This window comes from Bacillus sp. B19-2, from assembly GCF_022832475.1.
GTDB lineage: Bacteria > Bacillota > Bacilli > Bacillales > Bacillaceae > Bacillus > Bacillus paralicheniformis.
Window position 1 is genome coordinate 576,715 of the sequence record NZ_JALHKQ010000003.1, and the last position, 57,671, is coordinate 634,385.

Consider the following 57,671-nt stretch of genomic DNA (forward strand, 5'->3'; position numbering starts at 1 on the left):
AGCAAATTTCTTTTTGTTTTTCATAGTGATTTATTTCCTCCCTCTAGTGTATTAATTAAATTCTCTAAAAATCCAAGTTGTAATTCGCATTGATCATAAATATTTTCAAAGATTAATAACACATTTTTAGGTACCTCCATCATTTTCTCTTTCTCCACCTGCCCTTCTTTCATTTCTTCATAAATATTCATAATACCTTGCTGTTGTACTTTGATTGCCTGAATGACTTGCTCCCTTGGGGCTTCGTCTATAAATGTAAGAGCAGTGTATAAGACTGTTGGAAAAACAACAGAAGGTTTTTTGAGAGAATTGATAACCATACCATCAAACGTATTGATTCCTAATAAGGTTATTTCATAAATTGCCTTGGTACGGTTTCCTGTCTGTTCTATCGTTTTAATGCTTACTAATTTTTCGCTTTCAAGCTTTCTTAAAGCATGATAAATAGATGCTGGCTTTACATAAGCCCATTCATTTGTTTTGGCTGAGCGCATTTTTTGTTGTATTTCATATCCAGACATGGGTCCATATGTTAGCAAAACTCCTAAGACCATCACGTTTGTCATACAATCCCCCCGAGGTTATACAAAAGTTTAAGTATTAAATATTTAGTATTTAATGTTTATTATAATGATATCAGTCTTGAAGTCAAGAAGTAATTATAAAAATATTACTTTAAATGTGCTTTGCAGCAGATGCACCATGAAACAAGCAATCAATTGCTGAGTCATTTCTGTAGCACTTCTGGTTGTCGTAACCATAACAGGTATATAGGAGAGTAAACCTTATCTTGTTGCAGAGATCATTTATTTTTTCCCAACCATCCCGCCAACACGTTCCCCTTATGTTCACCCAGTTTGGTGGGAGCCGTTAGCAACGAACGCCTTTAATGTCTGATGTCCAAATGGTTTGTGGCATAGTCTCGATCCAACTTGCACGCTTGACTTAATGCCTGGGTAAACGGTTGGATAGCATGAAACTTGTTCGTCACGACACAGATGTGAGACCAGAACACATGAACAGTTCTCACCATACCCGGTGCTTAATTTGTCACGACGAAAGTTTGACGTTTGAAAGGGATATTGTATCCAGTGTGAAGTAGTTATGTACATGAGTTTCTCAAGTTTCTCTTGATTTTACTTTGATCTATCGACTTTTATGAGGATACATTATATTCTTTTATTGACAAAAAATATGAAATAAACATATACTTAGGTTAATACTTAATATAAAGTATTTGATTGTTAAATAATATTTAATTGAATATAAAAAATATATTATATGTGTGTGTTCAAAAAGGAGGACATAACAGCGGTAAGAAGATCGTGGTGCGGTTGGCTTTGAGCAGCGGAACGTATACGGAAACGTACGTGAGCAGCACAGAGGCAGCGGAACAATGAGATTGGCAGGCGCTGTTTCCCACACTTTTTGAACATCCTTTATATGATTTGAGATTTCCTGTAGTTCCTATTCTACTTTCACGATGAACCTCTAGAATGAGCGTTTTATTTTGTGAGGAGGAGGATGATCAATCAATGTTTGCAAAATTGAATTGTGATATTCAGGCTATCAAAACACGCGATCCAGCTGCCAGAAATTTTGTAGAGATTCTCCTGTTTTATCCTGGTCTACACGCGCTAATATTACATAGGATTGCTCATTTTCTTTATAACAAGCGTCTCTATTTTTTGGCGAGAGGACTAGCGTTTTTTTCACGATGGTTAACTGACATAGAAATTCATCCAGCCGCCAAAATAGGGTATGGTGTTTTTATTGATCATGGGGCGGGGGTTGTGATTGGTGAAACGACTGAAATAGGGGATAACTGTACGATTTACCAAGGAGCGACACTGGGGGGAACTGGAAAGGATAGGGGAAAGCGTCATCCTACGATCGGCAAAAATGTTGTTATTAGCGCTGGAGCAAAAGTGTTAGGTCCGTTTAAAGTAGGGGACTATGCCAAAATTGGTGCTGGCGCTGTTGTATTGAAAGAAGTGCCTTCCTATTCAACAGTCGTTGGCGTTCCTGGCCAGATTGTACGTAAAACAGACATCCCTTATGATCGAAAAACACCCCACATCGACCTTGATCAAACGCAACAACCAGATATAATTCAAGAGCAATTCCATCTTCTGTTTATGGAAATTCACAATTTAAGGCATCAGTTAAATCAATTAGAGGAAAAACAAGAAAAACTCAAAAATATCTCAAAACGTAATGTCGTCAAATGGTAGGGAGGAAAATATTATGAAGCAAACGACATTTAAAATGAAGCCTAAGCAGTTAAGAAAGGATGAAGTCTACTACTGGTCCCCGTTAATTCATTGGCAAGTAAGAGATCAAATGGTTGTTATTGGCGATTATCAAAATGAAGATGTGTCACCTGAATTATTTGCAACACTTTACAATATGGCCCGAAAAGGTGTAACCCTTACTGATGCTCTGAGTACACTCGAAGACATACACGAAGAGCTTATCCACCAACTGATGAAGGAGCTTGTTCAACGTCATATCCTAGTGAATACCTTGTTGTCGCCAAGAGAATTGTTTGAATCGCAGATGCAATTGCTTGAACAAGTCGATGATCCTGATGTTTTTTTAGATCCTGAAAAATTTAAACATTTTAAAATAAACAAACTGAACAGAGGATTTGAGGGTGCTGTTGATAAAAAAATTCCAATGGCTGACCCAGAGTTCCCACCCTTTATCACACAACGTCGATCACAAAGAGAATTCCAGACAAATAAAAAGGTTCCACTTTCTGTTTTTGCTCAAGTATTGGGTGCATTCAAGCAAACGGATGGTGATCTAGAGTTTCCAACGTATTACTATCCTTCTGCTGGCGGATTGTATCCGATCGATGTCTTTGTTTATGTAAAAGACAATAGAGTGGATGAGGTGCCTGGGGGCTTGTATTACTATAATCCAGTAGATAATGAATTAAAGTTAGTTAGTTCCACTTGCGTGATCACGAAACATGTTCATCATCCCCTCAATCAGGAATGTTTTGAAACATCTGCTTTCACATTATTTTTTATATATAATGCTCAAGTTTCCATGCCTAAATATGGGGGAATGGGGTACTATTTTGGGTGTTTGGATACCGGTATTATGACCCAACTGTTAACAACAGCTGCTGAAATAAATGATTTGGGTGTTTGTTCAATAGGTGAAATGCATTTTGACAAGGTGAAAAAATATTTTAAATTAAGTAGTCATCATGTATTCTTGCACTCATTAGAAGCAGGGCTAAAAAAATCATAAAGGTAAACGGATGATAATGAGAAAAGGAGAAGGTGATTTCATGGGGGAAGCAAATAAGGTGTTATCTGATCAAGATTCATTATGGTGCCTTCATGAGTATGTTGAACATCAAGCAAGGTTAACCCCTGATCACATTGCTATTGTATATCTCGATCAGCAGCTAACTTACGAAGAATTGAATCAACGCGCTAATCAATTGGCAAAACATATATTAAAGAAAGGATTGGCTACAGAAGAATTAGTTGCTGTTTATATGGAAAGGTCTTGTGAATGGGTCATTAGTCTGCTTGCTATTTTGAAGGCGGGAGGGTGTTATCTTCCGATAGACCCCACTTATCCGATGGAGAGAATACAGTATATCTTAGAGGACAGTCAGACTAGAGTCGTATTGACGCAATCCCGTCTTGCTGATGACATCCCTTGGGAAGGTCAGGTTATCGTATATGAAGAAAACGTTTTACAAGCTGAGGCGAAGGATGATTTGAAGCAGCCCTGCTCCCCTGATCAGTTGGCTTATGTTATCTATACTTCTGGTACAACTGGTCGTCCAAAGGGTACAATGTTATCTCATACAGGTATTGTTAACTTAAGAGCGGTATTTACAACATCGCTGCAAATAACGAATGAAGATCGTATTGTCCAGTTTGCCAGCATTTCATTTGATGCCTCAATCTGGGAAGTTTTTATGGCACTATTAACTGGTGCATCTATATATATTTCTCCAAAACAAGTGATAGAAAATATAAATCACTTTGAGACATTTCTTCATCGACATCATATCACCGTTGCTACACTTCCACCAACCTATGCCATTCACCTTTGTCCGGAATATGTGTATACGTTAAAAACTCTGGTTACAGCAGGATCGGCAGCATCAACACAAATTGTAGAAAAATGGAAATCGCATGTAAACTATGTGAATGCTTACGGACCTACTGAAACGAGTATATGTGCTACCCTTTGGTTTTCCTCCGAGTACAAGGAAAGGACTAAAAATGTACCGATTGGTAGGCCGCTTGACCATTATGAAGTTCTAATCCTGAGTGAAAATAATCATCCTTTAGGTGAGGGGGAGGAAGGAGAACTTTGTATTAGTGGATCCGGGTTGGCTAGAGGATACTTGAACCAACCAAAATTAACAAATGAAAAATTCATTGAGCACCCCGTCTCCCCAGGGGAAAAAATATATAAAACTGGAGATTTAGCTAAATGGTTGCCAGACGGCAACATCGAATTTCTCGGACGCATGGACCATCAGGTGAAAATACGAGGTTATCGTATTGAACTGGAAGAAATAGAATCTGTTTTATTGGACTATTCAGATGTACATGAGGTTGTTGTTACCTCCACAGAGAATCACCGTGATCAGCAGACCCTATGTGCATATATGACTGGCACCTCTGATCTTGATTCTGATCAAGTCAAAAAATATGCTTTAGATAAACTACCATCATATATGGCGCCTGCTTATTACATGATATTAGATAAAATGCCGCTAACTCCAAATGGAAAAATAGATAGACAAGCACTCCCCGATGTGCAAGATTGGCTTAAAGAAAAGAATGCCTGTCCATCTCCTCCGAAGGATCGATTAGAAGAAATATTAATAAAGGTTTGGGAGGACGTTTTATCACACTCCCCGATAGGTGTGGATGATGATTTTTATGAGCTAGGTGGAGACTCTATTAACGCCATACAGATTACAGCGAAAATGCATGCACTTGGTCTTCGGTTGGAAACGCGTTATTTGTTGGAGTATCCAACGATTCGCTCTGTTAAACCCTTTATTGACAAAGGGTGGAAAACATCGACTGAACCTATTGAAGGAAAGGTGTTGTTAACACCAATTCAGCGCTGGTTTTTCGACCAACAATTCACCGATCGTGATCACTGGAATCAATCCGTGTGGCTGTACAATAAAGAAGGGTACAGCGTTGAAATTTTAGCAGAAGCATTAGAAGAACTGCTGAAACACCATGATGGATTGCGAACTTATTTTGTGTTTGATCAGGAGATTGAACAATATGTGCAAGCCACTGATAAAACGGAATTGCAATTATTAATGTTTGATCTAAGTGACACACTCGAAGCAGAAAACATCATATACGAGGAAACCAAAAAGATACAGAGCAGCCTTCAACTGACCAGACCTCCGTTATTTAAGGGAGCGGTGTTTCGAACGTCTCAAGGCGATCACCTTTTGCTTATTGCCCATCACCTTATTATTGATGCTGTATCGTATACGATTTTGGTTAAAGATCTGGAATTGTTATATGACCAGCGTCTAAACAACAAAGCAACCCAACTTCCTGTCAAGACTACCCCCTATCAAGAATGGGCCAGGCGTATACACGACTTTACGTGCAGCAACGAAATAAACAACCAAGTGACATATTGGAAAAGCGTACTGGGAGAAGAGACTGTGTCTTTATTGAAAGACAACCCACATGATAACGTTCCTCAAAAAGATAAATCTACTGTGAAAATTAGTTTTGAAGCTCAAGAGACAACGAACTTATTAAAGGATGCGAACAGGGCATATCAGACGGATATACAAGATTTATTATTGCTTTCAGTTGGACTTGCTCTAAAAGAATGGATGGGCGCTCATTCTTATTTGATCAATGTTGAAGGACACGGGCGCGAATATTTATTTGAACAAGTCGATCTGTCAAGAAGCATCGGTTGGTTTACTTCCCAATATCCTGTACTTTTGGATATGAAATCTCCAGGCGATATGAGCCATTTTATAAAGAAAATAAAAGAAATGACAAGGAATGTACCAAACAGAGGATGCCTCTTTATGCCGCTGCTTTATTTAACTGATGGGTTACAGACCATCACGCCGGATGGTTATGGTTATCGACCAGAAATTAATTTTAACTATCTAGGGCAATTGGACAATGTGTATACACCTCGATTCGGGTGTTCTGATCTTGGGGGAGGAGAAGCATTAGGCCCAGATGGGTTTTATAACTTGAGTCCCAATGGAGAGATATACTTCCCTTTATCGATAACCATGTGGGTGTCAAGAGGAAAGTTACACGGTTCTTTTTCTTTCAGTCCGGGACAGTTAATCGAAGAAGCCACTGTCTATGAATTTGCCCATTTTTTTAAATCATCGCTATCACAATTGCTTGATCATTGCTTGAAGAAATTAAGTACCCAAAATAATGTAGATGCTTCTCTGTTTAAAGACATAGAGATGGAAGAAGTGAGCAGGGTATATGAAGTATTAGAAGATGTGTTAGATTAGCGTGTTTTTTATTTCTTGAAAGCGGAGGGTGAGTCGATGGGCAAGTTTTATAAAGAGCAGGTACAGGATATGTATGAGTTGTCTCCTATGCAAAAAGGGATGTTATATCATAGTCTCGAAAGTGAGCGTGATCCTTATCATATACGCTTAAGGATGTGTCTCACTGGTCATATTGAACGTCAAATTCTAGAGCGGAGCTTACAGCAACTAGTAAATATGCATGATGTGTTCCGCACGACGTTTGTCTATGAGAAAGTTAAGCAACCTTTACAAGTTGTCTTAAGAGAACGTACGATACGCATCACATGGGAAGACCTGTCAAACGTATCACCTCTTAAACAGCAAGCGCATATGGAGCACTCATCACGTCATGCGTGGAACAACAAAATTCATTTAACCAAGGATCCATTGTTAAGTGTTATGCTCTTCAAAACTGGAAAGCAATCTTTTATCATGGACTGGCATTTTCATCATCTTATATTAGATGGCTGGTGTTTTGCTCCGATGCTGAAGCAGTGGCTAGATTTATATAGCCTTTGTTCTAAAGACATAGAATCCTCGCGCATCACGGACAGCCCGTTTCCTCAGTATCGTACATATATTGACTGGTTACGGGGGAAGAATCAATCCATGGCTCAAAATTATTGGAAGCAGTTTTTGAATGGGGTGGAGAAGCGAACTGAAATTCCTCAAAAAAATGATGGTGTTTATGACTACAATCATCAATCATATGCCGTTGATTTGGGGGTGAATTTATCACGCCAACTCGTTCATCTTGCCAAAAATAAACGCGTGACGTTAAACACCGTTTATCAGACGATTTGGGCTGTTATTTTGCAACAGTATAACCAAAGTGATGATGTTGTTTTTGGCACAGTGATTTCTGATCGCCCGGCGCATATTGAAGGGATTGAACGTATGTTCGGATTGTGTATCAATACCGTTCCGATACGGCTGAATTCAAGTCGCCATTGTTCTTTTGAAGAATCTCTAAAAAAGATACACAATCAATCCTTGCAGCGACAAGAGTATACTTTCTTATCACTGGCAGATATTCAAAAACAGAGTCCGTATACAGGTCATTTGATTAGCCATTTATTTACGTTTGATCACGCTCCTTTACTTGCGGAACACTTGAATGAGCATAGGAGGGATCTAAAGTTTAAAGTGCAAGACATTGACGTTGTAGAAACCACAAATTATGACTTGAATCTTACCCTTTTTTCAGGTGAGAACGCATCTCTGAAGTTTAATTATAACGCAAATGCTATTCACCCATTGTTAATTAAACAAATGGGAGAGCATTTCCAGCATGTGGCTGACATCGTCGTCGATAACCCGAATATGCCTGTTCAAGATATCTCATTGCTTTCAGATAAAGAAAAAGAAAGAATCATCACATCATTCAATCCAAGAAAACAGGTGTATAGCAAACAGAAAAATATTATTCAGCTGTTTTATGAACAAGTACAGCAGACACCGCAGCAGGAAGCTGTCGTTATAGGCAATCACTCTTGTACCTATGAAGATTTAAAACAAAAGTCCGATCAAGTTGCGGCATGTTTGCATAATGAAGGGGTAAGAGAAGGTCATGTTGTAGGTTTGTTTGCTGAGCGCTCTTTGGAACTGGTCATCGGTATGCTAGCTACTCTGAAAGTAGGGGCGGCCTACCTTCCTTTAGATCCGGAGCTGCCTGTAGAAAGGTTGCGTTTTATGATCGACGATTGTGATGTGAAAATAATATTAGAAAAAAATAAATCCCCGTTTGATGACCTTGAGCATGTTCGAAGCTTTTCACTTTCGCATTTATTGAAAGCTACAACATCAGGAGTCGACTTGAAAAGTGATTATAGTCCCGCAAGTCTAGCGTATATCATGTACACATCGGGTTCAACCGGAAGACCAAAAGGAGTCATGGTTGAGCACAGGAATGTTATTCGCCTGGTCCAGAACACGAACTATGTCACTATTCATCATCGAGATCGCATACTTTTCGCAGGATCGGTAGGGTTTGACGCTGTTACATTTGAAATATTTAGTGCGCTGTTAAACGGCGCCTCCACTCATGTTGTACCTAAGCATGTTTTATTAGACGTATGCAATTTTTCGCAGTTTTTAAGTGAACACAAGATTACTAAAATATTTCTCACCACCGCTCTTTTTAATCAATTAGCTCAAGAGAGGCCAACTATGTTTTCTCAAGTTGACCAGTTGTTTGTGGGGGGAGAAGCTCTTTCACCAAAACATATTAATCGGGTCCGGCATGCTTGTCCCGATCTGAATCTATACAACATATACGGCCCTACAGAAAATACGACATTCTCTACTTTTTTTCCGATTGAAAAGGATTATGAGCAAAAAATTCCAATTGGTAAACCGATCCATCATTCTACAGCATACGTGCTTGGTCAAAACAGGGAGTTATTGCCGGTCGGTATTCCGGGGGAATTGCATGTCGGAGGAGATGGAGTGGCCAGAGGGTATGTTAATCGTCCTGAAATGACTGCGGAAAGATTTATTGCAAATCCCTTTGTTGCCAATGAACGACTGTATCGTACGGGAGACATGGTGCGTTGGACAAATGACGGTGATCTTGAATATATAGGGCGATTGGATCACCAAGTTAAAATAAATGGCTACCGTATAGAACCGGGGGAGGTTCAATTTCATCTTTGCCAGCATCCCGATGTAAAAGAAGGCATCGTTTTGGCTAAAACAGAAGGAGGCAAAACATCATTATATGCTTATATTGTCCCAGCAAACGAATTAGATGACATGACATTGAAGGATTTCTTATCTGAACGACTTCCGCATTTTATGCTTCCTGCACATTATTCCTTTTTAGAAGAAATGCCGTTAACTTCAAACGGAAAAATCGATCACAAAGCCCTTTCAACTCCTTTGGTAAAGACAACAAAAGCTAGAGGAAACAAGCCGCATGGGGAAGTGGAAAAAAATGTAGCGGAGATATGGAGAAATGTATTGGAAGTACAGGATGTAGCTAGAAATGATAATTTTTATGAAATAGGCGGCGATTCAATCAAGGCCGTACAAATCATATCGCGTTTACGAGAAAGAGATATTTTCACAGATATTCGTGAGCTGTTTCGTTATCCCGTACTGTCAGAGTTTTGCCGGATGATCGAAAATAAAAATCATACGCACCAATCTAATCATAAAAATCATCAAACGAAAACAGTGGATTTATCTGTTGATGAATTAAAGGCGATAACAGAAGATCTAAAAACTAATATTCAATCTTGAAAGGGGTGTTCCAAATGAATAGCAAAGTAGATATTGATTCAATTTACGGCTTGACACCTATGCAGGAGGGAATCTTATATCATTCTTTAGCGGTAGAACAGGATCCATATGTCACGCAATTGTCATTTCAGATTAAAGGCAAATTGGACAGCGATATCATGAGGAAAAGCTGGGATGCTTTCATTGATCGACATGACATTTTTCGTTCGGTATTTAATTATGATAAAGCAAGCAAACCCGTTCAAATTGTTATGAGTCATCGCCCGGCTCCCTTTCAATATATTGAGTTGACAGATCGGTCCAGTGCAGAGCAGGAGTCTAGTATTAAGAACTTTTTCCATGAAGATTTTGCTCGTGGATTTGATTTGACCAAGGATTCACCTGTGCGTTTGACGATATTTGAACGGCATCCTGAATGCTTTCATGTCACTATAAGCATGCATCATATTATTGTTGATGGCTGGAGTTTGGAAACCATTCTGAGAGACTTGTTTCATATATACAATGCTTATAAATCAGAGACACCGCTTGATTTGCCAGAATTAGAGCCATTTGAATCTTATGTACGATGGATAATGGAGCAAGATCATGAACAAGCTCGTTATTACTGGAATGACTATTTGCACGAAGTTGATCAGCAAACAGTCATTCCGTGGCGTAAAGAAAAAAAAGCAGAGACCTACCAGCAAGAAAAGCTGCAGATAACGTTGGATGCCAATTTAACCAACCGAATTGCTGCAATCGCTAGGGAAAATCACGTGACACAACATACTGTTTTTCAAACGGCATGGGCACTCTTACTAAGAAAATATAATTTTTGCGATGATATCGTTTTTGGTTCTGTTGTTTCAGAAAGAAATGCTGAGATTCCTTATATAGAGCAAATGGTGGGCTTGTTTATTAATACGGTTCCTGTTCGTTACACTTTTGAAGGGGACAAGCGTTTCAGTGACATTATAAAAGAAGCACAAGAGCATGCGATTGACTCGTCTTCGCAAAGCTATTATCCACTGTCAAAAATACAATCTGAAACGGGTCTAGGCGACGAATTGATTAATCATATCATCGCTTTTGAAAACATTCCACTCACGAATGAAAAAATACAGAACGACTTTCATCAATTCAATCTGGAAATCAATAAACTTGATGTAAATGAGCAGACTAATTTTGATTTTAACATTTTCGTCATCCCGGGTGATCAATGGGATGTTTCATTCGAATATAACGCATACGTATACAGGGGAGTCGATGTTGAACGCATCGGTCAGCACCTTCAGCGTGTGCTTGAACAGATTACACGTGATCCCGATATCAGAATTTCTGATATAAGCCCGTTAACACAGGAAGAGGAGCAAGACATTCACCGTATCAATGATACCAAACAAGACCATCATCTGGATCTCACCTTACATAAGCGATTTGAACAACAGGTTGAACAGCATCCGCATCGCTTAGCGGTCGTTCTTGGTGATCAGAGTATGACGTACACGGAATTAAACGAACGTGCCAATCGTTTGGCTGCTTCCTTGAGAGAAAAAGGTGTTAGACCTAACAGTGTTGTCGGTATCATGAGTGAACGATCATTGGATATGGTTGTTGGTTTGTTGGGGATATTAAAGGCAGGAGGTGCATACTTGCCTATCGATCCAGCATATCCGGAGGATCGCATTGCCTACATGTTAAAAGACAGTGATGTTCAATGTTTATTGCATCAATCCAATGCAAATGTTTCATTCCTATTTAATGGTTGTGCGATTGATCTAAATGACAGTCATGCATATGTTAAAAGCTGCATTAATCTTGAAGAATGGAGCCGTCCAGATGATCTCGCCTATGTCATGTATACCTCAGGTTCTACTGGTAAACCAAAGGGAGTCATGATTGAGCATCGTTCAGTGATGAATAATATGTGTTGGATGCAGCGAGAGTTTCCGCTGACAGATGAAGATGTGATTATGCAAAAAACGACCTTTACCTTTGATGTGTCCGTGATGGAATTATTTTGGTGGTATTTTTCTGGGGCCACTCTATGCTTGCTACCTCCCGGAGGTGAAAAAGATCCGGATACCATCATTTCGGCGATTGAAGAGCAGGAGGTTAGCATTATCCATTTTGTGCCTTCTATGTTGCAAGCATTTATGGAGTACCTTCACTTAGCACCTGATCGTTTACAAAAGCTAAGTACGCTTCGATTCATTTTGGCGAGCGGAGAAGCTCTGCATGCTTCGCATGCCAATCAATTTAACGACATATTTCGAAGTATGAATGTTGAATTAGTCAATGTTTATGGTCCTACAGAGGCTACTATCCACGTTTCATACTACCGTTGTCCTGCCCAGCAAATTTGGCAGGTTCCGATAGGTAAGCCTGTAGACAATATGTCTTTGTATGTTGTAGATCAATCGCTTCAGCTTCAGCCTGTTGGCGTTCCTGGCGAATTATGTATAGGAGGAATAGGACTGTCACGAGGCTACGTTAATCGCCCTGCGCTGAATCAAGAGAAATTTGTTCAGGCCCGATTTGATGCGGATATGAAGCTATATCGAACAGGGGATATTGCTCGATGGCTGCCAAATGGTCAGGTGGAGTATTTGGGACGAATGGATCATCAGATTAAGATAAAGGGATACCGGATTGAATTAGGGGAAATAGAGTCAACTTTGTTACGGCATCCAGCTGTGCAACAAGCAGTTGTCATGGATAAAGTTAATCACCACGGACAAACGGTGTTATGTGCTTACATCATTCAAGCAAAAAATCGGGAACTCGAGTTGAATTTAAATGATGTTAATGCATTTCTAGCTAAAACCTTGCCTGATCATATGCTTGTGCAGTATGTCATCACCTTAGAATCACTGCCTATGCATTCTAACGGTAAAATTAATAGAAAAGAACTTCCGCAACCGGCTTTGGAGTTAGGAGAAGATGTTTATATTGCACCTAGGAATCACACAGAAAGGCTCTTGGCAGATGTTTGGGAAAATGTTCTGGGCATTAATCAGGTTGGCGTTGAGAGTGAATTTTTTTCTCTCGGTGGAGATTCAATTAAAGCTATACAAGTGTCGTCACGTTTGCAGAAGCATGGTCTGCAAGTCAAAATTAAAGATGTATTTAAATATCCCACCATTGCTGCATTAAGTAACCATGTACATCAATGGTCTGTGATAGCTGATCAAGGCTCAGTTGAAGGGACAATCCCGTTTACACCTATTCAATCATGGTTTTTTGAACAACATCAAACAGGTAGATCCCACTGGAATCAAGCATTGATGATTTATCGATCAGAAGGCTTCGATAGTGAAGCAGTACAGAAAGTATTTTCAGAAATAGTAATCCATCATGATGCATTAAGAATGACATTCCAAAACGAAGGTTCACAAATAATCCAATACAACAGGGCGGTTGAAGATCCTCTTTTCGATTTTGAAGTTTTAACTGTTACAGGTGCATCAGATCAGGACAAGCTGATAGAACAGGAAGCAAATCGGATTCAAGCTAGTATTGATTTGCAAACTGGTCCTTTATGCAAAGTGGCATTGTTTAAGACGGATCATGGAGACCACTTGCTCATCGTTATTCATCACTTGGTAGTAGACGGTGTTTCGTGGCGCATTATTCTAGAAGATTTGGCGTTAGGATACGAACAAGTGTTGAAGGAGGAGGCCATACAATTTCCACCGAAATCTAGTTCTTTTCAAGAGTGGGCTCATATAATAAAGGAGCAAGCACAAAAGGAAATATTCCTTAGTGAATATGACTATTGGAAAGACATTAATGTAAAAGCACCTTGTTTCCTTGAAACAAATCAGCAGCCTGTGCTTGTGAAGAATAGTGATAAATTAGTTTTTACATTGGATAAAACCAAAACATATAGTCTGATGCATGATGTTCAACAAACAGTGATTGGTGAACGTACTGTTGAAGTTCAAGATCTGCTGTTAACAGCACTATGTACATCTTTTCAAAAATGGACAGGGCTTGATCAACTTTTTCTAGGTATGGAAGGACACGGGCGTGAATCTATTGATGCAAATGTAGATGTATCACGAACTGTAGGCTGGTTTACGAGCTTGTATCCAGTATGTATTCCTATTAATGGATACAGTACAATGGAAGAGCAGATTGGCGTTGTTCAGGAATGTTTGCGTACTGTTCCAAGGAAAGGAATCGGATACGGTATACTGACCTATTTGAGTGATCATTACGATTTGGAAAAGAGTACTATTGCTGAACACGAACGTGCTTATTTTCCACAAATCAGTTTTAACTATCTGGGGCAATTTGATATTAATTTAGATCACAATCTGTTTACGTTCTCCCCATTATCGACAGGTTCATCGTTAAGCCCAGAATCTGAACGATCATTCTTAGTTGACATCATTGGGGTGATAATGGCTGGAGAGCTGACAGTAGAAATTATTTATGACAATGGGCTTTTTGAACAACAATCCATGGTACAGTTTATGCACTGGTTTGAAGAACATTTGGTGGAGCTCATCCATGATTGTTCCATGAGAAATAACCAAGATCCCTCTTCGTTACCTAGAGGAAGTGATGTCGGCACATTGATCTATCCTGAAATTACTCATAATAAACACGATTTGTATAACCCGTTTCCGTTAAGTGCGATACAGATGGCTTATGTCCTAGGACGTGATAACACATTTGAAATGGGTGGTACATCCACACATGTCTATACGGAAATAGAGACGTCTATTGATATGGAGCGTTTTAATCAAGCTTTACAAATGGTCATCACCCGGCATCCCATGCTTAGAGCTATTGTGTTGAGTAGCGGGGAACAACAAATATTAGAAGAGGTTCCGGAATATATCATTCAAGTAGAAGATTTGACTAATCTTGAACCCGCAGACCAGGAGGAATATATTCAGCAGGTTAGAGAGAGGATGTCTCATCATGTTTTCCAGCCTGATCAATGGCCATTGTTTGAGTTTAAAGCTTTAAAACTATCTGAAGGGTCTTATTGCCTCTGTATTAGTCGAGATTTGTTAATTGCGGATGCAGCAAGCATGGATATTATCGGGAAAGAACTGGCTCATTATTATGAACAAATGGATTCTCAGCTGTCTGAACCTGACATTACCTTTCGAGATTATATGTTGGCTTACAGGGACTTCAAGCAGTCAGAGACGTATGGCCGAGATCGAAAATATTGGTTGAACTTGCTGGAAGATTTTCCTCCTGCTCCTGTTCTGCCGTATCGAATAAGACCAGAGGATATAGCGGTGCCGACATTCAAACGTAAAGAACTCATCTATAAGAAAGAAGACTGGGATCAATTAAAGAAGATGGCTTATCAATACGGTGTGACGCCTTCCACATTGTTATGTACTGTATATGCGGAAGTTCTCAGCTTCTGGAGCAATCAACAAAGTCTGGCACTCAACCTTACGACGTTTAATCGATATCCTTTTCATAAGGATATCGAACATGTCGTTGGAGACTTTACTTCTAATCTACTGCTCGGCCTCGAATTACCATCAGGGGATATTTGGGACAAAGCACGACATGTTCAACAAGTGTTGTTGGAGGCGCTGGAGCACAGACATTATGAAGGTGTTGAGTTTATAAGAGACATCATTAATCGTAAAAATATTGAATTTGGTCGAGCGGTTATGCCAATTGTTTTCACTAGCGTACTGACAGATGAAGGAAAGGATGCTTCGGCAGGGTGGGGACGGTTTGGCGACATAAAAACGGGTATTACACAAACATCTCAAGTGCATATCGACTTTCAAGCGACTATGGTTAATGACGAGTTATGGTTATTTTGGGATTATGTCAAAGAACTCTTTGATTCGCATGTTATTGAAGGGATGTTCGTACAGTTCGAATCAAGATTGAAGGCATTGTTATGGAAATCTACTCCTGCCATAGTAGAAGATAGTCGTACATTGTCTTTAATAGAAAAGTATAATGATACTGCCAAAGAGCTTCCGATTGTGCCTTTGCATCAATTGTTTGTGGAACAAGTGCAGCGCCAGCCTGAAGCGACAGCGCTCGTATTTGGCGAAGAGGAAATGAGCTATGAGGAGTTAGATCAGCACTCCAACCGGATCGCTAAATATTTACAAGATCAAGGTGTCGGTCAAGGGGACCTCATCGGTATAGAAGCCAAGCGAGGAATGGGGAGTATTATTAACGTACTTGGGGTGTTGAAAAGCGGAGCTGGCTACGTTCCAGTTGACCCTGACTACCCGGAAGAGCGCAAGGGTTATATATTGACCAACAGCGGTTGTCGTTTATTACTCGAGGCTGATCTTGCCTGGACAGAAACAGTCCTGTCTTATGACGGGAGCAGTAAGGACTGGTCTGTATCATTGGATGATGTCGCCTATGTTATCTACACATCCGGATCGACCGGAAAACCGAAAGGGGTAATCACGAGTCATCGGTCGGCGGTCAACACCATTTTGGATGTGAATGACACATGGAATATAGACGTGGATGATGTGCACCTCGGTCTGTCCTCTCTCTGTTTCGATCTATCCGTCTATGATGTATTTGGTTCACTTGGGAGTGGAGGGAAGCTCGTCTTAGTGGAAGATCAGCGTGACGTGTGGCAGGTGAGCCGAGTGATATCTGAACAGAACGTGACCGTCTGGAACTCCGTTCCCGCCATTATGGAAATGATGTTGGAACATGTAGGAGAGGGAAAAGGCTCAGAAAGCCTGCGGCTTGTTTTGTTAAGTGGGGACTGGGTTCCACTGTCATTACCAGAGCGCATCACAGCGGAGTATGCAAGGGCTCAAGTCGTCAGTTTAGGTGGAGCCACAGAAGCCGCGATATGGTCTGTCTATTATCCAGTGGATCACGTGCAAGCAGAGTGGAAGAGTATTCCTTATGGTTATCCGTTAGCCAACCAGCAGCTGTACATCCTGAACTATGAAGGGGAATACTGCCCGGTTGGTGTACCGGGAGAGTTATACATCGGCGGAACAGGCCTTGCCCAAGGCTACCAAGATGATGAAGAGAAGACGAACGCCGCTTTCATAGAGCACCCGCAGCTGGGACGGCTATATCGCACGGGAGATTACGGGGTATTACAAGAAGAAGGGTATATTGAATTTATGGGACGGCGTGACCAGCAGATTAAGATTCGCGGCTATCGCGTAGAACTCGGAGAAATCGAGAGCAGCCTGTCCATTCATGATATGATCAAGCAGGCAGTCGTGGTGGACGGTCGTGATCATCGGAATCAGCCATACTTGTGTGCTTACTATGTGAGTGAGGAGGAGTTGACGGGAGAGGAATTACGAATATACTTACAACGTCAACTACCGGAATATATGGTTCCTGCTTACTTCATTCAGCTGGAAGAGCTACCGCTAACTCCGAATGGAAAAATAGACCGTAAGGTCTTGCCTGAACCCGATACTTTTGCCGACCGCGAAGCTCATTATGAAGCCCCGCGAACAGAAACAGAACAAATCTTGAGTGACATGTGGTGTGACGTGTTAGATGTAGAGCGTGTGAGTGTTCATGACAACTTTTTTGAACTGGGCGGCAATTCCATCATGATGGTTCAAATCAGAGCACGCATCAACCGAGAACTGGATGTAGATATCAACTTAAGAGAATTCCTTGAACACGATACGATTGCCAAAATGAGCCAACGCATTATTGCAGGCGGCATCCAACAACACGTGATATACCCAGAAGTAAGTCCGGATCAGGAACACATGCATGAACCATTTCCGCTTACGGATGTACAAATGGCTTATCTCATGGGAAGGGAAGAACTGTTTGAGCTGGGTGGTGTATCAACGCATGGGTATGCTGAAATTGAAACAAAGCTGGATATGGAACGGTTGAACCGGGCGTTACAACATGTGATTGCCTACCATCCAATGTTACGTGTTATTGTATTGCCAGGAGGAGAACAGAAAATTTTAGAGGAAGTACCTCTTTATGAGATAAAGATTGAAAACTTGACAGATTTAAATGAAGAAACGCAAAAGCAGCGAATTCTGGAAGAAAGAGAGCGCATGTCACATTATGTATTTCAGCCCGACCAATGGCCATTGTTTGAATACAAAGCATTTAAACTAACGGAGAATACGCACTATTTGTTCATGGGGTATGACATGTTGATTTTGGATGGGGCAAGCATGCAAATGATTGGTCGATTGCTCATGCAATTTTATCATGATTTACAATGGGAACCGCGTGAACTGACCTTTACATTTCGCGATTATATTTTGGCTTATCATGACTTTCAGACATCTGAAACCTATGCCCGGGACAAACAGTATTGGCTGTCACAATTAGAAGATTTCCCGTTGGCTCCAAGCTTACCTTTGCGGAAAGATCCTTCGCAAATCGAGCAGCCTCGTTTCCAGCGATACGAGAAGACATTTGAAGCTCACGAGTGGAGAGTCTTGAAACAAAAAGCGCAACAGTTAAACGTGACACCGTCCGCTTTGCTTTGTACGGCGTATGCCGAAGTGCTTGGTTTTTGGAGTAATCAGTCAAGCTTCGCTGTCAACCTGACGGTCTTTAACCGTTATCCGTTCCATGAAGATGTGTATGATCTTATCGGGGATTTCACATCAGTCTTACTGTTAGACATCAAGTTAGGGACACATCAGTCTTTTTGGGAACGTGCGAGAATGGTTCAAGATCGGCTATTTGAGGCACTGGAATACCGGCATTATGATGGTATCTCTTTTATTCGCGAATTGTCGAGGTATCATGAATTGGGGACTCGAGCCGTAATGCCAATTGTGTTTACCAGTACTCTTCTTGGGAATGAAGAAAGCCAATCCGGAGGATGGGAAGAGCTGGGGACGATGAAGATGGGCGCAGGGCAAACATCACAAGTGTATTTGGATCATCAGGCCTATGAGCAAAATGGACGATTGACTCTTGTATGGGATTATGTAGAGGATTTATTTGACCCATCCATGATAGGGAGTATGTTTGACCAGTTCATCGGCCTGCTTCAAGGGCAGCTTGAGGACAAGGTTGTGAGCCATTTAACTGTGAACGCAACGACCCAGCAATTGATCACCGGCTATAATGATACTGCCAAAGAGCTTCCGGTTGTGCCTTTGCATCAATTGTTTGTGGAACAAGTGCAGCGCCAGCCTGAAGCGACAGCGCTCGTATTTGGCGAAGAGGAAATGAGCTATGAGGAGTTAGATCAGCACTCCAACCGGATCGCTAAATATTTACAAGATCAAGGTGTCGGTCAAGGGGACCTCATCGGTATAGAAGCCAAGCGAGGAATGGGGAGTATTATTAACGTACTTGGGGTGTTGAAAAGCGGAGCTGGCTACGTTCCAGTTGACCCTGACTACCCGGAAGAGCGCAAGGGTTATATATTGACCAACAGCGGTTGTCGTTTATTACTCGAGGCTGATCTTGCCTGGACAGAAACAGTCCTGTCTTATGACGGGAGCAGTAAGGACTGGTCTGTATCATTGGATGATGTCGCCTATGTTATCTACACATCCGGATCGACCGGAAAACCGAAAGGGGTAATCACGAGTCATCGGTCGGCGGTCAACACCATTTTGGATGTGAATGACACATGGAATATAGACGTGGATGATGTGCACCTCGGTCTGTCCTCTCTCTGTTTCGATCTATCCGTCTATGATGTATTTGGTTCACTTGGGAGTGGAGGGAAGCTCGTCTTAGTGGAAGATCAGCGTGACGTGTGGCAGGTGAGCCGAGTGATATCTGAACAGAACGTGACCGTCTGGAACTCCGTTCCCGCCATTATGGAAATGATGTTGGAACATGTAGGAGAGGGAAAAGGCTCAGAAAGCCTGCGGCTTGTTTTGTTAAGTGGGGACTGGGTTCCACTGTCATTACCAGAGCGCATCACAGCGGAGTATGCAAGGGCTCAAGTCGTCAGTTTAGGTGGAGCCACAGAAGCCGCGATATGGTCTGTCTATTATCCAGTGGATCACGTGCAAGCAGAGTGGAAGAGTATTCCTTATGGTTATCCGTTAGCCAACCAGCAGCTGTACATCCTGAACTATGAAGGGGAATACTGCCCGGTTGGTGTACCGGGAGAGTTATACATCGGCGGAACAGGCCTTGCCCAAGGCTACCAAGATGATGAAGAGAAGACGAACGCCGCTTTCATAGAGCACCCGCAGCTGGGACGGCTATATCGCACGGGAGATTACGGGGTATTACAAGAAGAAGGGTATATTGAATTTATGGGACGGCGTGACCAGCAGATTAAGATTCGCGGCTATCGCGTAGAACTCGGAGAAATCGAGAGCAGCCTGTCCATTCATGATATGATCAAGCAGGCAGTCGTGGTGGACGGTCGTGATCATCGGAATCAGCCATACTTGTGTGCTTACTATGTGAGTGAGGAGGAGTTGACGGGAGAGGAATTACGAATATACTTACAACGTCAACTACCGGAATATATGGTTCCTGCTTACTTCATTCAGCTGGAAGAGCTACCGCTAACTCCGAATGGAAAAATAGACCGTAAGGTCTTGCCTGAGCCAGAACAAAAAGAGGAGGAAGATGTATGTCTCCCTCCACGGAGTGAACTGGAAGCCAAACTAGTTGACATATGGCAAGATGTGTTGGATGTTCGTCCGATAGGAATCGACAATCATATGTTTGAACTTGGTGCAAACTCTACAGATGCTATACGCTTTGCATCAGCAGCCATGAAAAAGTATCACTTGGAAATTCCATTAAATCAAATATATATAACACCGACGGTACGAGATTTGGCAAACTACCTTGATAAAAATCATATGGTAGAACAGGATTATTCTCATGAATGTATGCTTTTGCATCAAGGATCAGGCAAACGGCCAAAAATATTCTGTTTTCCACCAGTAGTGGCTCTAGGCATTGTTTATCAGCGCCTTAGTGAGATAATGAAGCAATATGCTTTTTACAGCTTTAATTTTATTGAATGTGAGGACAGGGTTCAAGAGTACGCAAATATCATACAGCAATACGAGGAGAAAGGTCCCTATACATTATTGGGCATATCTGCTGGAGGGAATTTGGCCTTTGAAGTCGCGAAGGAATTGGAAAGACGGGGAGAAAAGATTCAGCAACTGATTTTGATGGATTCATTTTATGTGGAGACAACCAACGAGAACAGGATGACACCGGAAGAAAGTAGTCACTATGCTCATGAAACAGTAGAGAAAATGTTGGAGTTATATCCAAAACTACAACAGGAAGCAACGTATTTCAAAAAAAGTGTTGTGCGGAAAATTCAACATTATTATAACTACTTAGATAATCTTGTGAATAAGGATAATATCCAAGGAGATATCCATTTAATTACATCTTGTTCTCTAGAACAAAATAAACACATACGTGGTGATCTTAAAAAATGGGCTTTCTCTACAACTGGCCATTTTTCTGAACAGCAGGGGTATGGAACACATGAAACAATGTTAGATGAAACATTTGTGCAAAAAAATGGGGAGATTCTAGAGAATATTTTGACAGTAAAAGCCAAGTAATGATGGACGGGAGCATACCACCTTTTCTTCAAACTGGGCAATAGGAAAAGGTGGCTTCTTCCATGCTGTGTATCCAGCAAGCTGCTAATTGCTAGAGGGGGGCTAGTCAGAAGAAAGCCAAACGAGCAATTCACATCAATATATCATCTATTTCTGCTATATATGAATAAGATTTTCTGGATATGCCGTATGTTTTTGACCAAGCAGAAGCTGTCACGATACCTTGAAAATCGTCAATCGAGTGATCATGAAAAGGAAAATCGGCTTTGTCGTATATGTGGACATGCAAGGATTTTTCAATCATATTGATCATGAATGGTTGATGAAATTTATTGAGTTGAGAACCGGGTCGGGTTCAAAGTTTTAACGTCTTAATTGCCGCTTTCTCCGAGCCGGGCATTTTTCTTTGGGAAAGGTGAGGTATTAACATATGGCGGGGCGCCCCGAGGGGCGATGATGCCTGCAGCTCTTGCAAATGTCTATCTTCATTATTATAGGAGGAACTCACGGACAAAACAAAACCGTAAAAGATTTCAAAACAAATCGTGCGGAAAGTATATGAGCTAGTCAAGCTAAGATGATAAGGATGTGAAATAAATGAGGAAAATAAAAATGTTTTGTCTTCCATACGGAGGAGGATCAGCTTCGGTATATTTAAAATGGACTAAGCTGACCAAAAGCTTAGATATTATCCCGGTCGAATTGGCCGGGAGAGGTTCCAGGATACAAGATCCCCAATATACTCACATAGATGAAGCTGTGGAAGACGTTTGCGGCTATATAATGAAGCATAGTGATGATAGTCGATTTGTCATTTTTGGTCATAGTCTAGGAAGCTTAATCGCTTATGAATTATATTTTGCTTTAAAAGCACAGAAATCTTGTGCTAAACCATTAATGCTTTTTTTGTCTGGTAAGAATCCACCTGATGTTGTTTCAAGACGATTGCGACATAAATTAAGTGACGAGGAATTAAAACGGGAATTACATGCTTTAGGAGGCTTGTCAGAGGAAGTATTACTATACCCGGAGATATTAGAATTATTTCTGCCTGTCATTAGAAACGATTTTAAAATTGTTGAGCAGTATGTGATGTCCACTGAACATGGTCAAGTAGATTGTCCGCTTGTCATATTCAACGGCAGACAAGATAGACTGACTTCCTTGAATAAGATGGAACGGTGGCATCAATTCACGACATCTAAATGTGAAATTCATCATTATGATGGGCATCATTTCTTTTTGTTTGAGCAGCAATATAATATTATGAAACAAGTGGAGAATTTGGTAAGCAGGTACAGTTAAGAATTTCATATAATTAGAATAGCTAGCTGGAGGTTTTTTCCCTTCGTTCGTTTACAGGAATCATCGTTTGTCATTGCGCTCCCAGTATAGTAATTGTTTCGTAATTCTTACGATAATCATAACCTGCATTGGCAAGCTCCTATCTGTCTTTAAACTCGAAGCATGGTATTAGCTTTGGATCTACATTCCATCAAAGACATGAGCAGATGTAACTTCCATTAAAGGATATTTAGATTTGAAAAAACACGAACTTGACTGAAATTAATTTTCCTCTGTCAACGGTAACAGACAAGTTGGGAACTTCTTCAATACATAAATTTTACACACGCCGATCTGAAATCCTTAATAGATCAACGAATTTCTGTGCTAATTAGGTCGACATGTCCTGGGGTATCATACATAACGTCATAAATACATCAGAATAAGCTCTTATATCGTTTAGTGAAAAGGTCATGTAAGAAATTGCAGCGTATCGATGACGAACACTAATGATATAGGAGTTTTTTTCGTAACAAACAGAAAAGGATATTAGCCATTTATGGAGACATACCTGTACCATACTCTTCCGCTTCTACTGGGGACGGAAAGTATTTAATGAATTCATTATAATTTAGAAGCCTTTAGTAGTTATTACTGTTACTGACAATGTATATTGACCAGAAAATGAAGAGCTCAGTTGTCCAGACTTTGCTAGATATCCTGACCAAAAAAGGGAAGCGGTGGGTGACCAAGCTTCCCTGACGTATTTAGTTTTCAATCTCATAAATCTCATTTATCCGTAAATTCAGCTTCACCTCATACAGGCCTTTCTCTACATACCATAAGCGTTGCTCAGCTAATCCGAGACGACAAGGCACACTTACATCTTGACCTAGTCAAAGATGAAAAGTTTCCCCAGAATCCATCGCCTTGCCGTTATCCCATTCCACTTTTAACCAGTAGCATAAGCTTTGGAATACCACATGTATCTCTGTCACGACAGCTCTTCTTGAATGACATGTTCACCATATGATCGTCAATGATCCGCCGGCTATTTTGGGCTCCATACAAAAGGCTGTGTATACAGACTTTGTTAATAAGCCTTGGAGTTCCACTAGAAAATCGATGTATCTCTTCCAAAGCACCATCAGAAAAGAGGTGCTGGTCAACTCCTGCATATTCCAGATGTCGTGCGACATACTCATCTACTTGTGTCCGATCATAGTGACTTATTTTAAATTGAATATCAATCCTTTGCCGTATGGCGGAGTAGGCTTGAAGACGAAGGCGATCCCATAATTCACTCTGTCGGGGTTTATTTCCAAAGTGGAAGTCTCAATATGATGGTGAAAAAGATCAATACATATGTCCGATGGGCAGACACTTTTTTACACAACAACCGACCGAAACGGCTACAGATTTTACAAATCAAATCCTGAAAAGTGCGCCTCATGCCCTCTGCTTGAGAACTGTACAAAATCGAAAAACCATCAGAAGGTCGTTTCGAGACACATATGGGAGGACCATAAAGAAAAGATCAGGCAAAATCGTTTGTCTGCCTCTGGAAAAATCCTTTATAAAAAAAGAAAAGAAAAAATAGAGCGAAGCTTTGCAGATTCAAAACAGCTGCATGGGCTTCGCTATTGCCGGTTGAGGGGGAAATGTGAACGAACAAGTTCTCCTCACAGCCGCTTGCCAGAATATGAAGAACCTAGCAAAGCTAGGCTAGGGGTGTGGGAGGGCTTTTTCTGTTCTTTACTTAAACCAAAATACATACAAGCTTTTTATAAAATAAAAAAAGCTTGTAGAATAACACGGGGTTTCTCTACAAGCTGGAGCTGGCCCGCTAAGGGTCAGCTTTTTTCTTTTTCTAACGGCGCGAGCATGCGGAGATGCCCGTTTAGCACCTCGATTGAAGCCGGCGTTTTTGTGCAGATTTCGCCGTCTGTATCGGCTTCCATTGGAAGAGTGGTTTCAACTTGAACGGTTTGCCCCTGATAATAGGAGAGCTCGCCTTCAAAGGAATCCCATTCGGGATCATCCATTGCAAAAAGCTCTTTCAATGCAGCCAGATTTGTATTCCGGCAGACGAGGATGTCCGCTTTTCCGTCGTTAATGCTCAGCTGCGGAAGGGGGATCTTGTTCGTTCCGATAAATGGTCCGTTCAGCACGACCACCATGACCGCTTCGTCAGTAAACTCTTCTCCGTCGATCGACAGGCGGAAAGAGAAAGGCTCAAGATTGGAGATGGTCCGCAGGGCGCTTGTAAAATAACTGATTCTCCCGAGCAGCGCTTTTTCCGTTTGATTGATATGGCTGGAAGCTTCCGTGATCAAACCGATGCCCCAAAAGTTGAGACAATAATGATCATTTGCTTTTAAAACATCGACCGGGACAGGCTGTCCATTGACGAGCGCTTCCGCCGCTTTTTCAATGTTCTGGGGGATGCCGAGCGCCCTCGAAAAGTCGTTGCATGTGCCGCCCGGGAGGATGCCGATATCTGGCTTCGTTTGAAGCTGGCTGATGCCGTTAATGCATTCGTGCACCGTTCCGTCACCGCCTAATATAAACAATTGCCCGATATCCTCCCCGATCTCCCGGCAAAATTCGAATGCATCATGTTTTTTTCTCGTCGGTTTCACGATGAGTTCGTCTATAGCCTGTGAAAGAACAGGTACGGCAGCACCGAGTGTTTTTTCAACATTTTTTTGTCCTGCATTTCCGTTGTAAATCAGCATTGCTTTCTTTCGGTTCATAAAGGTGCTCCTTTATTTGATAGGGTCTTTACTTATTTTTCCCCGGGCTGCCTGCGCCATAAACCTGAAGAAACACGAATCGCCTGATTTGCGGTCCGGACGGTTTCAAAGTATCATTAGAACAGATGAGCAAACAGCGCCTTTAGCATCATGCTGAAAGCGGCTAAAAAGGAGAGATCTTAAAGTGAACATGGATTTTAATCTGTTTATGAACGATGTCGTGCGCCAAGCCAGACAGGAAATAACGGCTGCCGGCTACACCGAACTAAAAACGCCTGAAGAGGTCGATGAAGCGCTCACGAAAAAAGGCACTACGCTTGTGATGGTCAACTCCGTCTGCGGCTGTGCAGGGGGAATTGCAAGACCTGCCGCACATCATGCGGTTCATTACGATAAGCGCCCGGATCATCTCGTCACCGTTTTTGCCGGACAAGACAAAGAAGCGACGGCTCGAGCAAGGGAATATTTTGAAGGATATCCACCTTCTTCTCCGTCATTCGCTCTTTTAAAAGACGGGAAGATTTTAAAAATGGTCGAACGCCATGAAATTGAAGGCTATGAACCGATGGCTGTCATCACTAAGCTTCAAGGATTGTTTGAAGAATACTGTGAAGAAGTATAAGGGAAAGGAAATACCGCCTGCCAAAACATATGGCAGGTTCAGCGTGTCGACAAACCCTCGCATTCGTTGTCAGGCCTGCGCGTCGGTGCTCACGAATTCCAACATTCGCTCCGTTCCGATGCTCGGCCTTCCTAGACTGCAAGGGTTTTCAATCACGCTGAAAGGATGACAAAATCCCAAAACTAAGAGCCGTTTTGGGATTTTTTCAACAATCTGCGCCTGCCAAAACATTGGCAGGCTTTATTTGTGTATAAAAATTCTTTTTATATGCAATCAGAAAGATAAAAACGAAGGTTTTTAATTGGTATTTAAAGGCTTATTTGAAGGTTTTTCAGTTATTTTTCAAAATGGTATTGCATCTGGCCTAGAAAATGTTTAAAATACATATCAACGAATAAATATTCAAAATGGTTCAGGGGGATACACAACATGAAAAAATGGATGTTACTGGTAGTGACAGCATGTCTCACATTTGCATTGACTGCTTGCGGGACGAGCAGCGGTTCTGCTGATAAAAAAACATTGGTGATGGGAACTTCAGCCGATTACCCGCCTTTTGAATCGAAAGACGGAGATAAAATTGTCGGTTTTGATGTTGATCTGGCCAATGCACTGGCTAAAAAAACGGGCCATGAAATCGAAGTGAAAGACATGGACTTCAACGGACTGGTGACCGCTCTTAAAACAAACAAAGTCGACATCGTGCTTTCAGGAATGACGCCGACACCTAAACGCAAAAAGCAGGTCGATTTTTCAAACGTCTATTATACGGCTCACAACATGATCGTTACAAAAAAATCAAGCGGCATCAAATCGCTTGACGATTTGAAAGGAAAAACGGTCGGCGTGCAGCTTGGCTCCATCCAGGAAGAAAAAGCGAAGGAGCTTACGCCGGATTACAATTTAAAAGTTGAAAACCGCAACCGCATTTCGGATTTAACCGAAGAAATCAAAGCGGGCCGCTTCGACGCAGCAATCATAGAGGATATCGTTGCTGAAAAATATATTGATAAAAATGAAGAACTGGTTGGCTACAATCTGCCGAAAGAACCGGATGAAAAAGCCGGCTCCGCGATCGCCTTCAAAAAGGGAAGCGATTTGACCGAGAAGTTCAACAAAGCGCTTGAAGAAATGGAGAAAAGCGGAGAACTTGAAAAGCTGAAAGAAAAATGGTTCGGCGGAGAAACGAAAAAGTAAGCGTGAAAAGTTCAACTCTTTGTTGAACTTTTTTTTCTAAAGCGATGTGCGCCTCTTTGATGATGAGGCGGGAGAGGGAGAGTCACATGAATTTTCTTGATTTTTCAACTACAATACCCGAGATGCCTTTCATTTTGGAAGGCTTGGGCGTTACCTTAAAAGTGGTCGCGGCTGCGGCCGTGCTTGGATTTTTGCTGGGGGTTGTGATTACGCTTTTAAAAATCAGTTCGATTAAGCCCCTCGCATGGATTGCCGATTTTTACACTTCCATATTCCGGGGAACACCGCTCGTTCTGCAGCTGATGATCGTCTATTACGGGCTGCCTCAGGTGCTGGGCTTCGATATTGATGCTTACTGGGCGGCTGTCATCGCATTCGGCTTAAATTCCGCCGCTTATGTGTCAGAAATCATCAGAGCCGGAATCAATGCGATCGACAAAGGGCAAAAAGAAGCGGCGATGGCGCTGGGCGTCCCGTATGCAAAGATGATGAAGGATCTCTTGCTGCCGCAGGCCTTTAAAAATATCATGCCGGCGCTGATCAACGAATCGATTACACTGACAAAGGAATCGGCTGTTGTCACCGTCATCGGACTCGGCGATATTATGAGACGAAGCTATCAGGCGGGAGCGGCGATCTACAGCCCGCTTGAGCCGATGCTGTTTGCGGGTCTCATCTACTATGTGCTCGTTTTGATACTGACGTTTGTCGGCAAAGCGATTGAAAGGAAGCTGAATGTCAATGATTAATGTTCGCAATCTCTCAAAATCTTTCGGAAAGCACGAGGTGCTTAAACATATTTCCGTTTCCTTTGAAAAAGGCGAAGTAGCCGCTGTCATCGGCCCGTCAGGCTCAGGCAAATCAACGTTTCTGCGTTGCTTAAACCTGCTTGAAAAGCCGACGGAAGGCAGCATTTTCATTCAGGATCAAGAGATTACAAGCCCGAAAACAAATGTGCTGAAAATCAGAGAGAACATCGGCATGGTCTTTCAGCATTTTCATTTGTTCCCGCATAAAACTGTTCTTGAAAATATTACGTATGCACCTGTCCATGTCAAAAAAGAAAGCAAACAGGCGGCAGCGAAAAAAGCGGAAGAACTGCTTGAGAAAGTGGGGCTTATCGATAAAAAAGATGATTATCCGAACCGTTTATCAGGAGGGCAAAAGCAGCGCGTCGCGATTGCGAGGGCGCTGGCGATGAATCCGGACATCATGCTGTTTGATGAGCCGACTTCGGCCCTTGATCCTGAGATGGTCAAAGAAGTGCTCCAGGTGATGCAGGATTTGGCGAAAACCGGGATGACGATGGTGATCGTGACGCACGAAATGGGCTTTGCCAAAGAAGTCGCCGACAGGGTGCTTTTCATGGATGAAGGAACCATTGTCGAAGACGATGATCCTAAAGCGTTTTTTTCTTCTCCAAAATCAAAAAGAGCTCAAGACTTTTTAGAGAAAATACTATAAAATAAGCTGAAGAAGATGCTGATCTTCTTCTTTTTTATTCACTAAGACTAGCAGAAAAGATTGGGGTTAACGATGTTTAAAATAGGTTATCGCACATTAAAAACAGCGCTTGGAACAGCATTGGCCATCTATATCGCACAGCTGCTCGGCCTCCATAATTTTGTGTCGACAGGGATCATCACGATCCTCTGTATTCAAGTGACGAAAAAGCGGTCCCTTCAGGCATCATGGGCCCGGTTTGCGGCATGCATTCTTGCGATCGTTTTTTCATACGCGTTTTTTGAACTGATCGGCTATCATCCGGCTGTCATCGGTCTGATGCTGCTGTTCTTTATTCCGACAACCGTTCTTCTGAAAATAAAAGAAGGAATCGTCACAAGTTCGGTCATCATCCTTCACCTTTATATGTCAGAAGGGATCACCCTTTCTCTCATTTGGAACGAATGCCTCATCATCATCACGGGAATCGGCGTTGCCCTGCTGATGAATTTGTACATGCCGAGCCTCGATAAAGAGCTCAAACAGTATCAGCAGAAAATCGAAGATAACTTTGCCAAGATTTTTGAAGAAATCGAACGCTATTTGCTGACCGGGGAACAGGATTGGACGGGAAAAGAGATTCCTGAAACGCACCGTTTGATCAATGAAGCGAAGACCCTGGCATACCGCGATGTGGAAAACCATTTTCTCAGGCACGAAAACCTCTATTATCACTACTTTAAAATGAGAGAAAAGCAGTTTGAAATTATCGAAAGGGTGCTGCCGAAAATCACGTCGATTTCGATGACGGTTGAACAGGGGCATATGATCGCAGCGTTTCTTCATGATTTAAGAGGAGCCATCCATCCCGGCAATACGGCTCATAAGTTTTTGAAGCGGCTCGTGAAAATGAGAGAGGAAATTGATGAGATGGAGCTGCCGACGACGCGCGAAGAATTTGAAGCGCGCGCCGCTCTTTTCAATTTTCTCGGCGAAATGGAACAATATCTTGTGATTAAGAGCTACTTTAAAGGAATTAAATCTCCTGCATAACCGCATGAGTTTCTCCTTCATTGGTCAATCTAATGAAACAGGGGGAAACCCGTGCGGTTTTTTCTATTCTTGCGGAAGTCCGGGCTTGAAAAAAAGCAGGCGTTTCTCCGCAAAAAGAGCCGCCTGCTTTCATGATTTGTATTAAAAAATCATGCTGAGTCCGGTAAGCAGAGTCGTCAGCACCATGACGCCGATCATTAAAATAACCATGAATTTGATGAATTTTCGAGACAAGCTTTTCACCTCTGTTTTTTAATCTCCCATTATTTTATACTGCTTTTTTTCATCGGACAAGTTTCGTGTAAGAATCAAATAGAGAAGGGGCAGAACGTGATGAATATGTTTGAAAGAGTTGACGATTTAAACAACAGTCGCCAACAAGCTTTGCTTGGGGGCGGGCAGGAACGGATCGACAGGCAGAAGCAAAAAGGCAAGCTCACCGCCAGAGAGAGAATAGATCTTCTGCTTGATGAGGGAACATTCACTGAACTGAATGCCTTTGCCAGAAGCCGGCAGTCCGGCGCCCCGTTAGGCGACGGGGTTGTCACGGGATTCGGAAAAATCGACGGGCGGCCCGTTTATCTGTTTTCCCAGGATTTTACCGTCACCGGTGGAGCGCTCGGAGAAATGCACGCCAAAAAAATAGCGGCCGTCATGGATCTTGCCCTCAAAAATAAGGCCCCTTTCATCGGTCTGAACGACTCAGGTGGTGCGAGAATTCAAGAGGGTGTGCTATCATTAGATGGATACGGTCATATTTTTTACCGAAATGTCCTTTGCTCAGGCATCATTCCGCAAATCTCTGTCATACTCGGCCCTTGTGCGGGCGGCGCGGTTTATTCTCCAGCTTTGACCGACTTCGTTTTCATGAACGAAAAAACCGGACAGATGTTCATCACCGGTCCGAAAGTCATCAAAACGGCGACAGGCGAAGCTGTCAGCTCCGGAGAATTGGGGGGCGCCTATATACATAATTCAATCAGCGGGAATGCCCATTTTTCCGGGGATTCCGATGAGGCCGTCCTTAGTGAGGTGCGCAAGCTCTTGTCCTACATCCCCCAAAATCACGAAGAAAAGCCCCCAGCCAAGGCGAGAAAGGCGAAAGATCATGATATAAGGCCTGCTTTAATGACGATCCTGCCTGAAGACGGTCAGCGGCCGTATGACGTCAAACAGATCATCGCGGAAATCGCAGACAGCGGAACATTTTTTGAAGTGCAGCGCCACTTTGCCAAAAACGCGGTGATCGGTTTTGCAAGGATAGCAGGGGAAACGGCGGCGATCGTGGCCAACCAGCCGAAATATTTAGCAGGAAGTCTCAGCATGGATGCGGCTGACAAAATCGCCCGGTTTATCCGTTTTTGCGATTCCTTTCAGATCCCGATTTTGACTTTGGTGGATTGCCCGGGCTTTCTTCCGGGAATACGCGAAGAGCACGGCGGGGTGATCAGGCACGGCGCCAAAATCCTTTACGCGTATGCGGAAGCCGCCGTCTGCAAGGTGACGGTCATTTTAAGAAAAGCATACGGCGGAGCATATGTCGCTTTAAACAGCAAGGCGCTTGGAGCGGATGCCGTGTTTGCATGGCCGAATGCAGAAATTGCAGTGATGGGCGCCGGAGAAGCTGCGGATGTGCTGTTCGCGAAGGAAATCGAACGGTCAGAAGACCCGCAGGCCGCCCGGGAGGAAAAAATCCGGAAATGCATGCAGGCTTCAAGCCCTTTTACCGCTGCAAGATACGGCATGGTAGACGATATCATCGATCCGAAAGAGACGCGGAAGAAGCTGATCCAAACGTTTGACATGCTGAAGAGCAAAAAAGAAATCCGGCCGGACAAAAAGCATGGAAATATACCGCTTTAAAAAATGGAGGGGAAACTAGCATGAATGAAAAACGTCTGTTAGAAGAGTTTTTAGAACTTGTGCAAATTGATTCCGAGACAAAACACGAAGCTGACATCTGCAAGGTGCTGAAAGAAAAATTTGCGGCGCTTGGAATGGATGTCGTGGAGGATGACACAGCGCAAAAAACGGGGCACGGAGCGGGAAACCTCGTGTGCACGCTTCCGGGAACGAAAGAGGCGGACACGATTTACTTTACATCCCACATGGATACGGTCGTACCCGGAAAAGGCGTGAAGCCGGTCATTGAAGACGGATATGTCAAAACAGACGGCACAACGATTTTGGGAGCTGATGACAAAACAGGCCTTGCAGCGATGCTTGAAGCCGTAAAAGTGCTGAAAGAAAAAAACATTCCGCACGGAACGATCCAGTTCATCATTACGGTCGGTGAAGAATCGGGGCTTGTCGGAGCGAAAGCTTTAGACCGTTCACTGATCAAAGCCGATTATGGATATGCGCTTGATTCCGACGGGAAGGTCGGCAATATTATCGTAGCAGCGCCGACACAGGCGAAAATTAGAGCAACTGTCTACGGAAAAACGGCTCATGCCGGAGTAGAGCCGGAAAAAGGAGTCTCCGCGATCACGATCGCTTCAAAAGCGATTGCCAAAATGCCGCTTGGCCGCATCGACGAGGAGACGACGGCTAATATCGGCCGCTTTGAGGGCGGAACGCAAACCAATATCGTCTGCGATCAGGTCGACGTTCTCGCTGAAGCCCGTTCGCTTGTTCCGGAAAAAATGGAAAAACAGACCGAAAAAATGAAACAGGCGTTTGAAGCAGCAGCCGCTGAAATGGGGGGCAGAGCCGAGGTGGAAATCGAAGTCATGTACCCGGGCTTTAAATACAAAGACGGGGATCTCGTCGTTGAAATCGCCAAAAAAGCCGCCGGGAAAATCGGCCGTCCGTACGAGCTATTGACGAGCGGCGGAGGAAGCGATGCGAACGTCATCGCAGGCCACGGCATTCCGACTGTCAACCTTGCAGTCGGATATGAACAGATCCATACGAAAAACGAAAAAATGCCGATTGAGGAACTTGTCAAAACTGCAGAGATGGTCGTTGCCATTATTGAGGAAGTAGCAAACCCGTCATAAAATCGGGTTTTTACAGGGGAAATCACCGTTTCAGCTCCATCCCGCCAGTTTTGGCGGCGTTCTCGAACGAACTGGCCTCTCATCAGCGTCACGATCGAGAAGATGGAAGGGAAACACAAAAAAGCTTGCGCCTTTAAGGCGCAAGCTCTTTTATTTCGTAGCCGATTCAGCAGGCTGAATGGCTTTTTTGTTTTTTTGGTAAACTTGATGAAGCACGACGGATTGAATCGTCAGAAGCAGTCCGCTTGTCAGCCAGTACAGCGGCAGGGCTGCAGGGACGTTGATCGAAAAGATCGTCATCATCACAGGGAAAAAGAAGCCCATAATTTTGGCGGACTGCTGAGCCGCCGGATTTGATTGTGCGTTCTGTGCGTTCAGCTTTTGAGACACATAGAACTGGATAAAATACATGAACCCGGCGCATAAAGATACGATAATATCAGAATGCCCGAGGTTAAACCAGAGAAAAGAGTGTGAAGCAATTTCGGGCGTCGAGCGGATCGCATAATAAAAACCGATCAGAATCGGAAACTGAATCAGCATCGGCAGGCAGCCCATCGCCAGCGGATTGATGTTGTGCTTTTGGTAAAGCTGCATCATCTCCTGCTGAATTTCCCTCTGCTTCACAGGATCTTTCGTCTTTTTTAGCTTGCTTTGAATCGCATCCAGCTCAGGTTTGACAAGCGCCATTTTTTCCTGCATGGCCCGCTGTTTTTTATACTGGTTGGCAAACAGCGGAAAGACGAGAACCCGGACGATGATTGTCACAAAAATAATCGACAGTCCGTAGTTTCCGTGGAAAAATCCGGCGATTCCTTTAATCAGCTCTGAAAAAGGCCCCACGACATAATGTTGGAAGAAGTTGTCGCTTCCTCCGGTACTGCCGGTGGCTGCCGAAGCTTGTTCACCTATAAACATGGTCATGATCAAAAACATTGCAGTCGCAAATAATTGTTTTAATTTCGTGTTCAACACGTTCTCCTCCTTCTGAATAAAAGGGCCCGTCTGCCGGACGCCTTTTCCCGTTTAAATTGAAAGAAGAAGGGAACGGTGGTCTTCATCGTCGTTCGATGAAGCTTTCATGCGAATGACTTTACTTATCCATACCGTAATGCGATGATATAGGATGATAAGAAAATCGATTGCGGAAACAAACTGTATTGCATGATATTCTTCAAACCGTTTCGTTTTCCAGCTGTCGCCCGTACTGCAGTCCTTGAGGATGAGGGCGATACCGATCGCCGTCAGTGCGGGAAGGACGATTGTGAAAAACTCAAACAGTAAAAAAGCATCGTTGAAAGATTCAAGAATCATCTATTATCACTTCCGTTTCATTTAACATCTTACTATATGAAAGCCGGGATGTCTAATCTGAGTACCAGGAGGGAGCCGTTTTGTCTGCTGATAAACAAAAGGGGAGAGTCATCTTTCATATCGATATGAACAGCTTTTACGCGTCTGTTGAAATGGCGTATGACCCTTCGCTGAAAGGCAGGCCGCTCGCCATCGCGGGAAATGCAAAGGAGCGGAAAGGCATCGTCGTCACGTGCAGCTACGAGGCGAGAGCACGCGGGGTAAAACCGCCTATGCCGCTTTGGGAAGCGAAGCGGCTCTGCCCTGAGCTGATCGTCAAGCCGCCGAATTTCGACCGCTACAGAAGCTCTTCAAGAGAAATGTTTCAAGTGCTCAGGGAGTATACGGACCTTGTTGAGCCTGTTTCCATTGATGAAGGGTACATGGATTTAACGGACACGCCGTACAGAAATCGGGCATATGAAACGGCGAAGGAAATTCAAGAGCGCCTTCAAGAAGAACTGCTCCTTCCGTCAAGCATCGGGATCGCTCCGAATAAATTCCTGGCCAAAATGGCTTCGGATATGAAAAAACCGCTCGGCATTACGATATTGAGAAAGCGCGAAGTGCCCCGGATTCTTTGGCCCATGGACATCAGCGAGATGTACGGAGTCGGCCGGAAAACCGCCGAAAAGCTCAAGACGCTTGATATCGAAAAGATCGGCGATTTGGCTGCCGCAGATGAGTATGCCTTAAAGCGCCTCCTTGGTATCAACGGCCCCCGTTTAAAAAGAAGGGCAAACGGCATCGACGCAGGAGAGGTGAATCCCGACAGGATATACGAATTCAAAAGCGTCGGCAATTCTTCGACTCTCCCGTATGACAGCACAGATGAGAAGGAATTGTGCGGCCTGATTGACAAGCTTTCCGTCTCAGTAAGCGACAGGCTGAAGCGAAAAGAGGTCATGGCAGCAAAAGTTTTCATCATGATCCGCTTTGCGGATTGGACGAACATAACAAGAAGCAAGACCCTTCAGAATCCGACCGATTCAAGAGAAGACATTGCGAAGGAAGCGAAAGCCCTTTTCAGGCAGCATTGGCACGGAAGCCCTGTCAGACTTTTAGGCGTGACGGGAACAGACCTCGTCAATCGGAAGGAAGCCGTCAAACAGCTTGATTTATTTTCGTTTCATGAGGATGCCAAAGATGAGCCGATCCAAAAAGTGATGGCCGAATTGAATGAAAAATATGGAACAGACCTCATCAAAAGAGGGATCAGGATCGTGAAAAAAGAAAGCAAGACGAGCGGAACAAGCTTTAACAAAGATTTTTTCCAGGACGAGAGACAAGATCAATAGCTTGAAAATGTAGGTCAAAGTGTGGTAATTTCAATTTAAATAAAAATTAAACTAAAATGCTAAACGCTTTAGAAGGGACGTTAGACATGGCAAAACAACAAATAGGTGTAGTTGGTTTAGCAGTAATGGGAAAAAACTTGGCTTTAAACATTGAAAGCCGCGGGTTTACGGTTTCTGTTTACAACAGATCAAGCGAGAAAACAGAAGAGTTTCTGAAAGAAGCCGAAGGCAAAAACGTTGTCGGTACATACAGCATTGAAGAGTTCGTTCAATCTCTTGAAAAACCGCGCAAAATTCTGTTGATGGTCAAAGCTGGAACACCGACAGACGCAACGATTCAATCGCTCCTGCCTCATCTTGAAAAAGGCGACATTTTGATTGACGGCGGAAATACATATTATAAAGATACGCAGAGAAGAAACAGGGAGCTGGCCGAAAGCGGCATTCACTTCATCGGCACCGGTGTTTCCGGCGGTGAGGAAGGCGCTTTGAAAGGTCCTTCTATCATGCCAGGCGGACAAAAAGAAGCCCATGAGCTTGTCAAGCCGATTCTTGAAGCCATTTCTGCAAAAGTGGACGGCGAACCGTGTACGACATACATCGGTCCTGACGGCGCCGGCCATTATGTAAAAATGGTTCATAACGGCATCGAATACGGCGACATGCAGCTGATCTCAGAATCCTACTTTATTTTGAAACACATTGTCGGTCTGTCTTCAGATGAGCTTCACGAAGTCTTTTCCGAGTGGAATAAAGGAGAGCTTGACAGCTATCTGATCGAAATCACGGCTGATATTTTCACGAAAAAAGACGAGGAAACGGGCAAGCCGCTTGTTGATGTCATCCTCGATAAAGCAGGTCAAAAAGGCACAGGGAAATGGACGAGTCAAAGCGCTCTTGACCTGGGCGTTCCGCTTCCGATCATTACGGAATCTGTTTTCGCCCGCTTCATCTCTTCCATGAAAGAAGAGCGCGTTAAAGCGAGCAAGCTTTTGACAGGTCCTGAAGCGAAACCGGCCGCCGAGAACAAAGAAGAGCTGATCGAAGCGGTCAGAAAAGCGCTCTTCATGAGCAAAATCTGTTCTTACGCACAAGGCTTCGCTCAAATGAAAGCCGCATCAGAAGAATACGGATGGGATTTGAAATACGGCGATATCGCGATGATCTTCCGCGGAGGATGCATCATCCGCGCGGCGTTCCTGCAAAAAATCAAAGAAGCGTATGACCGCGATCCGGGGCTTGACAACCTGCTTCTTGACCCGTACTTCAAAAATATCGTTGAAGGCTATCAGGGAGCTCTCCGCAAAACGATTTCCCTTGCGGTTGAACAAGGAATTCCTGTACCTTGCTTCTCAAGCGCTCTCGCTTATTTTGACAGCTATCGCACTGCTACATTGCCGGCCAACCTGATTCAGGCGCAGCGCGACTACTTTGGCGCCCATACGTATGAGCGTACAGATAAAGAAGGCATTTTCCACACTGAGTGGATGAAATAAGATGTAAAACCGCAAGCTGAAAAGCTTGCGGTTTTTTTGCTTTCAGAAGGATGCATGTTTAAGCGGTTCTGTGGAAACCTACTCAAAAGAGAGTTTCAAAAGGAGGAATCAACCCATGTATCCTAGTTTAGAGGGAAAAACGGTCGTAATCACAGGGGCGGGTACAGGTCTTGGAAAAGCGATGGCACTTCGCTTCGGTGCTGAAAAAGCCAATGTAGTGATCAATTACTTCAAGGAAGAAGAAGATCCCGAAGAGACGGTGAAGAAAATAGAAAGCAGCGGAGCGCGCGCGATTGCTGTTCAAGGGGATGTCTCAAAAGAAGACGATGTAAAAGCGCTGATCAGTCAGGCTGTTGATTCATTCGGTTCCGTTGATGTGATGGTGAACAACGCCGGGGTGGAAAATGAAGTACCTTCCGAGGATTTGTCTCTGGAAGACTGGAATCGCGTCATATCAACCAATTTGACGGGGATGTTTTTAGGATGCCGGGAAGCGATCGCCTATATGCTCGACCACCATATTAAAGGCTCGGTCATCAATATGTCGAGCGTCCATCAGCAAATCCCGTGGCCGCATTTTGTCCATTATGCGGCAAGTAAGGGCGGGGCAAAACTGCTGACAGAAACTCTTGCCCTTGAATATGCCCCAAAAGGAATTCGGGTAAACGCGATCGGACCCGGTGCGATCGATACGCCGATTAATGCCGAAAAATTCGCTGATCCCGAATTGAAAAAAGGTGTTGTTGAATTGATTCCGATCGGGTATATCGGAAAGCCGGAGGAAGTTGCAGCTTGCGCAGCCTGGCTTGCATCCGAAGAAGCGAGCTATGTGACGGGCCTGACGCTGTATGTGGATGGCGGGATGACGAAATACCCGGGATTCCAAGCGGGAAAAGGATGAAAAGAAGGCGGGATGCCTTCTTTTCATCATAAGCCCCAAAAAATTCACATAAGATTAATAGAAAGCAAAAGTGCTGTTTACATAGCAATGATAGTGTAGGTTTGTCAACAAAAAGCGGTTATGGAGGGAGTACAATAAGAATGGGTTTCTTACGCAACAGAATCGTCGGCATTACACTGGCAGGCGCAGTCGCTTTAGGATCGGCGGGAACAGGCAGTGCGGCAATGGAAACAGCGAAAAAAAAGGAAGAACCGAAAGTCAAAAACGTCATCATGATGGTCATGGATGGAACAAGCTCTTCTGCAACAACATTGGCACGCTGGTATAAAGGCGAACCGCTCGCAATGGACCAGATTGTCAGCGGCGGTGTCCGGACGCATTCGGCAGAATCGGCGATCACTGATTCTGCACCTGCAGCAACTGCAATGGCAACGGGACGAAAATCAAATTCTGCCTATATCGGAGTGCTGCCTTCAAAGGTGAATACACCAGGTGTCGAGAAGGTCGGTAAAAAAGATCAATACCGGCCTGTGGCAAACGTGCTGGAAGGCGCCAAACAGAAGGGAAAAGCAACCGGCATCATTGCAACCTCTGAAATTCAGCATGCCACGCCTGCCGGATATTCCGGCCATCATAAGGACCGCAATAATTTTGAAGTGCTCGGTGAACAGCAGGTTTATCAAAACATGGACGTTGTCCTTGGCGGAGGAAAAGAATCGCTACAACCGGGTACAAACGATAAAAGCCGCAAAGACGGTGAAGATCTTGTCAAAGTGCTCAAAGACAAAAAGTACGATTTCGTTGAAACGAAAGATCAGCTCCTCAAGTCAAGATCGAAAAAAATTTGGGGCGCATTCTCACAGCGCGATCTCGCGTATGACATGGACCGCCGCGCAACACATCCAGAGCAGCCGACGATTGCAGAGATGACGAAAAAATCGATTCAGACGCTTTCTAAAGACAAGGACGGTTTCTTTTTATTCGTGGAAGGAAGCAAGCCTGACTGGGCAGCGCATCAAAACGATCCGATAGGCATGATCAGCGATGTATTGGCATTTGATAACGCGGTGAAAGAAGCGCTTGAATTCGCTAAAAAAGACAAACATACAATGGTTATTGCCGTCTCCGACCACGGCAACAGCGGCATCTCCATCGGCAACAGCAACACGACGAAAGGCTATGACACAACGCCGGTATCAGCTTATATCGATCCGCTGAAAAAGGCTAAAATGACAGTGGAAGGCGCTACAGGCAAATTAAAAGACGACTTATCGAATATCGAAGAAGCGGCAAAGCTTTACGGACTTGACAATTTAACGCCGGCAGAGAAGGAACAGCTGAAAAGCGTGAAAAACAAAAAAGAAGCGGCTTCATTATTCACCAAGCTGCTCAGCAACCGAGCTAATATCGGATTCACAACAGGCGGTCATACGGGTGAAGACGTCTTCCTGTATTCGTACGGTCCCGAAAAGCCGCAGGGGCTCGTCGATAACACCGACATCGCCAAAACGATGGCAAAAGCAATGGGCTTCAACTTAGACAAATTAACAAACGAATTATTTATCGAAGCAAAACAGGCATTTAAAAAAGCCGGAGCCAGCGTAACGATCGATCAGAAAGATCCGGCTAATCCAGTTCTTGTCGCATCGCGCAAAAAAGCGAAAGCCGAAATGCCGGTGAACAAAAACCTCATCAGAATCAACGGAAAGGAATATGAATTAGGCAGCGTGATTGTTGAAAGCAATGGATCCTTCTACGTGCCTAAAGAAGCCGTTCAGCTGTTCAAAAAATACGCCCGATAATTTGTTTGAAACCCCCTCTTGAAAGAAAAGGGGGTTTTTATTATTCAGAATAAATACATACATTTATTTTTAAATGTATAGACATTTAAAAATAAAAAGATATAATAATAGTTGTGTGAAAGCGTTTTAATAAAGGAGGAGATGACAATGAAGAAGATTTTACTTGCATGCAGTTCGGGTATGTCGACAAGTCTCCTTGTCACCAAGATGGAGGAATACGCGCATTCAATCGGTGACGAGGCAAAAATTTGGGCGGTCGGACAGGACCAGGCGAAAAAAGAGATGGCAGAGGCAAACGTCGTTCTCATCGGCCCGCAAATGAGCTTTTTAAAAGGCGAGCTGCAGAAGGAAGCAGAACAGTACGGTACTAAGGTTGATGTGATTGATATGCTGGCTTACGGAATGGCAGACGGAAAGAAAGCTTATGAACAGGCGCTCAGCTTGATCGGAGATTGATGATGACGGAAAAATTAAAACTCGATGAATTAACTGGCGAACAAATTTGCTTTCAGCTCATTCTTCACAGCGGAAATGCCCGCAGCAAAGTCATTCAGTCCATCAGGGCATACCGTGCCGGCAGCGTTCAGAAAGCAGAGGAGCTGCTGCACCAGGCGGAAGCCGATTTGCAGCAGTCCCATGATATTCATTTTCAAATGATCCAAAAAGAAGCGGGCGGGGAAAAAAGTGAGTTCTCTTTGCTGCTCTTGCATGCGGAGGATCATTTGATGTCGACGCTGACGATGAAGGAACTTGTGTCCGAATTATTGGAACTGTTCAAAGAGAAAAATCTATGATTCGCACTGCATGGCAAAATCGAAGGGGGATAAGAGACCATGTTTGAAAAATTGAGCAACCTCTTGGTGCCGATTGCCGGGAAGCTGAATAACAACCGGTATTTAGGCGTGCTGAGGGATGCGTTTATGCTGGCTTTTCCGCTCACCATTTTCGGATCGATCATTGTCGTTTTAACCAATTTGCCGTTTCTCAATAAAATGATGAGCAAATCGGCGCTTGAAACGTTCCAGTCGGCTTTAAGCATAGCGCCGAGCGCAACGATCAGCATTATGTCCGTTTTCGTCGTGTTCGGGATCGGGTATTATTTGTCCAAAACTTATGAAGTCGAAGCGGTTTTTGGAGGAGTCGTCGCTTTGGCATCGTTCCTTCTGCTGACGCCGTTTGTATTAAACGGCGAAGGCGGGGAAGTGATTCCGAACGTCATCCCGATTGACAGGCTCGGTGCGAAAGGGATGTTCCTCGGAATGATTACCGCCTTTACATCCGCGGAGATTTTCAGATTTTTTGTCCAGAAAAACTATACGATTAAAATGCCCGCCGGCGTTCCGCCTGCTGTAGCAAAATCTTTTGCCGCGCTGATTCCGGCGGTGATGACCTTGTCCGTCTACTTGGTCATCAATATCCTTGTAACCCAAGCGTTCAATACGAATATGCACGATTTAATTTACAACCTGGTACAGGCTCCGCTTGTCGGCCTTGGAAGCGGTATCATTCCGACCTTGATTGCTATATTTTTTACTCAGCTGCTCTGGTTTTTCGGACTCCACGGACAAATTATCATCAACTCTGTAATGGATCCGATCTGGAATACGCTTTCGATCGAAAATTTGAATAGCTATACCGCAACAGGGGAAGTTCCGCATATTATCAATAAGCAGTTTATGGAAGTGTACACCGTCGGAATGGGCGGAACCGGCATGACATTGGCCGTGATTATTGCCATCCTGCTGTTTATGAAGAGCAAGCAGATGAAGCAGGTCGCAAAACTCGGAGCGGCGCCGGGGATTTTCAACGTAAATGAACCGATCATTTTCGGCCTGCCGATCGTCATGAACCCGCTCATTTTTATTCCGTGGGTGATCTCGCCGATGATCGTCACTTTGATTACGTATTTCGCGATGGCGTCCGGGCTTGTGCCGCCGCCGACCGGGGTCACGATTCCTTGGACTGTGCCGATTTTTATTAGCGGAATGATGGCGACCAATTCGCTTGCCGGCGGCATTCTTCAGATTGTGAATTTAGCCGTTGTCTTTATGATCTGGTTCCCGTTTTTGAAATTCATCGACCGGATGAATATGAAAAAAGAGCAGGAAATCAATGCAGCGGAACAAGATCAGACAACGCTAGGACTTTAAAAGGAGATTGATGACATGTCAAAAACAGAACTGCAGCTAGAACAAATTCAATACCGTTTTCCAAAAGGCTTCTGGTGGGGGTCGGCGGCGTCCGCAACCCAGACTGAAGGAGCGGCGGCTGAAGGAGGCAAAGGAAAGAACATTTGGGATCACTGGTACGAAAAAGAGCCAAACCGATTTTTTGACGGAGTAGGCCCTGAGAAGACTTCGCGTTTTTACGAGACTTACAGAGATGATATTCAGCTGATGAAGGAGCTCGGCCACAACTCTTTTCGTTTCTCCATTTCGTGGGCCCGTCTGTTTCCTGAAGGAAAAGGCAGGCTGAACGAGGAAGGAGCTGCCTTTTATAACCAAGTCATCGATGAGCTGCTGGCGGCTGGGATCGAGCCTTTTGTCAACCTTTATCATTTTGATATGCCGCTTGCGCTCCAGCATATCGGCGGGTGGGAAAACAGGCAAGTCGTCGATCACTTTGTTTCATACGCGGAAACTTGCTTTCGGCTGTACGGGGATCGCGTGAAAAAATGGTTTACCCACAATGAGCCGATCGTTCCCGCTGAAGGCGGCTATTTATACGATTTTCACTATCCGAACATTATCGACTTTCAAAAGGCCGTCCAGGTCGCATACCATGAAATTCTTTCAAACGCCAAGGCGGTTGAAGCTTACCGCAGACTCGGAGGCGATGGCAAAATCGGCATCATTTTAAATTTAACGCCATCCTATCCGCGAAGCCGGCACCCGGCAGATGTGAGAGCTTCTGAAATAGCCGACGCTTTCTTCAACCGGTCGTTTCTTGATCCTGCCGTTAAGGGTGAGTTTCCGCAGCTTTTAACAGATATTTTAAAAGAAAAAGGCTATTTGCCTGTCATGGAAGAAGGAGACTTGGAGCTGATCAAAAATCACACTGTCGATCTGCTCGGCATCAATTATTATCAGCCGAGACGGGTGAAAGCGAAGGAGCACATGCCTCATCCGGACGCGCCTTTTATGCCGGAGCATTTTTTTGACCATTATGAAATGCCCGGACGAAAAATGAACCGCCACCGCGGCTGGGAAATATACGAAAAAGGAATCTATGATATTTTAATGAATGTCAAAGAAAACTATGGAAATATTGAATGCTTTATTTCTGAGAACGGAATGGGTGTTGAAGGAGAAGAGCGTTTCCGCGGCGAAGACGGCATAATCCGCGATGACTACCGAATTGCGTTTATCGAAGAACACTTAAAATGGGTGCACAGAGCGATTCAGGAAGGAGCGAATGTCAAAGGCTATCACCTTTGGACATTCATGGACAACTGGTCATGGACAAACGCCTATAAAAACCGCTACGGATTTGTATCTGTCAACCTTGACCAAAACGGCGAACGAACGATTAAAAAAAGCGGATACTGGTTTAAGAAACTTGCCGAGAACAACGGTTTTTAAAAAGGACTCGGTCTAAAAGATGGTCTGCTTGACCATCTTTTTATTTCCGCTTCAAAACCGATATAATGATAAGGAAGGTGTTACAAGCATACAGAATCCTTAGTAATGGTGGTTAAAACATGAGAAAATACGAATATATTTCAAACGAAATGAGGAGGCGGATTCAGGAAGAATACTATCCGATTGATCAGCCCATACCTGATGAGCTTTCTCTCGCCAAAGAATTTTCCTGCAGCAGAATGACGATGAAAAGAGCCCTCGATATTCTCGTGTCAGAAGGCATGCTGTACCGCAAGCGCGGACACGGCACCTTCATTGTAAAATCATCGATTCAGCAGCTTCCCGTCAGTGTGACAGACCGCGAAAACCTCGGGCTGACCAAGCTTCTCGCCAATAAACAAATCGAAAGCCGCATCATTCAATTTGATGTCGAATTCCCTTCAGATGAAGTGGCTAAGCAATTGTCAATCGAAAAGACCGTTCCGGTGTATCATATCATCAGGCTCAGAAAGGTTGAAGGCGAACCGTATGTCATTGAAGAAACGTACATGCCTTCGAATGTCATCTCTGAATTAAATGAAGACGTCCTTCACGGCTCCGTTTACCGGCACATCACCGAGACGCTGAAACTGACAATCGCCGGCTCGCACCGGAAGATCAGGGCGGATAAGTCGAATGCGCTCGACCGAGAGCACTTGGAATGTGCCCCTGACGATCCGGTTCTTGAAGTTGAACAGGTTGCTTTTTTAAATACAGGGGAACCGTTTGAATATTCTTTTGCAAGGCATCGCTACGACAAGTTTGTGTTTTCCAGCGTCCATGTTCGGAAATGAAAAACCTGCATAACCGCGGGTTTTTTGTTTTGTCATGCAATCTTCCGGCATGCTTGTCCTCCGAGGGGATCGTGGGCTACCATCGCTTTAGCGGACGGGAATTTCCGGGGCCGTACGCATATTCAGAACCAGCTGCTCATAAAATTAACTAAATAATTAGAAATAAAACAATATATTGACAACTAATACATTTTTCGTGGTACGATAGGATTGTTATTTGTCCAACAAGCAAAGGGGGAGAATGAATGAAAAAGTGGAAAAGCTTTTCATGGATTGTATTGCTGCTGACGCTTGTCATGGGATTGGCAGCGTGCGGAAGCGGCAATGCATCAGGAAATAAGAACGGCGGATCTGCGTCAAAAGGATCAGAAAGCTACAGTCTGCTGACAGGGGGAACCGGCGGTACATATTATCCGCTCGGCGGTCAATTTGCAAACCTTTGGGAGGATGCAACAGGAGACAAATTTACGACGCAGACTACAGGGGCTTCTGCTGAAAACATGGCAACTCTGCAAAAAGGGGAAGCTGAGGTCGCTTTTTCTCAGACGGACATTGCCACTTATGCCATAGAAGGCAAAGAAATGTTTAAAGAAAAAATTGACGGAATCAAGGCGATTGCCGCCCTGTATCCTGAAACTGTACAGATTGTGACAACGGAAAAAAGCGGAATCAATTCGATTGAAGATTTAAAAGGCAAAACGGTTTCCGTGGGCGCTGCGGGTGCAGGGGTCAATATTAATGCCAAGCAGATTTTGGAGGTTCACGGGATGTCTTTTGACGACATCAAACCGCAAAACTTGTCTTTTGAAGAGTCGACCGACGGCATTCAGTCAGGCGCGATCGATGCCGCCTTTATCACGGCTGGAACGCCTACCGGCGCTGTCGAAGGGCTTTCTGCGCAAAATAAAATCAAAATTTTAAATATTGAAAAAGACAAGCAGGAAAAGCTGATGGAAAAGTATCCGTTCTATGCGGAGGATACGATCAAAAAAGGCACCTACGGCATCGGCAGCGATGTGAACACGGTCGCTGTCAAAGCGATGCTCGTCGCATCCGACAAGATGGATGAGGACACCGTCTATAAAATGACGAAAGCGCTGTTTGAAGCCGATAAAATCAATCATGCCAAAGGCGAGTTTATCAAGCCTGAAACCGCGCTTGAAGGATTGGGCGATATTGAAATTCATCCGGGAGCGGCTAAATATTTCAAAGAAAAAGGGATAGAAAAATCGTAATGCCGCAGGCAGATAAACAATGAACAAGTCCGGACAATCGATAGACCGTTGCAATGAAACATCGGTCTATCGTTTTTCTATTCGGCAGGGGATTTGGAAAAATGGGGAAATTTAAAATGGTAAAACGGCTTGTGTCGGCGCTGATCATTGCCGCTTTTGCAGCGGCATGCCTGATTCCTTATCAGACCGCTGTCGTGTTCGAGAAAGAGGACAGCGGCGAGATCATCGCTTTTCTTCCCCTCCAAAAGAAGAAAAGCTTTGATGTGATTTATACGCATTCCATCCATCGGACAGAAGTGATCGAATCGTATGTGTGGGAAAAAGGAATGATTCGGCAGACCGCTCTGACCTATCATGATCCGGCCGTCGGAATGCCCGCAAACGCGGAGCAAGGTGAAAGGCTCGTCATCAATAACGGTGTCTACACCATTTCGGACATGAAGAGGACCTTTCCGTTCATTGATATGCGGATCGGAAGGGTGAGGGCGAATCACAGGATCAAGTATTCAGGCGCTGAACATGAGTTAAAGCGGTACATCCGCCCCGGCACATGGACAAGGATAAGTGTCCGAAAACTAAATGTCTTGCAACAACTGAGGGGAGTGAAGATCAATGACTGAGCAGCTTTCGGAAAAAGATCAGCAGAAACTGCTGGAGAAATACGATCCTGAAGCGGGCACGAGAAAGCTCAAAGGGTTGACGGGGATTATTGCATTTGCCGGCCTGCTCGCTTTTTCTTTGTTTCAATTATACACAGCCATTTTTGGCGTTTTTCCGGCTCAAATTCAAAGGTCGGTTCATTTAGGGTTTGCGCTCGGTCTGATTTTTTTATTGTTTCCGGCGACAAAAGGTTTACGGAAGACCGGCAAATTCAAAGTCGCCTGGTATGACGCAATCTTAGCCGTATTAGGAGCGGGTGTCGGCGCTTATTGGGTCGCCAATTATGAAACGATTGTAGGCGGGATCGGATTGATCACGGAAACTGATTTTTATGTCGGGCTGTTGGCCGTCCTGCTCGTATTGGAAGCGACGAGACGTGCTGTCGGACTGCCGATTACGATCATCGCCGCCCTGTTTCTTTTGTACGGCCTTTACGGCTCGTATCTGCCGGGCTTTTTGTCTCACAACGGCTTGACGCTGGAAAGGCTCGTTCAGACGATGTATTTTACGACGGAAGGAATTTTGGGCACGCCGCTCGCTGTGTCCTCGACATTCATCTTCCTGTTCATCCTTTTCGGTTCATTTCTTGTCAGGACAGGTGTGGGACAGTATTTTAATGACCTTGCTGTGGCGATCGCCGGACGAAGCACGGGCGGACCGGCAAAAGTCGCGATTTTTTCAAGCGCGCTTCAGGGAACGATCAGCGGAAGCTCTGTTGCCAATGTCGTCACTTCCGGATCGTTTACGATTCCGATGATGAAAAAACTGGGCTATAAAAAAGAATTTGCCGGTGCAGTCGAAGCTTCCGCATCTACCGGCGGACAGCTGATGCCTCCGATCATGGGAGCCGCCGCCTTTTTAATGGTTGAGTTCATCGGCGGAGGCATTACGTACTGGGATATCGCGAAAGCCGCGATGATCCCGGCTGTTTTGTACTTTACGGGCATCTGGATTATGACGCACTTTGAAGCGAAGCGCCTCGGCCTGCGCGGTTTAACGAAAGAAGAAATGCCGAACCGCAAGGAAGTATTCAAAAAGATTTATTTGCTGCTTCCGATCGTTTCGGTCGTCGTTTTGTTAATGTCGGGTATTACGGTCATGCATGCCGCTTTGTATTCGATCGTTCTGGCGATTCTGGTCGGTTTGTTCAACAGGGAAACGCGAATGGGCCTTAAAGGGATTGTGCTGGCTCTCGCGGAAGGAGCGAGAATGGCGCTTTCCGTTGCGGCGGCAACGGCTGCCGCCGGCATCATCGTCGGAGTCGTCACAAAGACGGGCCTCGGCCTTAAACTTGCAAACGGTCTGCTCGATTTGGCAGGAGGCGCATTGCTGCCTTCGCTCTTTTTGACAATGATTGCCGCTCTTGTTCTCGGAATGGGGTCGCCGACGACGGCAAACTATGTGATTACGTCGACGATTGCCGCACCAGCCTTGATTTTGCTGAATGTTCCTGATCTGTCGGCCCACTTGTTCGTGTTTTATTTCGGTATCGTAGCTGACATTACGCCGCCCGTTGCGTTGGCAGCATTTGCCGCCGCCGGTGTTGCGGGAGGAGAGCCGATCAGAACGGGGATCAATTCAGCAAAGCTTGCGATTGCCGCTTTTATCATCCCGTATATATTCGTCCTGTCTCCGGAGCTACTCATGATTGACGCGCATTGGTATGAAATTCTCTGGGTGATCTTTACCGCATTGTCCGGAATGATCGCCATCGGTGCGGGCATGATCGGATTCTGGATGAGAAAAGTGTTCTGGTTTGAAAGAATACTGGCGGCTGCGAGCGGTCTCCTGCTGATTTATCCGGAGGGCTATTCCGACATAATCGGTCTCGGCATATTCCTTCTGCTGTTCGTCCTTCAGCTGATGTGGAAGCGGGACAAAAGCCATCCGGAAGAAATGCAGGCCTTAAAAGCATAAATAAAAAACAGCCTTCAATGTGAAGGCTGTTTTTTATTAAAGCGGCCACCAATGAAAGCCGTCTTTTGCGAGCATGTCATCAGAAGCTTTCGGCCCCATAGAGCCCGCCTCATAGTTAGGGGAAAGGGTTTTGTTTTCCTCCCAGTTTTGAGAAATCGCATCAACAAAACTCCAGGAAAGCGCAACTTCATCCCAGTGGGCAAAGTTTGTCGCGTCTCCGTGCAAACAATCCAAAATCAGCTTTTCATAAGCTTCAGGCGTGTTGATGCCGTCCCCGCAGTTATGGCAGTAGTCGAGCTTGATCGGCTGGGCAAAAGTGCCGCCTCCAAGCTTCCTTGCGTTTAAATGAAGGGTGATGCCTTCATCCGGCTGAATATGGATCACCAGCAGGTTAGGATGCATCGTGTTGCCGTTTCCGTAATAAAGATTCATCGGAATGTCTTTAAATTGGACGACAATCTGCGTCGATTTTTTCTGCATCCGTTTGCCTGTCCGGATGTAGAACGGCACACCGGCCCATCTGAAGTTGTCGATCAGCAGTTTGCCGGCAACGAACGTTTCCGTATTCGACTCTTTTGCTACATTTTGCTCATCGCGATAAGCCGGAACCTGTTTTTCGTCAACGACGCCCGCGTCATACTGGCCGCGCACAAAAAATTGATCGACTTCGTCTTTTCGAATCGGACGAAGAGCTCGGAGCACCTTCACTTTTTCGCTGCGGATCTCTTCCGTGTTCAGCTTGATCGGCGGTTCCATCGCAAGCAGCGCCACCATTTGAAGAATGTGGTTTTGAACCATGTCTCGAAGCGCACCGGATTTTTCATAATATCTCGCTCTGTCTTCTACACCCAAATCTTCACTTGACGTGATTTGAATGTTCGAGATGTATCTGTTTGTCCAAAGCGGCTCAAAAATCGCGTTGGCAAAGCGGATGACTTCGATGTTCTGCACCATTTGCTTTCCTAGATAGTGGTCAATCCGATAGATTTGATCTTCTGTAAAGGCTTCACGGATTTCCTGATTCAAGGCTTTTGCGCTCGGCAGATCATGCCCGAAAGGCTTCTCGATAACGAGCCTTGACCAGCCTGTTGTTGAAGTGACACCCTCTGATTTTAGGAACTTTGCAATCGTTCCGAAGAATTCAGGAGCCATCGCCAAGTAAAACATTCGGTTATTCGGAATATCATATGTACTTTCCAGCTTCTCTAAAAGTTCGTTCAATTCCCGGTATGAGCCGGAATTTGTAACATCAAAAGGATGATAGTAGAAGTGAGATGTAAACTCATCCACATCCTTTTCGTTTAATGGAAACTTCGAAACCGATTGCTGTACGGTACTGCGAAAGTCTTCATTTGTCCAAGGGCGTCTGCCGACTCCGACAACCGCGAATTCATTCCCGATTTGTCCGTTTTCGTAGAGCCTGTGGATAGAAGGATATAGTTTTCGTTTTGCCAAATCCCCTGTTGCGCCAAATATTACGATAACTGCTTTTGGTTCCATTTGATCTTTTTTCAATTAAACGTACCTCACTTTATTCGAAGCTAAGTTTATTTTCTTCATTTTAAAGCTAATAATCCCTTAAAGCAAACATTTGAGATCGAATCGTATGAAAAGTTTACTGAAAATGGGCAGGGTATTTAGTTGCATAGCCTGGCGTGAAGCCGGCATTTCTTTTTTTTCAGACTTCCTGTATGCTTGTGATAGATGAAGTTTTTAGCAGGAGGAAAGGATATTGGAGTTATTATTTTTAGGAACGGGAGCAGGCATCCCCGCAAAAACGAGGAATGTCACATCCGTTGCATTGAAGCTTTTAGAAGAAAGGCGGTCTGTTTGGCTGTTTGACTGCGGGGAGGCCACACAGCATCAAATTTTACATACATCGATCAAGCCCAGAAAAATTGAAAAGATTTTTATTACCCATCTTCACGGCGATCATGTATACGGGCTTCCGGGTCTTGTCAGCAGCCGCTCTTTCCAGGGAGGGGAAGGTCCGCTGACCGTGTACGGACCGCAAGGAATCAAAACGTTTCTTGAAACGGCGCTTGACGTATCGGGGACGCATGTCACATACCCGCTTGTGATTAAGGAGATTGAAGAAGGGACAGTCTTTGAAGATGACCAGTTTATCGTGACGGCGAGAAGCGTATCTCACGGCATCCCCGCTTTTGGATACCGCGTGCAGGAAAAAGATGTTCCAGGCGCACTTGACGCCGAAGCGCTGAAAGAGACCGGAGTCTCGCCTGGCCCTGTTTATCAAAAGCTGAAAAACGGGGAGACGGTCACATTGGAAGACGGCCGGAAGATTCGCGGTGCAGACTTTATCGGACCGCCGAAAAAAGGGCGGATTGTCGCTTTTTCCGGAGATACGAGACCATGCGAGAATGTGAAGAAGCTTGCCGAAAAAGCCGATGTCCTCATCCATGAAGCAACATTTGCGAAAGGTGACAGGGAGCTTGCCGGAGACTATTATCACAGCACTTCAGAACAAGCGGCGGAAACAGCGCGGGAGGCCAGCGCAAAAGAACTGATTTTAACCCATATCAGTGCAAGATACCAGGGGGAAAACGTGCTTGAACTGGTCAATGAAGCGAAAGCGATCTTTCCTGATACCGTGGCAGCTTTTGATTTTTATGAGCATGAGATCAAAAGAACTTAATTGGCATTCGAAGCTTCTTTGTTCCGACAATGCGGAACGGGAAGCTTTTTTTGTTGACACGGTTCTAAAATGATGTATAATAAAGCGTAATCATTACGTTTTGATAAGGAGGACAACATGAGAGTCAAAATTACATTGGCGTGTACTGAAACAGGGGACCGCAATTATATTACGACAAAAAACAAACGTACAAATCCGGATCGCCTGGAATTGAAAAAATATTCTCCGCGTCTGAAAAGACACACGATTCACCGTGAAACAAAATAACCAAAAACCAGCAGAATGTCTGCTGGTTTTTGATTTAATTGGCGGTTTGATAAGCGTATGTTTGCTGTTGTGCGGCATACCACACATCATAGATCGCAAGCTGGACGATGTGGGGCTCATCATGATGGATTAAGTGCGAGCTGTTTTTCGCTTGAATCCAGCCGCTTTGATGGGAAAGAGACAGCAGTCTGCTGTGAAGCTTCAGCCACTCGTGATGAGCTTGTTTCGCCGCCTCCGTTCTTTTTCCCGCCGAAAGGACGAGCAAAGGGACCGAACCGAGGTGTTTCTTTTCCTGCTTCAGAATGTCCAGGCTATGTTGAAAGTCCTCATGGGACCCTTCGATCGAAAACTGTTTGCTGTAGTCTTCTTTTAATGCTTCCGGAAGAAGTGGCAGCACTTTTTCCTCCTGATCTTCACAAGCGGGATCAAGCAGCACCATGCCGATGACTTCATCGCTGTACCGGCTTGCAAACAACCTTGCAATGACGGCGCCGAACGAATGGGCGACAAACAGGTAGGGCGGTTTGACGCCTGCTGCTGCAAGCAGCGCTTTCAGTTCCTTCACCATCTGATCCGCTGTTCTTTTGCTGCTTGCCTGCCCGCTGTTGCCAAGGCCTGCACGGTCGTATGCAAACAAGCCGAGATCTTCGTCTATATCGGGTAAAATGGGCTGCCAAGTTTTTGAAGAAGAACCGTAGCCCGCTTCAAAAATAATGGTTGCGTTCTTTTTTCCTTTTCTCTGCTTTGTGTAAAACATGCACCCTTCAACTGTATATATGCTTTCCGTTATGGTCATAGAGGTCATCCTCTCTCTGTATATGGTGTTCTATTAGGAAAGACGCACGAACAAGGATGTTCGTTTCTCACGAGTTTGAAAAAAAGAAAATATCCCGCCTTGGGGCGGGATATCAGCAACTTACCAGGCTCTGTCGTACTGAACAGGCCCTTCAATTTTTGTGTTCAGCTGTTTGGCAGCGGTTTTCGGCCAGTATGGATCTCTCAGCAGCTCTCGCGCAACGAAAATGAGATCTGCGCGTCCATTTTGGAGGATTTCCTCAGCTTGAAGGCCGCTTGTGATCAACCCGACTGCACCTGTCTGGATTTCAGCTTGAGCGCGAATTGTATCGGCGAAGCCGACTTGGTAGCCCGGGAAGACGTTAATGTCGGCAGGTACGACGGCACCGGAGCTGACATCGATCAAATCAACGCCCTGTTCTTTCATCCATTTGGCGAAACCGACATAATCGGCGACATCAAGGCCGTTTGTTTTGTAGTCTGAAGCTGAAACGCGTACGAACAATGGTCCGTCCCAGACTTCTTTTACAGCGTCGATGACTTCGCGAAGCAGCCTGTAGCGGTTTTCCGGTGATCCTCCGTATTCATCCTCACGTTTGTTGGAAAGCGGTGATAAAAATTCGTTGATCAAATATCCGTGGGCTCCATGAATCTCAATGATGTCAAAGCCGGCGGCTTTCGCACGTTCAGCTCCTTTTTTGAAAGCCTGAACGGTTTCCTTTATGTCTTCTTTTGTCATTTCAACAGGTATTCGCGAATTTTCGTCGAAAGGAAGAGCTGAAGGCCCGTAGATTGTACCTTCGACCTCGGCTTTTCTTCCGGCGTGCGCCAGCTGAATCGCCGTTTTGCTGCCGTACGGCTTGATTTGTGACGTTAATGCGGCAAGTCCGTCAATATGCGCGTCATCCCATATCCCGAGATCCTGATCGGAAATTCTTCCCTCTGGGGTGACGGCGGTAGCTTCTACCATGATCAGTCCGACTTGTCCGACGGCGCGGGAGATGTAATGGGTCATGTGGAACGGCTGCACTTTTCCATCCTTTTCATGGGAGGAATACATGCACATCGGCGACATGACAATCCGGTTTTTTAGTGTAACTCCTTTTAAACTCCATGGTGTGAACAGTTTTCGATTACTCAAATTTTTTCGCCTCCCGTAAGTTTTCGCCTCGATTATACCAATTCTGTCCATCCTCGTCATATAAACTGCTCAAGTCATTTCCATATATAAGAATGTTCAGTACAATAAAGTTGTTCACATTCTATTTTTTACTAAATACGATATCGCATACACCTGCGGAAAACAGCGAAAGAGGGGGGTTGCTTTATGAAGTGGCAGACAGTGGAAGAACTGAAACAGCTGCTCATTTCTCTAGTACAATACGAAAGCATCTCAGGCACGGCCGGAGAAGTGGCGCTTGCGAAGTATATGCATGATATATTAAAGGACCGTTCGTACTTTCAAAAGAATCCTGAATATTTAAAGCTTCACCCGATGGAAGACGGGCGTTATTTTCTAACCGCCCTCGTTAAAAAGGAAGAAAAATCAAATACGGTGCTCCTCTTGAGCCATTTTGACGTGGTCGATACGGCAGACTACGGAGAATTCAAACATATGGCATGTAAAGTCCCGGAACTCATGGATGTATTAAATGATAAAAAAGAACTTTTGCCCGAACGGGTCAGAAGAGACTTGGAAAGCGGTGAATGGCTGTTTGGAAGGGGAAGCATGGACATGAAGGCGGGCCTTGCTGTTCAATTTTCGATGCTGGAACGGGCGATGAACGGAGAATTTGACGGAAACCTTCTATTAATTACGGTTCCGGACGAAGAAGTCAATTCACAGGGGATGCTTGAAGCAGTACCCGCACTGAAATCTCTGGAAAAAAAATTTGGCCTTCATTATACATCGTGCTTAAATTGTGAGCCGATGTTTGAAAAACATCCGGGAGATCAGAAGCAGTACGTCTATTCAGGCAGCATCGGCAAAGCGCTTGCCGGATTTTTCTGCAAAGGGATTGAGACGCATGTCGGCGAGCCGTTTGCAGGGGTGAATGCGAATTTAATGGTGTCCGAAATCAACAGGCTGCTCGAATTAAACGTCGACTATTGCGAAGAAGCGGACGGAGAGGTGACGCCTCCCCCGGCCAATCTGATGCAAAAAGATTTGAAGGAGGCGTACTCGGTTCAGACTCCTCACGCAGCGGTGTCGCTCTTTAATGTGCTGATGATGCAGCGTTCCGCCGCCGAGCTCCATCACATGCTGCTCGACACAGCCAAGGAAGCGGCCGCCAATATTCAAACTAATATTGAGCGTAAAACGGCCGAATATCAGCGGTTTGAAGCATTCACGCCAATGAACCCGACCGTTTCCGTACTGACGTTTGAGGAGCTGTGGAACAAAGCAAAGGAAAAGGCCGGGAAGCCCGAGGCGGAACGCATACTCAACTTTGCATTTGCCAACAGGGGCGAGCTTGGAGACCGCGATTTTTCAACGAAAATCGTCTCTGAATTGGCTTCACTCTGCAAAGAAGATGCTCCGATGATCGTTCTGTTTTACAGTCCGCCGTTTTATCCGGCTGTTTCTTCAAAGGACGATCCTTTGATCCGACAGGTGATGAAAGAAGTGAAGCAGTATGCGGCCGACAGGTACGGTATTGAATTTACAGAAGTCCAATATTTTCCCGGCCTGTCCGATTTAAGCTACCTTCAGCTGCAAAAGCAGTCTGTCGATGCGTTCACATCCAATATGCCGCTGTTTCAAAACGGCTATTCACTGCCTAAAGGACGAGAAAACGCACTGTTTGTGCCGGTCATCAATATCGGGCCGGCCGGGAAAGACCCTCATAAATGGACGGAACGCCTCCATGTGCCGTTTTCATTCGGAAAGCTGCCCGATATTCTCCGGCTGGCGATACACAAGCTTCTCTAAGTATACGGACGGGACCGCTTGGAGAAAAACCGGGAACAAGCGACACGCTGTCTCCCGGTTTTTTAAATTTTGGCCGCGAACATATCCCTGATTTCCGCAGAACGATTCGCCGCTTCTTTGACACAGGATATAACGATCTGTTCAAATTGATGGTCGTCAAGCACCCGAAGGCCTGCTTCCGTTGTTCCTCCGGCGCTTGTGATCTCTTTTCTCATGACAGAAGGATTCCTGCCGGTTTCAAGCATTTGAGCCGCACCTGACATCATATCGATAATCAGCTGTTTCGCCGTTTCTTCAGGAAGCCCCAATTCCGCAGCCGACGCCTGCAGGGCTTCGACAAACCGATAAACAAAAGCGGGGCCGCTTCCGGCTACGGCTGTCACCGCATCAAGGGCAGATTCCTCAACGATTGCAACGCTTCCGACTGTCGCAAAGAGGTCAGCCGCTTCCCGCATCTGCTCTTTCGTCACGAGCGGGCTTGCCGCAAAGGCTGTGGCTGATTTTTGAATGGCGGCCGATGTATTCGGCATGGCCCTTACAACTGGCAGCTCAAGCCCGGCATAGTGCTGGATCGTGTGAATCGGAATGCCTGCAAGGACTGAAATCAGCAGCTGATCTTTTCGCAAATAGGGGCGGAGTGCGGCCATTCCGTCCGCCGCGTCCTTCGGCTTCATTGCCAAAACGAGTGTATCCGAACGGGCGGCGACTTTTGCCGTATCGGCTTCTCCGCATACCCCGTATGTCTCGTTTAATTCACGAAGTCTGGCCGTATTCGACTGATTCGTGACGAATATCGCTTCCGGCTCCATCGCACCGCTTTTGACAAGCCCCTTAATCATCGCTTCAGCCATCGAACCGGCTCCGATAAATCCCATTCGTTTCATTATGAATTCCTCCTTCTAAAAAACAAAAAAACCTTTCCGTCTTCACAAAGGACGAAAAGGTTTCGCGGTACCACCTTCATTAGCATATACATGCTCAGCTCTTGCCCCGTAACGCGGGATACGTTTAGGTTTGCCTAAGCGCTCTGAGGGCAGGTTCAACAGGCAAGCGGGCTGTGAAATCTTTCAGCCGTGGATTTCACTCTCTTTCGCCATTGCTCGTTTACTATTCCTCTTCATTGCGTCTTCGTTCATTTACCTGCATATATTTGTTGTTCATTATGCTATGAGGAATGATGAAATGTCAACAGGCATTTGAAGCAAAAATGACATGCGCGGGAGAAAAAGGTAAAATATGATCAACATCAATTCGCAGGATGAGGAGAATCAAAAGATGAAAGACGCAAGCATCATTCCTATATCATTGCCGACTCCGTTTGCAGTCGGAGACGTCAACATTTATTTGGTCAGAGGCGAGGCGCTCACTCTGATCGATGCCGGGCCCAACACAAAGGAGGCGGCTGCCGTTTTGAAGAAAGAGCTGGCCGGCCAGGGACTGTCATTAAACGATATCGACCAGGTCGTTCTGACCCATCATCACGCTGATCACGCCGGACTGCTGGACGAATTCCCCGCAGGGATCAACATCATCGGCCATCCGTTCAATGAACCGTATATCAGCCAAAATCCCGATTTTATTGAAAAACAAAAGGCCTTTTTTACATACCTGTTTCAGCGATTCGGCGTTCCCGGCGATATGAAGCCACCGGGCCTTACAGTAAAAGCGTCGTACCGGTTTTCGTGTCATCGGACATTGACAGAGACCGTTTCAGAAGGCGCGCAAATTGACGGGCTTGAAGGGTGGCGGGTTCTTGAGACGCCTGGACACGCCGCTTCACATATTGTCCTTTATCATGAAGAGCTTGGAAGCATGCTAGGGGGAGACTTGCTGTTAAAGCCGTCTTCTTCAAATCCGCTTCTGGAAGTGCCGCAAAAAGGGAAAAAACGCCCGACTCCGCTGCTGGACTATTTGAAATCGCTCGGCAGGCTCCGGGAGCTTCCGCTCAACATTATTTATCCCGGCCACGGGGAGGACATCACAAAAGTGAATGAGCTTGTCGCCAAAAGGCTGGAAAAGCAGCGAAACAGAGCCGAAGAGGTGTACCGCATCCTTACTGAAAAACCGCATTCACCTTATCAGATATGTCAAAAACTGTTCCCTGCAGTCTATGAAAAAGAGTTGTTCTTAACGATGTCAGAAACGATTGGACAGCTTGACGATTTGGAATCCCAAGGGAGGATCGGAGCAGAAACGGCCGATGGAATCGATTACTATTATGCAAAGTAGGTGACGAACATGCAGCAAAAATTGAAAGAGCAAAACGTGATGATTACAGGGGCTTCAGGAGGGCTTGGCGAACGGATCGCATACCATGCCGCCAAGGAAGGAGCCGAGATCATTCTGGCTGCGCGCAGAAGAGACCGTCTCATGGCTTTGAAGCAAAACATCGCCGATGAAACCGGTGCAAAATGCCGCATCATCGCATTGGACGTCAGCCGGACGGATGACATTGAAGCGGCGTTCCAAGAGGCCGGTCCGGTTGATATTCTTGTCAATAACGCGGGATTCGGTATTTTCGAAAATGCGCTTGACGCTTCCCTTGAAGATATGAAAGCGATGTTTGAGGTCAACGTATTCGGTCTGATCGCCTGCACGAAAATGGCACTCCCGCATATGATCAGGCAAGACAAAGGCCATATTATCAACATCGCCTCACAAGCGGGCAAATTAGCGACGCCCAAGTCAAGCCTTTATGCGGCAACAAAGCATGCGGTGCTCGGGTATTCAAACAGCTTGAGAATGGAGCTTGCCGAGACAGGGGTCAACGTGACAACGGTCAATCCTGGACCGATTCAAACCGACTTTTTCAAGACGGCCGATAAAAAAGGGGATTATGTCAAAAACGTCGAGAGATGGATGCTTGATCCGGATCAGGTTGCTAAGAAAGTCGTCTCGGCAATGATGACGAACAAGCGCGAAATCAATCTTCCAGGCTGGATGAACGGCGTCAGCAAACTCTACCAGCTCTTCCCATCCCTGGTTGAACGAGCAGGCCGGAGCGCTTTCTATAAAAAATGATCGTCTCTCGAAGAAAGGAACGGAATCGTCCGTTTCTTTTTTATCTGCATTTTTTTAGAGAATTTCCTGTCAGAGAGGCTCAAAATATCATATAAAGACAGGGAGACTTTGTCCCTCTTCAAACCGCTGCACCGAACCTGTGCTTCCTTCTATAGGCTTTGCTTGATCTGAAGGCACCTGTCCCGTCTGAGGCAATCGATATAAAAATACTGTATGCCGAAAGATTCCGTGCTTCCGGGAACACGTGCCGGCCGCTGATGAAAAATAAGGTAAAGGTCGCTTTCGTTATGCTGTTCT

Annotated in this window: 39 protein-coding genes and 2 pseudogenes (1 of these 41 running past the window's edge); 31 read left to right on the top strand and 10 right to left on the bottom strand. The window is 44.7% G+C overall.

From position 1 onward, the window contains the following. Together MST20_RS15365 and MST20_RS15370 are read right to left on the bottom strand one after the other, a co-directional pair. A protein-coding gene (locus MST20_RS15365; RefSeq protein ID WP_243943220.1) for an MFS transporter crosses the window boundary here: on the bottom strand, window positions 1-24 show its beginning. 1,182 nt of this gene lie to the left of the window's left edge; only the first 24 of its 1,206 coding nucleotides appear in the window; the start codon lies at window positions 22-24; its stop codon lies off the left edge, out of view. Further along, the gene (locus MST20_RS15370; RefSeq protein ID WP_243943222.1) at window positions 21-566 is read right to left on the bottom strand and encodes a PadR family transcriptional regulator; all 546 of its coding nucleotides are present in this window, start codon (window positions 564-566) and stop codon (window positions 21-23) included. The genes MST20_RS15365 and MST20_RS15370 overlap by 4 nt, the downstream gene beginning before the upstream one ends. Window positions 567-1,496: 930 nt before the next feature. Between MST20_RS15370 and cysE the strand changes: the two genes are divergently transcribed. From cysE to MST20_RS15405, 7 genes and pseudogenes are all read left to right on the top strand, one after another. Next, window positions 1,497-2,234, top strand: coding sequence for a serine O-acetyltransferase (gene cysE / locus MST20_RS15375; protein ID WP_347880871.1), 738 nt, complete (start codon window positions 1,497-1,499; stop codon window positions 2,232-2,234). A 13-nt stretch (window positions 2,235-2,247) separates the two neighbouring features. Continuing rightward, on the top strand, window positions 2,248-3,264 hold the full coding sequence (locus MST20_RS15380) for a SagB/ThcOx family dehydrogenase (RefSeq protein WP_243943224.1): 1,017 nt from the start codon (window positions 2,248-2,250) through the stop codon (window positions 3,262-3,264). 40 nt (window positions 3,265-3,304) lie between these two features. Further along, a complete protein-coding gene (locus MST20_RS15385; RefSeq protein ID WP_243943225.1) occupies window positions 3,305-6,520 on the top strand; it encodes an amino acid adenylation domain-containing protein in 3,216 nt (1,071 codons plus the stop codon). A 36-nt stretch (window positions 6,521-6,556) separates the two neighbouring features. Further along, complete coding sequence (locus tag MST20_RS15390) at window positions 6,557-9,784, top strand: non-ribosomal peptide synthetase (protein WP_243943226.1); 3,228 nt, start codon at window positions 6,557-6,559, stop codon at window positions 9,782-9,784. 14 nt (window positions 9,785-9,798) lie between these two features. Next, window positions 9,799-21,195, top strand: a pseudogene (locus MST20_RS15395) (amino acid adenylation domain-containing protein); the annotation flags it as partial. Window positions 21,196-21,867: 672 nt separating this feature from the next. Continuing rightward, window positions 21,868-22,575, top strand: a complete 708-nt coding sequence (locus tag MST20_RS15400) for a thioesterase II family protein (protein WP_243943228.1) — start codon at window positions 21,868-21,870, stop codon at window positions 22,573-22,575. Between the two features lie 1,279 nt (window positions 22,576-23,854). Continuing rightward, window positions 23,855-24,283 (top strand): annotated as a pseudogene (locus MST20_RS15405) (transposase); the annotation flags it as partial. Between the two features lie 124 nt (window positions 24,284-24,407). Here the strand turns inward: MST20_RS15405 and MST20_RS15410 are convergent. Further along, window positions 24,408-25,310 (bottom strand): YegS/Rv2252/BmrU family lipid kinase, encoded by a 903-nt coding sequence (locus tag MST20_RS15410; RefSeq protein ID WP_243943229.1) that lies wholly within the window; start codon window positions 25,308-25,310, stop codon window positions 24,408-24,410. Between the two features lie 184 nt (window positions 25,311-25,494). Between MST20_RS15410 and MST20_RS15415 the strand changes: the two genes are divergently transcribed. The 5 genes from MST20_RS15415 (at window position 25,495) to MST20_RS15435 (ending at window position 29,625) form a co-directional block, all read left to right on the top strand. Then, window positions 25,495-25,932 carry a BrxA/BrxB family bacilliredoxin gene (locus tag MST20_RS15415; RefSeq protein ID WP_003183325.1) on the top strand — a complete coding sequence of 146 codons (438 nt, stop codon included), beginning with the start codon at window positions 25,495-25,497 and terminating at the stop codon, window positions 25,930-25,932. Between the two features lie 429 nt (window positions 25,933-26,361). Continuing rightward, window positions 26,362-27,129 carry an arginine ABC transporter substrate-binding protein ArtP gene (gene artP, locus MST20_RS15420; RefSeq protein ID WP_243943230.1) on the top strand — a complete coding sequence of 256 codons (768 nt, stop codon included), beginning with the start codon at window positions 26,362-26,364 and terminating at the stop codon, window positions 27,127-27,129. 86 nt (window positions 27,130-27,215) lie between these two features. Further along, window positions 27,216-27,878: an arginine ABC transporter permease ArtQ gene (artQ, locus tag MST20_RS15425; RefSeq protein ID WP_243943232.1), complete on the top strand. Its 663-nt coding sequence runs from the start codon at window positions 27,216-27,218 to the stop codon at window positions 27,876-27,878. After that, a complete protein-coding gene (gene artM, locus MST20_RS15430) occupies window positions 27,871-28,593 on the top strand; it encodes an arginine ABC transporter ATP-binding protein ArtM (protein ID WP_152847021.1) in 723 nt (240 codons plus the stop codon). The genes artQ and artM overlap by 8 nt, the downstream gene beginning before the upstream one ends. Before the next feature lie 72 nt (window positions 28,594-28,665). Then, a complete protein-coding gene (locus tag MST20_RS15435; RefSeq protein ID WP_020452108.1) occupies window positions 28,666-29,625 on the top strand; it encodes an aromatic acid exporter family protein in 960 nt (319 codons plus the stop codon). A gap of 141 nt (window positions 29,626-29,766) precedes the next feature. Here the strand turns inward: MST20_RS15435 and prli42 are convergent, their stop codons facing one another. Next, window positions 29,767-29,859, bottom strand: coding sequence for a stressosome-associated protein Prli42 (prli42, locus tag MST20_RS15440; RefSeq protein ID WP_023855150.1), 93 nt, complete (start codon window positions 29,857-29,859; stop codon window positions 29,767-29,769). Between the two features lie 99 nt (window positions 29,860-29,958). On the opposite strand from prli42, the gene MST20_RS15445 reads away from it, so the two are divergent. Together MST20_RS15445 and MST20_RS15450 are read left to right on the top strand one after the other, a co-directional pair. Continuing rightward, window positions 29,959-31,488, top strand: a complete 1,530-nt coding sequence (locus MST20_RS15445; protein WP_243943234.1) for an acyl-CoA carboxylase subunit beta — start codon at window positions 29,959-29,961, stop codon at window positions 31,486-31,488. 20 nt (window positions 31,489-31,508) lie between these two features. Then, the gene (locus MST20_RS15450) at window positions 31,509-32,627 is read left to right on the top strand and encodes a tripeptidase T (RefSeq protein WP_243943235.1); all 1,119 of its coding nucleotides are present in this window, start codon (window positions 31,509-31,511) and stop codon (window positions 32,625-32,627) included. 150 nt (window positions 32,628-32,777) lie between these two features. Here the strand turns inward: MST20_RS15450 and MST20_RS15455 are convergent, their stop codons facing one another. Together MST20_RS15455 and MST20_RS15460 are read right to left on the bottom strand one after the other, a co-directional pair. Beyond that, window positions 32,778-33,602 carry a membrane protein insertase YidC gene (locus MST20_RS15455; protein ID WP_243943237.1) on the bottom strand — a complete coding sequence of 275 codons (825 nt, stop codon included), beginning with the start codon at window positions 33,600-33,602 and terminating at the stop codon, window positions 32,778-32,780. Between the two features lie 51 nt (window positions 33,603-33,653). After that, window positions 33,654-33,941, bottom strand: a complete 288-nt coding sequence (locus MST20_RS15460) for a hypothetical protein (protein ID WP_020452104.1) — start codon at window positions 33,939-33,941, stop codon at window positions 33,654-33,656. 80 nt (window positions 33,942-34,021) lie between these two features. Between MST20_RS15460 and MST20_RS15465 the strand changes: the two genes are divergently transcribed. The 12 genes from MST20_RS15465 (at window position 34,022) to MST20_RS15520 (ending at window position 47,703) form a co-directional block, all read left to right on the top strand. Continuing rightward, window positions 34,022-35,278: a DNA polymerase IV gene (locus MST20_RS15465; RefSeq protein WP_279600106.1), complete on the top strand. Its 1,257-nt coding sequence runs from the start codon at window positions 34,022-34,024 to the stop codon at window positions 35,276-35,278. Between the two features lie 86 nt (window positions 35,279-35,364). Next, window positions 35,365-36,774, top strand: coding sequence for an NADP-dependent phosphogluconate dehydrogenase (gndA, locus tag MST20_RS15470; RefSeq protein WP_020452102.1), 1,410 nt, complete (start codon window positions 35,365-35,367; stop codon window positions 36,772-36,774). 115 nt (window positions 36,775-36,889) lie between these two features. After that, window positions 36,890-37,675 (top strand): glucose 1-dehydrogenase, encoded by a 786-nt coding sequence (locus MST20_RS15475; protein ID WP_243943239.1) that lies wholly within the window; start codon window positions 36,890-36,892, stop codon window positions 37,673-37,675. A gap of 140 nt (window positions 37,676-37,815) precedes the next feature. Then, window positions 37,816-39,477, top strand: coding sequence for an alkaline phosphatase (locus tag MST20_RS15480; RefSeq protein WP_243943240.1), 1,662 nt, complete (start codon window positions 37,816-37,818; stop codon window positions 39,475-39,477). A gap of 147 nt (window positions 39,478-39,624) precedes the next feature. Beyond that, window positions 39,625-39,933: a PTS sugar transporter subunit IIB gene (locus tag MST20_RS15485; protein WP_243943242.1), complete on the top strand. Its 309-nt coding sequence runs from the start codon at window positions 39,625-39,627 to the stop codon at window positions 39,931-39,933. A gap of 2 nt (window positions 39,934-39,935) precedes the next feature. Then, window positions 39,936-40,271 (top strand): PTS sugar transporter subunit IIA, encoded by a 336-nt coding sequence (locus tag MST20_RS15490; RefSeq protein ID WP_243943244.1) that lies wholly within the window; start codon window positions 39,936-39,938, stop codon window positions 40,269-40,271. A 39-nt stretch (window positions 40,272-40,310) separates the two neighbouring features. Further along, window positions 40,311-41,627, top strand: coding sequence for a PTS cellobiose transporter subunit IIC (gene celB, locus MST20_RS15495; RefSeq protein WP_035338357.1), 1,317 nt, complete (start codon window positions 40,311-40,313; stop codon window positions 41,625-41,627). 15 nt (window positions 41,628-41,642) lie between these two features. Then, window positions 41,643-43,058 carry a glycoside hydrolase family 1 protein gene (locus MST20_RS15500; RefSeq protein ID WP_243943246.1) on the top strand — a complete coding sequence of 472 codons (1,416 nt, stop codon included), beginning with the start codon at window positions 41,643-41,645 and terminating at the stop codon, window positions 43,056-43,058. A 119-nt stretch (window positions 43,059-43,177) separates the two neighbouring features. Then, a complete protein-coding gene (locus MST20_RS15505; protein WP_065643271.1) occupies window positions 43,178-43,891 on the top strand; it encodes a GntR family transcriptional regulator in 714 nt (237 codons plus the stop codon). Between the two features lie 245 nt (window positions 43,892-44,136). Next, window positions 44,137-45,126 (top strand): TAXI family TRAP transporter solute-binding subunit, encoded by a 990-nt coding sequence (locus MST20_RS15510; protein ID WP_243943248.1) that lies wholly within the window; start codon window positions 44,137-44,139, stop codon window positions 45,124-45,126. Window positions 45,127-45,227: 101 nt separating this feature from the next. Further along, a complete protein-coding gene (locus MST20_RS15515; RefSeq protein WP_243943250.1) occupies window positions 45,228-45,746 on the top strand; it encodes a DUF1850 domain-containing protein in 519 nt (172 codons plus the stop codon). After that, window positions 45,739-47,703, top strand: a complete 1,965-nt coding sequence (locus tag MST20_RS15520) for a TRAP transporter permease (RefSeq protein WP_243943252.1) — start codon at window positions 45,739-45,741, stop codon at window positions 47,701-47,703. The genes MST20_RS15515 and MST20_RS15520 overlap by 8 nt, the downstream gene beginning before the upstream one ends. A 36-nt stretch (window positions 47,704-47,739) precedes the next feature. On the opposite strand, the gene zwf is transcribed toward MST20_RS15520, so the two are convergent. Then, on the bottom strand, window positions 47,740-49,203 hold the full coding sequence (gene zwf, locus MST20_RS15525) for a glucose-6-phosphate dehydrogenase (protein WP_243943437.1): 1,464 nt from the start codon (window positions 49,201-49,203) through the stop codon (window positions 47,740-47,742). Window positions 49,204-49,435: 232 nt separating this feature from the next. Between zwf and rnz the strand changes: the two genes are divergently transcribed. Next, on the top strand, window positions 49,436-50,359 hold the full coding sequence (gene rnz / locus MST20_RS15530; RefSeq protein WP_243943254.1) for a ribonuclease Z: 924 nt from the start codon (window positions 49,436-49,438) through the stop codon (window positions 50,357-50,359). Window positions 50,360-50,476: 117 nt separating this feature from the next. After that, the gene (rpmG, locus tag MST20_RS15535; protein WP_003183271.1) at window positions 50,477-50,626 is read left to right on the top strand and encodes a 50S ribosomal protein L33; all 150 of its coding nucleotides are present in this window, start codon (window positions 50,477-50,479) and stop codon (window positions 50,624-50,626) included. Window positions 50,627-50,660: 34 nt separating this feature from the next. Here the strand turns inward: rpmG and MST20_RS15540 are convergent, their stop codons facing one another. Beyond that, entirely contained in the window at window positions 50,661-51,422 is a 762-nt protein-coding gene (locus MST20_RS15540; protein ID WP_243943256.1) for an alpha/beta fold hydrolase, read from the bottom strand. A 120-nt stretch (window positions 51,423-51,542) separates the two neighbouring features. Continuing rightward, entirely contained in the window at window positions 51,543-52,613 is a 1,071-nt protein-coding gene (namA, locus tag MST20_RS15545) for an NADPH dehydrogenase NamA (RefSeq protein ID WP_243943258.1), read from the bottom strand. A gap of 135 nt (window positions 52,614-52,748) precedes the next feature. Here namA and MST20_RS15550 point away from each other — a divergent pair, with 135 nt between their 5' ends. Then, entirely contained in the window at window positions 52,749-54,353 is a 1,605-nt protein-coding gene (locus tag MST20_RS15550) for a M20/M25/M40 family metallo-hydrolase (RefSeq protein ID WP_243943260.1), read from the top strand. A gap of 62 nt (window positions 54,354-54,415) precedes the next feature. On the opposite strand, the gene proC is transcribed toward MST20_RS15550, so the two are convergent. After that, complete coding sequence (gene proC, locus MST20_RS15555; protein WP_243943262.1) at window positions 54,416-55,237, bottom strand: pyrroline-5-carboxylate reductase; 822 nt, start codon at window positions 55,235-55,237, stop codon at window positions 54,416-54,418. 391 nt (window positions 55,238-55,628) lie between these two features. Between proC and MST20_RS15560 the strand changes: the two genes are divergently transcribed. Together MST20_RS15560 and MST20_RS15565 are read left to right on the top strand one after the other, a co-directional pair. Then, window positions 55,629-56,582, top strand: a complete 954-nt coding sequence (locus MST20_RS15560; RefSeq protein ID WP_240909025.1) for an MBL fold metallo-hydrolase — start codon at window positions 55,629-55,631, stop codon at window positions 56,580-56,582. Between the two features lie 9 nt (window positions 56,583-56,591). Further along, a complete protein-coding gene (locus MST20_RS15565) occupies window positions 56,592-57,374 on the top strand; it encodes an SDR family NAD(P)-dependent oxidoreductase (protein ID WP_243943264.1) in 783 nt (260 codons plus the stop codon). Window positions 57,375-57,671: the final 297 nt, after the last annotated feature.

Excerpts from the sequence above, each read along its gene's own strand:
- namA (WP_243943258.1), bottom strand. The coding sequence starts at position 52,613 with ATGGACAGAATTGGTATAATCGAGGCGAAAACTTACGGGAGGCGAAAA.
- MST20_RS15475 (WP_243943239.1), top strand. The coding sequence starts at position 36,890 with ATGTATCCTAGTTTAGAGGGAAAAACGGTCGTAATCACAGGGGCGGGT.
- MST20_RS15385 (WP_243943225.1), top strand. The coding sequence starts at position 3,305 with ATGGGGGAAGCAAATAAGGTGTTATCTGATCAAGATTCATTATGGTGC.
- cysE (WP_347880871.1), top strand. The coding sequence starts at position 1,497 with ATGAGCGTTTTATTTTGTGAGGAGGAGGATGATCAATCAATGTTTGCA.
- gndA (WP_020452102.1), top strand. The coding sequence starts at position 35,365 with ATGGCAAAACAACAAATAGGTGTAGTTGGTTTAGCAGTAATGGGAAAA.
- MST20_RS15515 (WP_243943250.1), top strand. The coding sequence starts at position 45,228 with ATGGGGAAATTTAAAATGGTAAAACGGCTTGTGTCGGCGCTGATCATT.
- MST20_RS15505 (WP_065643271.1), top strand. The coding sequence starts at position 43,178 with ATGAGAAAATACGAATATATTTCAAACGAAATGAGGAGGCGGATTCAG.
- MST20_RS15435 (WP_020452108.1), top strand. The coding sequence starts at position 28,666 with ATGTTTAAAATAGGTTATCGCACATTAAAAACAGCGCTTGGAACAGCA.
- MST20_RS15460 (WP_020452104.1), bottom strand. The coding sequence starts at position 33,941 with ATGATTCTTGAATCTTTCAACGATGCTTTTTTACTGTTTGAGTTTTTC.
- MST20_RS15500 (WP_243943246.1), top strand. The coding sequence starts at position 41,643 with ATGTCAAAAACAGAACTGCAGCTAGAACAAATTCAATACCGTTTTCCA.
- MST20_RS15445 (WP_243943234.1), top strand. The coding sequence starts at position 29,959 with ATGAATATGTTTGAAAGAGTTGACGATTTAAACAACAGTCGCCAACAA.
- celB (WP_035338357.1), top strand. The coding sequence starts at position 40,311 with ATGTTTGAAAAATTGAGCAACCTCTTGGTGCCGATTGCCGGGAAGCTG.
- MST20_RS15480 (WP_243943240.1), top strand. The coding sequence starts at position 37,816 with ATGGGTTTCTTACGCAACAGAATCGTCGGCATTACACTGGCAGGCGCA.
- MST20_RS15410 (WP_243943229.1), bottom strand. The coding sequence starts at position 25,310 with ATGAACCGAAAGAAAGCAATGCTGATTTACAACGGAAATGCAGGACAA.
- MST20_RS15510 (WP_243943248.1), top strand. The coding sequence starts at position 44,137 with ATGAAAAAGTGGAAAAGCTTTTCATGGATTGTATTGCTGCTGACGCTT.
- artP (WP_243943230.1), top strand. The coding sequence starts at position 26,362 with ATGAAAAAATGGATGTTACTGGTAGTGACAGCATGTCTCACATTTGCA.
- MST20_RS15390 (WP_243943226.1), top strand. The coding sequence starts at position 6,557 with ATGGGCAAGTTTTATAAAGAGCAGGTACAGGATATGTATGAGTTGTCT.
- MST20_RS15370 (WP_243943222.1), bottom strand. The coding sequence starts at position 566 with ATGACAAACGTGATGGTCTTAGGAGTTTTGCTAACATATGGACCCATG.
- MST20_RS15400 (WP_243943228.1), top strand. The coding sequence starts at position 21,868 with ATGAGGAAAATAAAAATGTTTTGTCTTCCATACGGAGGAGGATCAGCT.
- MST20_RS15380 (WP_243943224.1), top strand. The coding sequence starts at position 2,248 with ATGAAGCAAACGACATTTAAAATGAAGCCTAAGCAGTTAAGAAAGGAT.
- artM (WP_152847021.1), top strand. The coding sequence starts at position 27,871 with ATGATTAATGTTCGCAATCTCTCAAAATCTTTCGGAAAGCACGAGGTG.
- zwf (WP_243943437.1), bottom strand. The coding sequence starts at position 49,203 with ATGGAACCAAAAGCAGTTATCGTAATATTTGGCGCAACAGGGGATTTG.
- MST20_RS15520 (WP_243943252.1), top strand. The coding sequence starts at position 45,739 with ATGACTGAGCAGCTTTCGGAAAAAGATCAGCAGAAACTGCTGGAGAAA.
- MST20_RS15450 (WP_243943235.1), top strand. The coding sequence starts at position 31,509 with ATGAATGAAAAACGTCTGTTAGAAGAGTTTTTAGAACTTGTGCAAATT.
- MST20_RS15490 (WP_243943244.1), top strand. The coding sequence starts at position 39,936 with ATGACGGAAAAATTAAAACTCGATGAATTAACTGGCGAACAAATTTGC.
- MST20_RS15485 (WP_243943242.1), top strand. The coding sequence starts at position 39,625 with ATGAAGAAGATTTTACTTGCATGCAGTTCGGGTATGTCGACAAGTCTC.
- MST20_RS15560 (WP_240909025.1), top strand. The coding sequence starts at position 55,629 with ATGAAAGACGCAAGCATCATTCCTATATCATTGCCGACTCCGTTTGCA.
- proC (WP_243943262.1), bottom strand. The coding sequence starts at position 55,237 with ATGAAACGAATGGGATTTATCGGAGCCGGTTCGATGGCTGAAGCGATG.
- MST20_RS15540 (WP_243943256.1), bottom strand. The coding sequence starts at position 51,422 with ATGACCATAACGGAAAGCATATATACAGTTGAAGGGTGCATGTTTTAC.
- MST20_RS15565 (WP_243943264.1), top strand. The coding sequence starts at position 56,592 with ATGCAGCAAAAATTGAAAGAGCAAAACGTGATGATTACAGGGGCTTCA.
- MST20_RS15550 (WP_243943260.1), top strand. The coding sequence starts at position 52,749 with ATGAAGTGGCAGACAGTGGAAGAACTGAAACAGCTGCTCATTTCTCTA.
- artQ (WP_243943232.1), top strand. The coding sequence starts at position 27,216 with ATGAATTTTCTTGATTTTTCAACTACAATACCCGAGATGCCTTTCATT.
- rpmG (WP_003183271.1), top strand. The coding sequence starts at position 50,477 with ATGAGAGTCAAAATTACATTGGCGTGTACTGAAACAGGGGACCGCAAT.